This window comes from Microcoleus sp. BROC3 (assembly GCF_036702515.1).
Taxonomy (GTDB): Bacteria; Cyanobacteriota; Cyanobacteriia; order Cyanobacteriales; family Microcoleaceae; genus Microcoleus.
Genome location: NZ_JAUBTQ010000039.1, coordinates 1 through 57,671, shown reverse-complemented (window position 1 = coordinate 57,671; position 57,671 = coordinate 1). Strand labels below are relative to the sequence as shown.

The following is a 57,671-nucleotide window of genomic DNA, read 5'->3' as shown; positions in this document are numbered from 1 at the left end:
TTTGGGAGAAATGGGAGATCCCAAAGCCTTTCCCATGTTAGAAAATGCCCTGACTTCTGAAAACGAATTGATCCAAACCATTGCCATCAGCGCATTAGGTGAATTGGGAGATCGACGGGCGCTGCCGCTGCTGCTTCCCTACGCTTCCAATGCAGATTGGCAGATCCGTTACAGAGTAGCCCAAGCTCTCGGGCGGTTGGGCGGTACAGAAGCAGAGGCGGCTTTGGAAATTCTCGCCAAAGATGAGGTTGAACAAGTTGCTCAGGAGGCTAAAGCCGGACAACAAAATAGTTTGAAATCTTGAGATTGCTTTGGCGATCGCGAACAAGCCTGCGCGGTTGTGAATTTTGAATTCATTTAGAATTTTTTGTGCGGATTCTAGTAACAACTCCGTTCGCGATCGCACATAGAATTCAGAAACCCGGTTTCTTCCTATATTGCTCGTTTTTGTCTGCAAAACTCCTAGAAACCGGGTTTCTAGCCAGCCAGCGGGCTGTGCAGCGTAAACCATACTAAACTAATCAGGAAAAATCTAAAATCTAAAATCTAAAATCTAAAATCTAAAATTGTATTGATGCCACTGGCGATCGCGAATTTCCGAGAAACTCTCCTCAAAGTCGATCGCACTCTTCTCAATCCAAACCTGAGTCTGTCTCTTGACATCCCCACTTTGACAAAAGCTATAATTAAAATAAATACAGTAGCGGCAGGGATTAACACAATTATTGAATTGTACCCAACCAGCTAGCGATCGGGGAAACTATCGTTAAGACGGTAAGCCATCTACCAGCAAAACCAAGTCTTAAAACTCTCGATCATCCCCATGCTTGAACAACTACAAAATTCCGGTTCTCAGTCCTCGGACATTTTAACAGGAGAGCGATCGGCCTCTCAAGTCGCACCAGATCCAACCAATCAAAACTTTATTTATAGAGTTTTAGAACTTACCAACATAGAACGCGGCAAATTGAGTTTATCCCCGCTAACCTTAAATACTCAGTTACTAAATGCGGCGGAAAATCACAGCCAAAATATGGCACTGCAAGACTTCTTTTCGCATACCGGGAAAGATGGTTCGTCATTAGCAAGTCGGGTGACTGCAACGGGCTATAAATTTGCGGATGGAGCTGCAGCGGAAAATATTGGTGTAGGATATTCTACACCTGAAGAAGTCATAGAAGGGTGGATCGACAGTCCCGGCCACCGTGCCAATATCCTTAACCCCAATCTCAAAGAAATTGGCATCGGTTACTATTTCTTAGCCAACGATACTGGCACAGAAAATTGGAATCACTATTGGACGCAAGTTTTTGCGACTTCTATTGACGGTAGCGTCAATCCCGCACCCACACCAACTCCCACACCAACTCCCACACCGACTCCCACACCGACTCCCAACACGTTGGTATCGATTATTTCGCCAATACCCAATGCTACAGGGGACGGCAGCCCGACGACAGCACCCAAAAATACAGCCAGCGGCGGCAATTATTTCCTATCAGATAGTGCCGATACTCAAATACCGACAAATGCTGCGGGATTGCCAATTTTTGCCCTTTCCGGCAAAGATAATATCATTGGGGGAGAAGGTGCTGATAGCATTAATGGAATGCAAGGTGCGGATACAATTAATGGCGCAGGTGGCAATGACAGCTTGTCGGGCGGCAAAGAATCGGATTCAATTGATGGCGGTATTGGCAATGATTTTATCAGCGGCAACAACGATAACGATCGGCTAATCGGATCTGACGGTAACGATACTATTCGCGGCGGCAAAGAAGATGATATCTTGATTGGCGGTAACGGCGACGATTTGTTGGCGGGCGATCGCGGGCAAGATATTCTGACGGGCGGTGCTGGAAATGATACGTTTATCTTAGCAGGAGGTTTGTCTGCGGCGGCTACTTTAATTAGTGCAGATGTGATTACCGATTTTGCGATCGGGGATAAAATTGGTTTGACGGACGGTATCGGATTTGCAAATTTGACTTTTGAAGCTGTGAGTTTGCAGTTGGATGGAGGCGCAAGCATCGCTTCTACGGCGATTAAGTCTGGCAGTAATTATTTGGGAATCGTGCAGGGTGTAAGTCAAAGTCAGCTTACATCTTCTGTTTTTGTCAACGCCTAAAAAACAGCATACCCAGATTCCCGACTTCTTGGAGAAGTCAGGAATCTAAAAACGAGAGCGCTTTACGATCGCACTCCCAGTGAAAGCCAATGGTGCAGCTTAAAAGTGGCTGGCAATAGGGATAGATGCTTCCTCAGACTGAAACGAGTCTTTTAGCAGTTTGGCGATCGTGTCAGCGTTAGCAGGGCGACTGAAGTAAAACCCTTGACCTTCATCGCAGCCTCGCGCTTGCAGGTAATCACGCTGCTCCTTGGTTTCAATGCCTTCTGCGGTGATCGTTAATCGCAGACTTTTTGCCAGAGCAATGATGGCATCAGTAATGGTGGCGCTGTCCGGGTTAGACAGTACATCTCGGACAAACGACCGATCGATCTTGAGCATATTAACCGGAAACCGTTGCAGGTAGTTGAGGGAAGAATAACCCGTGCCAAAGTCGTCTAGGGCGAGGGACACGCCAAGTTCTCGCAGTTGCATTAAGATTTTGACCGATCGCTCAATGTCAGTCATCAAGGCAGTTTCAGTCACTTCCAGTTCTAAATACGCAGCTTCTAGTTCCGTCTGGGCCAAAATTTGGCGAACCATCTCAACCAGATTCGCCTGCTCAAATTGTCGAGCCGACAGATTCACCGAAATCCGCAGCGCTGGCAGCCCAGTCAGTTGCCAGCTACGGGTTTGAGCGCAAGCCGTTCGCAAGATCCATTCACCAATGGGCACGATCTCGCCATTTGCTTCGGCGATCGGAATAAATTTTGCCGGAGAGACCAAACCCTCTGTAGAATGCTGCCAGCGAACCAGCGCCTCCGTTGCTGTCACCTGTCCGCTGTCGAGGTCGATCAGCGGTTGATAGTAAACCAGTAGTTCGTTACGCTCCAGCGCTCCGCGCAGGCTATTTTCTAGGGTCAGTCGCTCCTGTAACTGAACGTTCATTTCGGGTGAATAAAACTGATAGTGACTCCGCCCTTGCTGGTTTGCCTGATGAAGTGCGAAGTGAGCTTGCTGAAGAAGTTGCTCTGCAGAATTGGTATTTTCTAAATGGTTCAATGTAATGCCAAGACTGGCGGTGAGGTGGATCGGTTGGCCCTCTACAGAGAAAGGTTTTGCTAGCGTACTCAGCAGCAGTTGGGATAGCTTGACCACACTCTCCAGCGAGGGGAGTTCGCTGCGAGCGATCGCAAACTCACCGTCGCCCAAACGCGCCAAGACATCTGACCGATCCATGCACTGTACCACCCGCTGGGAAACGGCTCTAATTAGTAAGTCCCATATCCCAGGCTCCAACGAATGGCGCATCCCCGTGAAATCGTCGATACCCAATACCAGAACTGCTACCAAGGGTGAGTGATTTTGAGATCGGGTTTGATTCAGGCGATCGCAGAATAAGTCACGATTGGGCAATCCAGTCAGTTCATCGTAGTGGGTAATGTAATGAATCAATTCATCTAGTTTGTAAAGCGTTTGTGAGGAATTTGCCATCAGCGTACCGACTTCATCAGCAAACTCTGTGGGTAAGTTCGGCAATGTTCTTGTATCGAGGTAGTTTTGTAGAGCCTCCGAGGTTAAGATTACCGGCAGAAGGAGGTAGCGCAGCGTATAAAGCGTTGCTGCCGTACCCGCTAATGTCGCCAGCAGAGCAACCAGCAGAACCCCGACTGATGTCTCTACAGAGTAAGCGTTTGAGGTAAGAAACCAAACCATTAAGGTTAGCAAAGGAACGTGCGTGCCTAAAAATGCAACCAGCATAATTTTGGCAGTGTAGCTTTTCTTCAGCCAGGGGAGATACGCCAAGAATGAGTATAGGTTAAGGTTATGTTTTGGTTGCATAGGACTCGGTTTGAAATTTCAAAGTGGGTAGAGTATCCAGCAGTCTCGTACTAGGTGCGTTGGCTTCAGAAACGGCTTTTTTAACTAAGGAGCGATCGCCTTAGATTTGACAGATCTTTTACAAATCGATCGACAATACCTGGCCGCGATCGCTTGTCTGATAAAATATCCAAGCAATTGCCAAAAAATAAGTATATATACTTACCCTAATCGCCTTTCTCAAAAACGTCAATGATCCGCGCCAAAAATCACCGAAATTGACTTTTTTGAAAGCTCCCAATTAGATCGACCTTCAGCTTTTAGTCCGCTACTGATAACTAATGACTAAATTACTAAAAGGGTAACTATGAAAAAAGTAGCCGTGTTTGGCAATGCTGGAGGCGGTAAATCAACTCTCAGCAAGAGATTATCGGAAATCACTGGTTTGCCACTTTACATCTTGGATAAGATTCAATATCAATCTGGGGGCGCTGAGGTGAACTATGAAGAATACAAGCATACCCATGAGAAAATTCTGGCGACCGATCGATGGATTATTGACGGGTTTGGTTGCAGGGAAACCCTCTGGCTGCGACTCAATGAAGCGGATAGTCTGGTTTTTGTCGATTTACCGCTATACGTGCATTTTTGGTGGGTGACTAAACGGCTGATTTCAGGTAGCTTTATACCGCCAGAAGGCTGGCCTGAAAACAGTCCGATATTGAAGAGTTCAATTAATAGTTACCGCGCTCTTTGGTTGTGTCACAAGTATTTGACTCCCAGATATCGCGAGTATGTCGATCGCGCTCAAAATACCAAAAGTGTTTATCACATCAGATCCACTGAAGAGATTTCACAATTTTTTGACTCGATAGTGTTAATGACAGTTGACAGTTGACTGCTGTTATTTGTTAGCTGCTACCAATAACCAATAATATCATGTCCGATCGACTGACCGCGATACCTTCGTCGGGGCGGGTTTACCGCATCTGTTATTGTCAATAGATCGTTGGTTAACCTGCCCCTACAGCAATTATGGGCGAAGCGAAGCCGAGGGAATTGACCGGACACGTCTAACTAATAACCAATAACTAATCGCCAATAACTCATGACTACTGACTACTGACGAATTGATCCTACAGCCGATCGCAAATTGCCTTGAAATTCGCCCAAAATTCGATCGCACTCTTCCTTTTCCAAATTAGTCCAGTGCATCATCAAAGCTAATTTAACCGACTTGCCGCTTTTTTCGAGCAAAAAACCCGCCTCATCCCGGTTCAAATCAGTCAAATCCTGCAACATCCGCACAGCCCGATCGCGCAATTTCTTATTAGTTACTGCCACATCAACCATCCGATTGCCGTAAACCTTCCCCAGCTTCACCATTACCCCAGTCGAAATGATATTTAAAGCCATTTTTGTCACCGTACCGGCTTTCAAGCGCGTCGAACCCGCCACTACCTCCGGGCCAACCAACAACCGAATATCAACATCAGCCTCAAAATTCACTTGTTCGACGGGTACGCAGGCCATAAACACAGTTTTCGCCCCCCGCTGGCGCGCCGCCTGCAAAGCGCCCGCCACAAAGGGCGTCGTACCCCCAGCGGTAATCCCGACAACCACATCTAAGTTGGTAATTTGACGGTGGGCGATCGCCTCGGCCCCATCCTCAGCCCGATCCTCCAAATCCTCCGAACTCCGCACCAAAGCCCCCGCACCCCCGGCAATTATGCCCTGTACGAGTTCTGGCGGCGTGCAGAAGGTGGGGGGACACTCGGCCGCATCCAGCACCCCCAAACGCCCGGAAGTACCCGCACCGACGTAAAAAAGGCGGCCTCCTAGACGCAGAGACTCGGCTGCAATGTCGATCGCTCGGGCTAACTGTTCGCGGGCGCGGGCGATCGCGCTTAAGGTTTGGGCGTCTTCCCGGTTGAACAAGTCCACTAATTCGATCGAACTGAGTTGGTCTAAATTCTCGCTGTTGGCATTCACCTGTTCAGTCAGCAGATGACCCCGTTCTTCCAAATTCTTCATTTTTTGTCAGTTGTTAATTGTCAGTTGTCGGCTAGCAAGCGAAGTCAAGAGACATAAAGAGTCCCCGGTTCAGCCTGGAAGCCTGTATCTAGAAATTGAGCCTAGGATCGATCGCGCTGGAAGATATCAAATTTATCCTTCTTCCCTCTTCCCTCTTCACCTCGAGCCTCAATATCCATCCGTTAAATCCCGTACACTACTCGTTGCCGAACTTCCTATTACAAAAGTCCTTCGAGTCGGCGGCGAATAGAATCCAGCTCGTTTTGGGAAACCTCAGAATCAGGCTCGGGCTCGGGCTCGGACTCCGGCTGCCACTGAGTCTGTGTTACATTGTCTTCTGGCGGAATAGCCAGCGCGCCCGCGGGCACAAGTTCCCAATCATAATCAACACTGTCGCAGAACTCCTTAATTTCCTCCTCGTCGATCGCCTCAACCGTGGGCTCGGGGAAATCCTGAGCTTCCAACATCACGCCAAAGCGGGTGGCGTCGTCTTCTGACTCAAACATCAGAACTTTGTTGCGATCGCCGAGTTGAATGGTATGAATTCCCTCATTCTCGGTGCGGGCATTGAAGAGTAAGACGAACACTCGCATAAGTTTTAAAGACCTTCTTAACCACCGTTTTTTTATCTTAGGAGCGATCGAACGATTTTAGATTTTAGATTTTAGATTTTAGATTTTAGATTGACGAGCGCTCCTGCCCGGGCGTCCGCGAAATGATTTGGGGGATGTCGGCGACAAGGTTTTTGATTTTAGATTGGAGATTGACCCCCGATCTTGCACTGGGGGGGGAATCTAGAGGATTTTAGATTTTATATTTTAGATTTTAGATTGACCACCGATCCTGCCCTGGGGCGGGAATCTAGAAGATTTGGGGGAGTTGGAGGACTTGGTTTTAGGTGGTGTTGCGTGTTTTGATTAAGTTCGTTGACACTCCCCGCCCTATAAGGAAGAGGATTCTTTCATCGCCGGGAGCGCAATCGCTTTACCCTCAGAAAGCATCTTGACCGTGTGTCCCACGGCTGCAAGTCCTCGAATGAGAACTACTTGAGCGGCTGCAACGTCTCTATCCGTCGTATAGTCGCAATGTTGGCACGAATGAATACGCTCTGAGAGCTGCTTCTTGCCCGTCTCGACTAAGCAGTTAGGACATATCTGACTGGTTTTCTTGCTGTCAACCTTAAGAAAGAACACTCCGCGTTTGCGACAGCACTGCTCTAATACTTGAAAAAATTGTCCCCATCCAGCGTCTAAGCAGTGCTTCCCTAAGAAGCCTCGCACTAGACCTTTGAGTTTCAAACCTTCCACAAATATCATCCCCGCCCAATCGCAGAGATTGTGAGCTACGAGCCAGTAGTAGTTTTTCCGAGTATTTGCAATTCGTTGGTGCAGTTTGCTGACTTTAACTTGCGCTTTCTTGCGGTTATTCGACCCCTTAACTTTTCTCGATACTCTCTGTTGCAGTAATCTAAGCTTGCGTTCGAGCTTCTTGAAAGGTCTGGGATTGGGGAACAACTTACCGTTAGAAACCGCAGCAAAGTGACTAATTCCAACGTCTACTCCAAGCGCTTCGCCATGTGGCATGACATCTGGAACGGATACATCCCACTGCAATGTCAACATGGCAAACCATCCGCTAGCACGTCTCACTATCCGAACCTGTTTTAGCTTTGCGCCATCAGGAATAGAACGCGATTGGCGGAACTTGATCCAGCCAATTACAGGTAGCTTGATAGCGCCATCTCTTACGGCATCTATCCCAACTTGAGGAAAAACGAAAGAGCGCATGGTTCCACTCTTCTTGAATCGAGGGAAACCATGTCCTTGCTCCCACATGCTGACGAATGCTTGTTCTAACCGACGAAGCGTCTGTTGTAGAACTTGAGATTGCACTCGCTGTAGGTTCCCAGAAGTTTTCCTATAGGCTGTTAATGTCTGGCATTGACTCGCATAAGTAGGGCGTTTGGTTTCTGCTGGAATGATGTATTCGGACTGGAGAGAACAAGCATTTATCTGACAGCTACGAGATTTAAACCAATCTTTGCGCTCGGCTAATGCATAGTTGTAGACGCGCCGACATTGTTCGAGCCAGTCTTCAAATCGGGCAACTTGCGCTGATGTGGGTTTGAGTTTGTATTCGTATGTCAGACTAAACACTTGCAGCACCTCCTCTATTTACTATAGCTTAAAAAACGTTGCATCGCTTCTTAAGCTACAGTATTTAAAGAGAAAGCCGTCCTAGAAGGACGGGGCTTTAAACCCAATTTTTCGGTAAAGCTTTCGGGAGTCTACCCTAGAGTAGGGGCGCGAATCAGCCTTCGTTCGATACTCTAGGAGGGCTTCGCTAACGCGCCATCGGCACGAACCGCCTCAGTCCTGAGTCTACCAAAGGCAGAAGGCACGGTTACGAATCACAGAAATTATACCTGTCTAAAACCCTCTGATTTCCTCAATTCCTGAATTCTCACAAGCTATGAGAAACACCCATGACTAACTCGCACGATGACACAAATCAACTCGCACCCCGCCCCCACCGCGGCTGGTGGCGTCTGGTGCTGCTTAGCGGTACGGGATTGACCATTTTCGGATTGGTTGGGGTGGCGGTAGCACAGGCGTGGGTGCGGGAAAAGTTAGCTCCTTTGGTGGAAACTGAAGTCAGTCAGTTGCTGAAGCGGCCTGTGCAAATCGGACGTTTGGAGAGATTTTCTCCGACAAGTTTGCGGTTTGGCCGATCGACTTTACCTGCAACTCCTACCGATCCCGATTACGCTTCTACAGAAGCAGTGGAAGTGCAATTTTCAATCTGGCAACTGCTGTTCAACCGCACTCTCAAATTAGACATTACTTTAGTTAAAGCCAGCGCTTATATCGAACAGGATGCTAAAGGCCGCTGGGTTAATATTCCAACTAGGGAGGGCAAATCTCCGGGTTTATTTAAAACTGAAGTTGAGGCAATTCGAGCTGAAAATGTTGGCGCAGTTTTGGTGCCGAGTCCCGCAGTCGGACAGAAAACTTCGGCTCCGATTTCTGTAAGCTTGAAAAATGGCAGCGCTCTATTTCGCGACCAAAATCAGCGCGTTCTCTACGAACTAAACGGTCAGTTTACTAACAGCGACAATTTTATAGTTAAAGCTGATTCTCTCTTACCTGTAGCTCAAACTAACGTGCAGTTGCAAGGTCAAAATTTGCCTTTGCCCGACCTCGCTCGCTTGCTGAAACTTCCCCGTATTTATTTACAAAAAGGTCTGGCTAATGGCAATTTGACCGTGCAATTGCGAGACAATAAAGTATCGGGAATTGTTGGAACGGCTAGTTTTGGAGGAGTGCAAGCGAGTATTTCTCCGCTGAAACAGCTCGTACAAAATAGCAGCGGTCAGTTGCGGTTTCAGGGAACTAATTTGATTGTCGATAGTCTGGCGGGTAATTACGGTTTAATTCCGCTTAGGATAGCAGGAACAGTTGCCACTGGAGCTAATTTTAATTTGGAGCAAGCTAACTTCAATCTGGCAACTAACGTGCAACCAGTCGCTTTCGCAAGTGTTGTCAGCGCGGTGGAAACAGAGTTAGGGAAGAAAGTAGTATTACCCGTGGCTGTGGCGGGAGAAGTGAAGGCCGATGCCAAGCTGACTGGAACAGTTGCAATGCCGGTGCTGACAGGTACGATCGCCTCGACAAAACCCGCTACAGTCGATCGACTGCAATTAAACAATATTAGCACTAATTTCAAATTGGAACGGGGGAGAATGGCTCAAACCCCAAATCCCAATGCTCAATCTTCTATTCCCCCGTTTTCCTCTTTAGCTTTGACTTTGAACGATATTTTGGTAGGGCCGGCGGCGGGTGGTAAAATTGGCGGCAAAGGTGAAGTTGATATTGCGTTGGGAAGTGAGAATTCGCGATCGGGTTTGGTGTTTGATTTACAAGTTGAAAATGTACCCGGAGACGCGATCGCCAAAATTTACGCTCTCCCAATTCCTGCTGGTGTTAATATTGGCAATGTCTCCGCAAAAGCTCAAATTTTCGGCCCGTTAGACAACATTCAAGCGAGAGTTCAATGGCAAGCACCGCAAGCAACTTTCCCGGCTGCGGGCGAAATTCGAGCCGCAAGGAATTCGGCGGATTTGCAAAATACGGTTGTGAAAATTGGCGACGCTTCTGTTAACGTGGATGCTGCGCTAAAAGACCGCCAGTGGCAAGCTATCATCGAGGGCGATCGCGTGGCCCTTAACCGTTTGCAGCAAGTCGTACCGGGGCTTAATTTGCCTCCTGAACTAGCAGGTTTGTTCAGCGGAACTGTCGAAGCTGCGGGAACTCTGGACAATTTGAGTTTAAATGCGATCGCTGCGACGGGCAAAGGAACGCTGAATATAGCTGACAGTATAGTTGATGTTAATGGCGAACTTGAATCGGGTAACTGGCAAGTTGTTGGCAACACTGAAAAAGTAGCTGTCAATCAATTGATTGATATTGGGTTGCCGTTTTTAACACGGGAAACGACCGCCAATCTAGACAATCTCAAATCCAAAATCCAAAATCTAAAATCGCTCGGCGGACAGCTAGCAGGTGAATTTAAAGCTGCGGGAAATGTTGACAATTTGACTGCAGGGGGAATCAATGTTAATGCCAACGGCAGGCTCAATTTTGCCGACAGCAATGTCAACTTAAATGGAGAATTGGTAGCGGGAAACTGGCAAGCAACAGCAGAAACCGAGCGCACTTCCATCGACCGCTTGGTAGATTTGACACTGCCGATTTTAGATGTAGCTTCAGCATTCAATCCCGAAAATCAGCAATCTGCCAATCTCAACAATCTAAAATCCAAAATCCAAAATCTAAAATCGATCGACGGACTGCTATCGAGTCAATTTACAGCATCGGGAAGTCTTGACAATTTGACGGCTAGCAGCATCAATGCCAGCGGCAACGGCAGACTCAATCTTGCCGACAGCAATGTTAATTTTAAAGGAGAATTGGCAGAGGGAAATTGGCAGGGAACGGCAGAAACCGATCGCACTTCCATCAGCCGTCTGGTAAATTTAGGATTGCCCTTGTTAGATGTTGGCTTGGCTTTCACTGCTGACAATCCCCAAACAGTCGCCAACCTCAACAATCTAAAATCCAAAATCCAAAATCTAAAATCGTTAGACGGACAAATATCGAATCAAATCCAAGCCAGCGGCAATCTTGATAATTCAACCGCCGCCGATATTTCTGTCAACAGCAGCGGCCAACTCAATATAGCCGACGGTACTGTCGCTTTTAGAGGTAAATTAGAAGACAGACGCTGGCAAGCTTTCGCCGATGCCGATCGAGTTATTCTCAGTCGCTTAGAACAAACGGTTCGCAATCTCCAACTGTTTCCGCTAACGGCGACTTTGCCTAAAGGATTTGACGGCCGAGTTAACGGCGAATTCCAAGCAGCGGGTAGTTTGGATAACTTGACAGCCAAAGGAATTAGTGCTAGCGGACAAGGACGGATTTTGGCCGATCGACTCGGGGCGATCGATACTACGGCAAAATTAGAAAACGGCAACTTGCAAGCATTGCTGGAAACAAACGGAATTGCCATCAGTAATTTAGAACAAACCCTCAAACAAACAGGTTTGCTGACAGCGGATTTACCGCCAGAAATTGAGGGAACCCTCGACGGCCAAGTCCGCATATTGGGAACAGTAGATAATCTAACCGCCAACGGCATCACCGCCAACGGCGACGGACAAATTCGACTCGCCAACGGCGGAGGAATTGTCAATGCTAAAGGCAGCGCCGCATCGGGGAATTGGCGCGCGTCAATTGAGGGCGAGCAAATTGCTCTAAGTCGCTTCCAGCAAACCTTTGAGTCGCAGCGACAAAGCTTGCAAACCGGAGGTGTAGTCTCAGGTGCCCAAAATCTCCCCCAGCTTCAAGGACTGTTTAACGGCAATATCAATTTATCCGGCCCGATTGCCGCTTCCCCACAAACAGTTCGCGCCGGTGGCAGTTTCCGCATCTCGGAATTGCCGTTTTTGAAACAACCTTTTGAGGCAGTATTTAATTGGGACGGCAAACGGGTGGAAATTGAGAACGCCACAACTCCCGGTTTGACAGCAAACGGCTTTGTTAACGTCGAACTCGAAGGTAAAAGAGTGCCTTCGATTTCCAACTTAGATTTAGATGTCAGACTCGCCAACTTTAACCTGGAAGCTTTACCAGCAGAACAGTTAGAATTTTTGTCTGCAATTGCGAACAAAAATTCCTCACAGCAAAACCCACCCCTGCGCGGCAATGTAGATTTTATCGGCAGCCTCACCGGAACCCTCGCCGCCCTCAGCTTAGTTGGCGACGTGGAAGTGCGGGATTTAGCAGTAAATCAAATCGCTTTTGACCCGGTACTGGCGGGGAGTGTGAATGCGGATGCTGGGAAAAGTGTAGATTTGCGTTTGGCCGGTCGCCAAGACAAAATTGAAGTAGCTTTAAATCAATCTTTTCTGCCGACATCTTTCTTAATTCAACGCGGGGAATCCGTGGCTAGGGGCCAAACCGAGGGAGAAACTTTGCGAGTTAATTTAAGCGATTTTCCCCTGGCTGCTTTGAATCTATCACCCGGTAAAGAGGCGGGTTTGGGGCCGATAACCGGTACGGTTTCGGGACAAGTAAATGTGCCCGGTTGGAAGCTGCCGTTAAATCCGGCGACTTTGCAAGCAACCGGACAAATTGCGATCGCCCAACCGGCGATCGGCTACATTAAAGGTGACAGTTTCCAAGCCGAATTTAGCTACGCTAACGGCAGCGCCACTCTCACAAATGGCATATTCCGCCAAGGCAGCGGTCAATACTTAATTTCCGGCAATGTTCAAACAGGTGCCAACCCGCAATTTGCCGGCAAAGTTAACGTACAGCAAGGCAATTTGCAGCAGGTTTTAGCCGCTTTGCAATATTTCAATTTAGGCGACTTGGCTAGAGGCTTAAAACCTCCTGTTTACGGTGACAGCGGCGACGTGCAAACTGTGGCAGTGGGAGAACCGGATGCCCCGCTAATTGTACAGTTGCGCCGCTTGGCAGAAATAGAAACAATTTTGCAGCAGCAGCAGGCAGTAAAATCATCAGAAAAATTGCCTGCGCTATCTCAATTGCAAGGCACTTTTGGCGCGGAAATTGCTGTCGCCGGTTCTTTGCAAACGGGCGTGCAAGCTCAATTTAACGTGAAAGGCGATAACTGGCAGTGGGGACAATATGTCGCTGAAAAGTTCAGCATTCAAGGCAGTTTTCAGGACGGAATTTTAACTGTTTTGCCTTTAGAAATTCGATCGGGAAAAAGTGCGATCGGCTTTTCCGGACAACTCGGGCAAAAAGCTCAGTCCGGGCAGTTGCGGGTAGAAAATGTACCCGTGGAAGAGTTGGCAAAACTGGTGGAATTGCCTTTCGTGGATGTCACGGGAAATTTGAATTTGCGGGCGAATTTGGCCGGCAGTTTGGAAAACCCGCAAGCCACCGGGGAATTGAGTTTGCTTGAGGGTACGCTAAACGGAGAACCGATTAAACAAGCCGACGGCAGTTTCAGTTACAGCAACGCCCGCCTGAATTTTGGCGGCAGCGCTTTGGTAACTCAAACCGAACCGATTGAAGTGCAGGGAAGTTTGCCTTTTGAGTTGCCGTTTGCAGCCGTGAAAGCTGACAGCAATCAAATCGATTTGAGGGCGAATTTGCAAAATGAAGGTTTGGCAATTATTAATGTATTGACTCCGCAAGTTGCGTGGGTCAGCGGTCAGGGACAGGTGCAAATTCGCGTCGGAGGGACGCTGCAAGACCCTGTAGCGCAAGGAATTGCGAATTTTGAAAATGCAACCGTCCGCGCGCAAGCCTTCCCAGAACCGCTGACAGGGCTGACTGGGACGGTGCGCTTTGAGGGCGATCGTATTCGGGTAGAAGGAATTCGGGGACAGTTGAGTCAGGGAGAAGTTGTGGCCCAGGGCGTGATTCCGCTGTCTGTGCCCTTCGCTGAGGGCGATGTCGATGCGGATAATCCCCTGGCTGTGAATCTCGACAAGTTAGCACTGAATCTCAGAGGATTGTACAGCGGTGGCGTAGTCGGTCAAGTGCAGGCAAGGGGCACGGTTAGGCGTCCGCAGTTGAGCGGTAATATTGAACTGTACAACGGCGAAGTCTTTCTCCGGAGTCCCGGCGGCACAACTGAGTTAGCTTCTTCCTCTTCTGCTTCTGATTCTCCTGCGACTGAGGTTTCTCCTTCTGCTTCCCCTACGACTGAGGTTTCTCCTTCCCCTTCTGCTGCGACTTCCCCTTCCCCTTCCCCTTCCCCTTCCCCTTCCTTTGAAGTTGGACTGAACGATTTGCGGCTGAATTTGGGCCGGGGAATTCGGGTAACAAGTGCGCCGATATTGAGTTTTCAGGCGACTGGGGGCTTGACGGTGAACGGAACTTTAGATGACCTTCGCCCGGAGGGTACGATTCGGTTGACTTCCGGGTCGGTGAATTTGTTTACAACGCAGTTTAGACTCGATCGAGGATACCCGCAGACTGCGACCTTTATACCAACACAAGGACTCGATCCGACGCTGGATGTGAGATTAGCAACTTCGGTGCAGGAAGTAACGCGGTTCCGCACTCCCGGCGCATCTGTAGCCTCTGAAATAGCAGACGAACCGACAACTTTCGGCAATGTGCGGAGTGTCAGAATTCAAGCCTTAGTGCAGGGAAGGGCTTCTCAGTTAGCGGAAAGTCTGGAGTTGAGGAGCTCTCCGAGTCGATCGGAAACAGAGATTGTAGCGCTGTTGGGCGGCAGTTTCGTGCAGACTTTGGGACAGGGAGACAGTACACTGGCGATCGCAAATTTAGCGGGTGCGGGTTTATTAAACAACATTCAATCTGCGATTACTAACGCCACAGGATTGAGCGAATTTCGCTTATTTCCCACTCGAATTAGAGGCAACGAAGTACAAACAGCTAGTTCCAGTTCTGGTGCGGGTTCTCTCGGTTTAGGTTTAGAAGTTGGGTTTGACATCACGCGCAATATTTCAGCATCAATCATTCGAGTTTTGTCAGCAAATCAACCGACTGAATTTACTGTGCGCTATCGATTGAGCGATAAAATTTTACTCAGAGGTTCGAGTAATTTTCAAGGAGACAACCGCGTCACTGCTGAATATGAATTGAGGTTTTAGGCATCAGCCAACAGCCAACAGTCAGCAGTCATTAGTCATTAATTGTCATGGCGAATGCAGCGACAGCGGAGTGAAGCAATAGCATATTCTGCCATGGCACCGTATATCCCGAGCGACATAATACCAATTAGGTAGGGAAACGGCATTGCCGTGTCCGGCGCGAGGCGACTTTTAATAATTGGTCTTAGATTGAGGACTGTAGCAAGACGTTTTTAAATTGGTATAACCGAACATGATAATCGCAATTATCCATAACCCATTCCCCATTCCCAATTAATTTGCTATAATAGTAACAGCAGCAAATTGGTACTGCCAACCCCGCACACAAGGTTATAGGAGTTAAGTCAAATGGCAAACAAACTCCAAGTAAAAACAGAGTCGATCGGCTACAGCGACTTTTACTGGAACCGCTTTAGTCCGAGAGTTGCTACTATCAGCAGCGTCCGCAACGCCAATCACTGGAACGGCGGATTTATCACCTATATTGCATTTCCCACAAAAGTAGAAGCTACAGCAGCAATGAAATATTTGCTCTTGCATCAAAAAGCTGCTGATGTCGATATGCGGAAAGCCAAGCGAATGAAAGCAAAAGGCATTCGGTGGGAACTCAAAATTCGGGGTTTAGCTTTTAATGAAGTGCTGAAGCTAGCAACAATGGATATAACTGGAAAGCTAGTGATGTCGGCTGCTGCTACTACTCAAGCCACAGGCTGATAATTGAAAAACTTCGTAGTTGCGCTAAGCGTGCTAAAGCGCAACTACCAACCTAAAAATCCCTAAAATATTGCATTTTCCTTCTTCCTTCTTCCCTCTTCCCTCTTCCTTCTATAATATGCGCTTCATCAGCCCCAAAACAGACTTTGCATTCAAAAGAATATTCGGTTCTTCCGAACATCCAGAAATTCTCATCAGCTTCCTAAATGCAATGCTGTATAACGGAGAACCAACCATCCAAGAATTAGAAATAATTGACCCTTATTCAGCAGGAAGCGTTACAGGATTGAAAGACACTTACCTGGATGTCAAAGCCAAGATTACCGGAAACAAAACCGTGATTGTGGAAATGCAGGTACTCAACGTCGCCGCCTTTGAAAAACGGGTAGTATACAATGCAGCCAAAACCTATTCTACTCAGCTCAAAGCCGGAGAAGGTTATTTAAAGTTAAATCCAGTCATTGCTTTAACCATCACCGACTTTATCTTATTTGAAAATACTACAAAACTAATCTCTAACTTTGAATTCACAGAAACCGAAGAGAAATTCGTTTATCCCAACTGCGAGTTAAAATTAGTGTTTGTCGAGTTACCGAAATTCAAAAAAGAATTGAATGAACTCGAAACTCTGCCGGAAAAATGGATTTATTTTATGAAGAATGCGCCCTCTTTGGAAGCAGTACCAGAGACATTGGGGTCTATTGAAGAGATTAATACCGCGCTGGGAATTGCCAACCGAGCAAATTTGACCCTAGACGAATTGAATGATGTAGACAAGCGAGAAATGTTTATCCAAGACCAAATTGGGTCTGTGATGAAAGGGATAGAAATTGGTCTACAACAAGGAATCGAACAGGGAATACAACAAGGAATCGAACAGGGAATACAACAAGGAATCGAAAGGGGTAAAGTTGAGGGGGAAATAGGATTAATTATCCGTCAGATAGTGCGGCGGGTGGGTGATGTTACAGTGGAAGTTCAAACTCGCATCCAGGGGTTATCTGCGGAACAGTTAGATGATTTGGGAGAAGCTTTGTTGGATTTTCGGAGTCAAGAGGATTTGATTGCGTGGTTGGAGTCGGCGGCGGGATGAACTGAGGAGTTAAACAGAGAGTCAGGGATTTTTAACGCGGATTTGGTAGAATTCCCAATCTCTGCATTCATTTAAACTTTAGTATCTGCGGGAACTTCACTCTGTAGCAGCATCCAACCTAAGAACGCTAAAATAAGACCGAGGGCGAGAAATCCTAAATCCCAAGCTAACTCGTTGATACCGGGTTTGACGTGGTGAATTCCTAAAATTTGATGGTCAACAATGCCTTCAACAAAGTCAAACAATCCAGCACCAATTAATATTGAACCGAAAAAAGTTTGAGTTGACAAAGGAACATCTTTGCGCTTCACCGCACGCCACAAACAGAAGATGCCCGCCACTGTTACCAACCAATCCCCAGCGTGAAACAATCCATCTCCGAGGGTATTCAATTCTAAACCAGCAACCGTAGTATCGGTTTTAACGCTGCTAAACATATGGTGCCACTGGAGGAGTTGGTGCAGCACAATGCCGTCAAAAAAGCCGGATTGACCGATACCGAGGAGAACTCCTGCGATAATTAGAGGTCGGCGGTTGTTAACAGCGGTGGCGGGTGAGTTTGTACGATCGTCCAATGGAAAACCTCCGATGCTTTAAATGCTGAGCCTGGGTCTGTGAAGGGATTTGCCAGTACATTTTTTAGTTTTGCTGGGGAGGAGGGGCGATCGCATCATCCGCGAGAGAGATTTATCGAGTGAAGTGCGATCCTCTTCGAGGGCTTCGCTAACGCGCCTTGATTTTTGAGGGATGATGGGAAAGTGCGATCGAATTTTGCCTGCAATAACTTCTAAAACACGATCCACATACTAATTGATAGTTTTAATTACATCAAACCTCAACATATTTGCATAAAGTCCTCGCTTCAGGAATAGACGAACCAGATTGACGCAACTCTTCTAAATGAAAAACTATTGCTGCTTTAATTTGCTGTTCTACTTCCTCGATAGTTGTACCTGTTGCTACGCATCCGGGTAAATCTGGAACATAAGCAGAATAATTGCTTTCTGATTTCTGGATAGCAATTGCATAACGTATAATTCTGCTTTGACTATCTGCTTTTGGGTTTGCCAACACCATAGACCCTTCTGGCGTCAATTCCCATCTGTCGCGAGGCGAATTAGTTTCTACATATCGTTTAACCAAGCCATCAGCAGCCAGTTTTTTTAAGACAACCATCATGTCAGGTTCTCGCGGTACATCTCGACGGGAAAGTGCACTCGCGAGTTCGTACCAACTCCACTTTCCTTGACCTTTAGCTACTAATTCCAGCAGCACTAATTCAAGCTGGGTTAATTGAGTTAGGTTTTTCATCAAAATTCCTCTACGCTCGGATGAAATAAAACGCCGAATCCTTCTTTTAATTTATAATCTTCCAGAGTAGCTGTGTGAGCATTGTTCCAAAGTTCATAAGCCTCATCCGGGTCAGCGGGTTGTCCAGTTAGGTAGCCAAGCTTTTTATACCTGAGATACTCGCGTAACTCGTGAGTATAAAAGCGTAAATCAACAGGCTCAGCTACAAGGGTTTGGGTGGTGATACCTCTTAACCTTTCAACCATTCTTAGCTCAGCTTCACCAACTGGATTAAATCTGCGAACATGAGCTTCAACTAAGGCAACGCCTTTATCAGTAATTTTAACATTTTGATAAGATAAGTTGAGAATCTTTCCGCCAGCTTTGGAAGGATTGAAGGGTCTGCCACTTATTGCACCTTTTTCTAACATTGTATTCGAGTGGCTTTAATCTATCCGTAGTTAACAAAGTTCTGAAACCTTTAGATGTTACAGTCTAGAAGTCTCGACGCGAGAGAAGAGATACGACCCACTTCCCCACCCAAGCGCCTGCCGGAGGTGAGCTTCTGGTGCTTTCTATGATGAAAAAGTGATGTACAAGACAAGGGAGGTGAGCTTCTGGTGCTTTCTCTGAAAAAGTGATGTCTTTGTACGTAAGCCATTCATTTTTTTGTCTCCAACCCACGCGATCGCCTAACCTCTCGCAAACTTCCACATTATATTCACTTGTTCCCCCCAAACTTTGATAAATGTGCTTCCGCACGCTAAAGCCGAAGTGACCGTTAGAATATTTTACCCAAAGTTGGTCAATGGTACGCAAGTCTTCGCAGGGGAATTTTTCAATACTTTCTGTACTCAGGTATCCTTGTTTCTCCCTACCCGCCGCCTTGAACATCACTCTCGCCGTTTCCTGATCAGCTTCTTTCCATTTTTTGGCGGCCAATAAATCGCGCAGATTTGTATAGTCTACTCCTCGCTCAGATTTGAGAGGAACATCAGCCTCAATAGGAGTATAATTATGAGGTGCAGGTTGGGGAGATTTGTCGGTTTTAGCACGATCTTCAGAACTCCGCTGATGTTGTGCAATGGCAATTCTTTTTAGTGCTTTAATAGCATCCATATCACCAGAAGATGCAGCTAACACCCGAATCCACAACTGTTCTGCCAAATCAAAATTTTGGTAAATTTCAGCAGAAAAAGCATCATTTTTCATCGTTGCAACATCAGGTAAACTTGCATATCGCGGGCAAAGAATTAAGTGATATTTTGTGACAGGTTCCGCAATAATATAAGGTGTTTGTCGTAACGTATCGCTTTTTTTATGTAGCCGGATAAGTTCCGGCACTCGCCAACTCAAATAATGATTCAATCGCTCAACAGTGGCACATTGACCTTGAATTCCTAACCCGTCCAGAAATGCTTTGGTAAACGCACCCTGCTGTAAATCATCAAGTTCATAGGACAACTCATTAGGACTGCAAGAAAAAAATGTAATGACTCCTTTTTGTCGCGCAACTTCAGCCGATTGATTGCCGATTCCTTCTCCTGATTTACTTCCTTGACCCCCACGACAAGCATCCAGAATCAGGACAACATTCTCAGCACCGCAGCGACGCAAACGTTCTGTCACATAATTAATCGAAATCGCCGTATGTTCAACATCCCCCGGATCGCTATCGCAAGCCATCAGGTAATCCAACCCGTTATGGGGCATCCCGTGCCCGCTGAAGAAAAACCAAAAGTTATCGCCATCTGCCATCAATGGTTTTTCAAACATCGTCCTCAAAACTCTTTTTAGATTAACAAAATAAGGACGAGTCGATTTACCTGTATAGTGGGGCGAGTCATCAGAGAAGAACAAGACTTGCTCAAATCCTGCTTCTTTGACAAGAAACTCTTGCATTAACTGTGCATCCCGGTTGGCATACTTCAGCGGTTGCAGGAACTCATATTTATTGATGCCAATTGATATCGCCCAATTTTTTCCCATCTCACCTTAAGACTTCCGTTTAAATCTCAACAAGACAGTTCTGGTATCTGCAACTTTAGCTCCCAGACCGACTAAACTGAAAGAACCCTCGGCGTTAATCGCAACGGATAAATCAATTTCAGATAACTCGATCGATTTCATGTCAGCTTCCGCATCTGCACGGGTGAACATTTGATCTACCGTTTGCATCAAGTCAACCAATTCTTTTTCTAATTTCTTGATACTGACATTGTGAAGTCGCAAGCTATCAACCGCTTTTGCCGCCTGCTTTTGGGTCGGCTCATTTGGCTGCGCGTCCCAAGCATCACTCCAATCCACGCCTATATGTCCCCCATTCTTCGCACCATCAGAACCAGGTGCATCAGGAGACTCATCCGAAGTATCGGCTGTCACAATCCAAATCGTTTCATCTGGCATAAGTGTTTAAGACTCCAAACTATCTAGATATTTTTGCTAGATGCGATCGCCCACAATAATCTTAGATTGTACCTAAAATTTATCAACTGTTAAACAAGCCCCCGGATTCATCTGTGGAATGGGCATATTGCCTGCCCGGAATGTTAAATTTTAATACTAAAAAATCGATCGCCGGATCGCCCAAAACTACATAATGTGACTTACAAGTTCGATCGTACTTCTATCAAAAATCCTAAATCCCAAAACCTCATTGCCCAAACTGACCCTTTCTGTGCAAACCTAAAAAACAGCAGACACAATTTTATAAACTCTAATTACAGAACCCTAGCAACCAGTTATGCAAACTCTGCCGAACCCCACTAAAACCCCCTCCACCCAACCAACCTTCGACACCACCATCAAACGCCGCAAAACCCGACCAGTCAAAGTCGGTAGCGTCACCATCGGCGGCGGCTACCCCGTCGTCGTACAATCGATGATTAACGAAGACACCCTCGACATCGACGGTTCAGTCGCCGGAATTCGGCGCTTGCACGAGATAGGGTGCGAAATCGTCCGCGTCACCGTGCCCAGCATGGCCCACGCCAAAGCTTTAGCCGAAATCAAGCAAAAATTGCACGCTACCTACCAACCCGTGCCCCTCGTCGCCGATGTCCACCACAACGGCATGAAAATTGCCCTCGAAGTGGCAAAACACGTAGACAAAGTGAGAATCAATCCCGGACTTTACGTGTTCGAGAAGCCGAAAGCAGACAGAACCGAATACACCGACAGCGAATTCGCGGAAATTGGCGAAAAAATCCGCGAAACCCTGGAACCTCTGGTGATTTCCCTGCGCGACCAAGGCAAAGCTTTGCGAATCGGCGTTAATCACGGTTCCCTCGCCGAACGGATGCTGTTTACCTACGGCGACACCCCCGAAGGCATGGTAGAATCCGCCCTGGAATTCATCAAAATTTGCGAATCCCTCGACTTCCGAAATATCGTAATTTCCCTGAAAGCCTCCCGCGCGCCGGTGATGGTGGCTGCTTACCGCTTGATGGTGCACCGGATGGACGAACTCGGCATGGATTACCCGCTGCATCTCGGCGTCACGGAAGCAGGAGACGGCGAATACGGCCGCATCAAATCCACCGCAGGCCTGGCACCTTTGTTAGCTGACGGTATCGGCGACACCATCCGCGTCTCGCTGACAGAGGCCCCTGAAAAGGAGATTCCCGTTTGCTACAGCATTCTGCAAGCCTTGGGACTGCGGAAAACGATGGTTGAGTATGTCGCTTGTCCTTCCTGCGGTCGCACTTTGTTTAATTTAGAGGAAGTGTTACACAAAGTGAGAGAGGCGACGAAGCATCTCACCGGTTTGGATATAGCAGTAATGGGCTGTATTGTCAATGGCCCGGGAGAAATGGCTGATGCTGATTACGGCTACGTCGGGAAGCAACCGGGTTATATTTCGCTGTACCGGGGCCGGGAAGAAATTAAGAAGGTGCCGGAAGACCGAGGTGTGGCAGAATTGATTGACTTGATTAAATCGGACGATCGCTGGGTTGAACCAGAGTAGGCTTTGCTGGATTTAGTTTTGAAGTTTGGGGGCGGGCAAGATGCCCACCCCACAAGAGTTTTTTGTGGCACAGGCATCTTGCCTGTGGCGCTGGGTCAAACCAGAGTAGGCTTTGCTGGATTTAGTTTTGAAGTTTGGGGGCGGGCAAGATGCCCACCCCACAAGAGTTTTTTGTGGCACAGGCATCTTGCCTGTGGCGGGCAAGATGCCCACCCCACAAGAGTTTTTTGTGGCACAGGCATCTTGCCTGTGGCGAAAGGGAACAAAACTCGGCAAAGTTGAATAATATATGTACGCCAAACGCGAGCCGGCCTTGCCTGTGTTAGATTGAGCGTAATTATTCTGAACTCTTTTCCTCCCGCGCGTCAGACAAATGGTTATAACAAAACGAGGGCTTGTTCTAAGTGCAGCAGCAGTGGTACTCACTGCTGTAACTCTTGCGAACACTGGTTGCAGTTCTAAATCTCTGGCTTCTTTTCGGGGAAGCCCTAAAGAGTTAGTTGATGAAGTTTGGCAGATTATTGACAAAAGTTATGTGGATGGCACTTTTAACCAGGTTGACTGGAAAGCGGTGCGGAATGATTATTTGAATCGGACCTATACCAGCGACGAGGAAGCTTACAAAGCAATTCGGGAAATGCTGAAAAAACTGGACGATCCTTATACGCGGTTTATGGACCCTCAAGAGTTCAGAAATATGCAGGTTGACACTTCTGGGGAACTGACAGGAGTTGGGATTCAGTTGACTCAAGATGAGGAAACTAAGAAGTTGGTGGTGATTTCGCCGATCGAAGATACCCCTGCTTTTACTGCTGGTATTCTGGCCAAAGATATCATTACTAAGATTGACGGCAAGAGCACAGAAGGCATGGATACGAATCAAGCGGTAAGTTTGATTCGCGGCCAGGTGAATACTGAAGTGACGCTGACTATTTTGCGGGGAAGCAAGGAATTAGAATTTAAGCTGAAACGCGCTAAAATTGAAATTCATCCCGTGCGGAAGTCGGTGCAGAAAACTCCCATCGGAGAAGTCGGCTATATTCGCTTAAATCAGTTCAGTGCGAATGCTGCATCGGAAATGCGATCGGCAATTAAGGATTTGGAAGAGAAAAAGGTAACGGGCTATATTTTAGACTTGCGTTCCAATCCCGGCGGGTTGCTGTACGGAAGTATTGAAATTGCTCGGATGTGGCTCAAAGAAGGTACGATCGTCTCGACGGTCGATCGAGTAGGTGAGGCCGATAAACAAACGGCAAATAAGGCAGAACTCACAGACAAACCGTTAGTTGTACTGGTAGACGGCGGTTCAGCAAGTGCTAGCGAGATTCTATCCGGTGCTTTGCAAGACAACAAACGCGCGGTTTTGGTGGGAACAAAGACGTTTGGTAAAGGTTTAGTTCAGTCAGTACGCGGCGTGGGAAATGGTGCCGGTTTGGCGGTGACAATTGCCAAGTATTTTACTCCCAAGGGTACTGATATCAACAAGGCCGGGATTGAACCGGATTTTAAGGTAGAACTCACCGAGGCTCAAAAACAGGAATTGAGGCGCGATCGCGATAAAATCGCTACAACTGCCGATCCGCAGTACGCGAAAGCTATGGAAGTTTTGACCAAGCAAGTTACTGGTAAAACTGGGAATGATAAGGCGGAGTCGAAACCGAATGCAGCGCCACCTAAGCCGACTGCGGCGCAGGCAAAACCGAGTGCAGCACCTTCTAAATCGAAGTAGAAAACTTGTGTAGGATGTCAGTTAAAAAAAAGCATTCGGGGGAAGAAGTACGGCTAAAATCCCAGATTTTAAACTCGAATGCTTCGCTATTTCTGGCAATCCTTCATTGCAAGTCACGTTAGCTTTCGCGATTCGGAGGAAAGCAATCGCAATCCGTCATTGCGGCTGGCATTTTCCGGCGCGAATTAATCCGATGCGGCGGGCTATGGCATCTTCGGGCGAATCGTAAGGGCCCCACTTTTCAATAATACTGGGGTTTTGTTCTTCGAGCTGGGCGAGCCTCTGCCAGGGCTCCGCCAACGGCAAAATTTCGCAATTACCGGCAGGACGTTTGACAATATAAAATTTTGGTGTTTGTGTCATAGCTAAATTCGTCAAATCAAAGCTGGATACTACCTAGGCAATTGGCTAATTATATCAAGTAAGGTGTTGTGCATTGAAACTGTGATACAATCCTCTGATATCTCCGTGTTCTTCCTCTTGCAAAGCTTTGTGTAGTTTCTCTATCTGTTTTGGATTGAGATGATTTTTGGCTGGCCTTTTTGTAATGATTTAATAAATATTCTATTATACCCTATTTGAATACACAACAGCTTAGTCTCAACTCCAGTGCAAGAATGAAGCAGGGCGATCGTCTTTTTTGTACCGCTTTTAAAACTTTCCCAGTTGGGTTTGTAGTGAGGACTTTAGCATTCATCAAAACTCAGGACTCAAATCCTTACTACAAACCAAATTCTCTATTGCCGCCACCTGTCAAATTGGTCTTCGGAACAGCCATTAATAAATTGATTGCTCACCCAACCGTCAAGGATGGTAAAAGTTTCATTAGGAGGATTACCCGAAAATCTGGCCGCAATTTTCACCCAATTACCTTGTCTGCTGAGGGCCCTAACTCCGTCTCCCAATTTTAGTTTAGCAACAACCGGGTACTGATTGCCTGGGCCTTTGCGAATGTTAACAGCGCCGCCATTACCCGTAATAAACGAGCATTGAGTTTGCTTTTTTAAAGCTTCGGCTTTTGCGGGAGTAATACTTTGCTGCTTCCCGAAAACAGGAAAGCTGTAAAGTGAGAAGCTAAAAGTTGCAACTGCGGCTGCAATAAAAAAGGCTTTTGATTGAGTAAAGATTAGCATTATTTCATTTCCTTGGATAGGCCGAACTGAAGTCCTGACTGTGAACTTTTTGAGAAGGACTTCAGTCCTTACTACTAACTGTTATTTGACAGAGGCAAACCATTCGGTAACACCTTGGGCGATCGCCTCGGCTAACTTCTTCTGTTCTGTCGGATTCACAATCCATTCAAACTCTTCGGGATTGATCAGAAATCCCAATTCCATTAAAACAGATGGAGCAACCGCAGGACGAGTCATTGCTAAGTTGTTCCAGAATACACCATAGCTCGGACGGTTCAACTTGGCAACTAAATAATTGTGCAAAAACATTGCCAAACTGTGGGCTTGCGGGTGAAACCAGAAAGCGCCGACGCCTTTAGTCTTAATCGCGTCGCCGTTATCCGGCAAAGCATTGTAGTGAATTGAAATTGCGATCGCAGGTTCTTCTTTTTGAATCATTTCCACCCTCGGCGGCAAATCCAAATCGACATCTTCTACCCGCGTCATTAGCACATTCGCGCCCCGATTTACCAATTCCTGTTGCACCAATTTCGACACCGTTAAAGCTACTGTTTTTTCCCTAATTCCCACTGGACTCACAGCACCTCCATCCTCCGGCCCGCCGTGTCCCGCATCGATGAGAATCTTAATTCCCGACAGCGGTTTTGCTTGCGACACAGGTATCATGCTTGTATTCGCTGGCGGGTTTTTTAAAGACAGCACTAAAGTTGTGCCCTCGTATCTCAATTTATAGCCCCACTGCTGGGCAGATTTGAGATTAAAAGTATATTGTACTTGCAGTGGCGCGATTTGTTGCCATTCCAAACGTGAAATTACCGGGTCATCAGAGAGGCGAATAATGTCAGTTTGAGCGGTAGTATTGTACAGGGTTAAAGTGAAAGTGCGTTCTCCTTCCTGCACGGTGACTGGGACAGGTGTTTCTAAGGGAAATAAAACCTCTGTCCAGCCGGAAACTTGACGCGAGCTGGCGCTGCGAATAATCGATCGCGGAGGCACTGTATCCTTAACAATTCGCACTTCCGCAGCTTTAATCCAAGCACCGTAATCGAGTCTGAGCCATTCTCCTTCGCGCCCGATAATTGTTGCTCGCGTTCCCTTCGGCAGCGGTGTCATCCGAGAAAAATCTGTACTCGCTCCGGTTCTGGCGACCCCAGGATCTGCTGTTACTTCGGCTATTTCTAAGTCAGCCGGAGAAAGAATAGAAATCTTGCCAGTACCCTGCTGGCTGATAGTTTTATCATTCATTGTTAGCTCAAATACAGGCACTCCTAAATCAATTTTTTCTCCTTTTGGTAGCGAGGAGTTAGACTCATCGCCCCCCCTTGCTAAGGGGGGGGTGGGGGGGGTTTTCCCGCAGCCTTGATACTGTTCGCTGCCGCCTTTTTCGATCGGGGAGTTTTCACCTAACAGTACAGATTTGTTGTCGGGTAGTTCGACTTGCGATCGCGCTTTTAAAGGAATAGTAACGCCCGCCAATTTTACCGAAACTTGAGCATTCGCAGGTGCGATCGCCCCAAAGCAAATATATTCCCCCGGCAAACTCGCGACATCGACTTTCGGCGTCAGGGAATCTTTAGCAAAAGCCAATCCTACAGGGGCTTCCGGCTGATTAGACTCGCGCGTCACCTTAACTTTGACTTCCTGATTTTCGTAACGCAAGGTAAAGAGATTTTCGCCGAGTTGCAGCGGAAAAGTCGGGGCGAAATGCCCGGATGCGGTGCGCGAAATTTGGTTTCCATTTACCGATACTTGTCCCGGTGCGGGCGCTGTACCGATTAAAAAGATGCGATCGGCTGTAGTTTTGTGGTTAGCGGGAGGATAAGCGACAAACAAAGGTTGAGCGGCGACAGCTACAGAGGCGATCGCCATTATCATCCCCAACACAACTAATCCTAAAAATTTTCTCATTCTAAATAGCAGCTAATTGAGAACCTGTTTGTTCTTTTTACTATACTTGCCCAATTCTATCAGGTTTATAATTGCCGATCGTCTAAATTACCGGGTAAAATCTTTAACTTTTAATTCCGAGGTGTTTATCCACAGTCGATCGAGGCGATTCGCCGGCATCGTCAAATACAAAACATCTCCCGCACTCAAACAACAATTCAGCAAATCCCAACCGTGAATAGTTTGACAATTAGTTTCCACATACAAAGGCACAAAATCAGCAGACATAGCAGCATCTTGAATGCGGTGGCCGCAGAAAGGATGTGCCGGTGTAATCAATGTACCCAAAGCAACCCAAAGGCGATCGGCAGTCATCCCGTTGCCCAAAATTCGCCCTCCAATAGCTGCCGCCGCGAAAGCAGGTGCCGCCAATTCCGTCGAACTCAACACAGATTCAAACTCAAAAACTTGCTGCACCATCAGAGCAAAATGAGAGTCTTGATTGCGGACAATAACTGGTAGTTTTGGTGCTAATCCTTTAGCACTTAAGGCAATTTCTAAATTAGACATATCGTTGCTAGTAACTGCCAAAAGAGATGCCGCTTGCTTAATATTAGCAGCTTCTAAAGTGGCGGGAACACTAGCACTTCCTTGAATAACCGGAATTTTGAGAGAGCGAGCCATACTTAAAAACCGACAGTTCGGATCTTGCTCGATCGCCACAACCTCAAAACCATTAGTGTGGAGTTCTTTCGCAATTTGTATTCCCGTGCCGCCGAGTCCACAAATTATGTAGTGACTGCGCTGGGGAACTCGCGCTACATCCCAATATTCAGTAAAGCGAGTTCCCAATACGTAGTCGTTGAGCAGTGCGTAGCAGATGCCGATGATGCCTGCTCCAACTAACATCATGAAAACTGTAAATAGTTTAATGCTTTCGGGAGCTTGTTCGGCCACTTTTTCATGGCCTCCGGCTCCGGTAATCATCCCTACAGAAAAATAGAGAGAATCAACAATTGAGATATTATCGTCAACACAAATATAGGTAGCAGTAGCAACTACAATCATTGACAGAAGTGTCAGTACAACAATTACTGCTGCTTGGCTGTGCTGCTGAAATCGGCGCAGGTTAGTTAAGATTTTGAGGAGTTTTTGACTTAATTTTTTTTGAGGGCTACGCACAGTTGGCTGAGTGGCAACAATTAGCCGATCGCCCTGCTGGCATTGCCGCTCGGCAAGCACCGCTGATACTAAATCAATTTTGTTAGCAGCCGGCAGATAATAAATCAACATTCGCGAACGATCGTTCCACAAATCGCTCAACTTTCGACCTTTCCAAGCATGATTTTCATCGATATATTCTTCGTGAATCGGCCAAGTGCGATCGAACAAACGCAAATGTCCGATCGCCTGACTTCCGAGAGCGGCAAAGGCAAAAACCGGAGCAGCCAATGATGAAACGCTCATGGAAGCGTGATCGGGCAAAGTGCGATCGAGTCTGTCGCCCAAGCTAGTATTGAACAATCTGTTGATGATGCGAATCCTCGGATTGAGAATCCTCGCCTGCATCAAAATTGCTAAATTCACAGCATCATCGTCTCCTGCAATTACTAAAGTGTTAGCGTTTTGAATGCCAGCAGCCAACAAGGTAGAAGCTGCTTGCAAATTGCCGACAACTACATCAGAAGTTTCGCTACGAATTGGGCGATCGCTAATACCAACCACAATCGCTCCTTGCTGTCTCAACAAACAAAAAATCTTGTGTCCCGTGTGGCCCAACCCGCAAACAATGATTCGAGGTTTCATAAAAAGTTATTTGCCAGCCGATTTCGGAGCTGTCCTTGTAGTTTTACTTACCATTGTTGACTGCTCTGGCTTTGAAGAATGTAGCTAAAAACACTATCTAGGATGCTTGTGCCGCAGTGGTCTCGAAGTTTTGAAACAAGGAGAGGGCAGTGCGATGCCTCTACAGCCGCGTTGCCAAGTGTTGAAATAAAGACACCGCACTGCCATGTACCTACAGAAATAAGGTGCAACTAACCTCATTTAATATTTGAAAAATATCCGGGTGCAACAGCCAACCAGCAGAATTTAAATAAGTAGGGACATGAGTCTGCCCTGTCCCTACAACTATGACTTCCTACATAAATTTAGCTGCCTTAGCGGCAGGAGTTATTATGAAATTCACTGCACCCTTATTAGCATCCGCTTTAGTTTTCGCCGGTACTGTCGCCTTTGCAAGCCAAGTGCAAGCAGCTACCAGCAACTCTGGGAATAGCGCTAGAACAACATTTCAGTGCGTTACTTCCGGCCGGAATTTTGTCACAATTGCGCGGCGGGGAAATGTGACGACAGATCCGATGATTCTTTGGAAATCTACCGAGTTCGGCCGCGAATATACACCTTGGCAGCGCTGCCAAATTGTTTCCAATAGATTGACCAAAGCTGTTGCCCAGAATGGCGGAAGATTGAGCAACTTGCAGTTAACAACAGGAATTGTTAATAACTTGCCCGTAGTTTGTTACGTGAACGGACGGGGGCGCTGCAACTCTCAAAATCTGCTGTTCACCCTAGACAAGCGAAATGCTAAAAATCCCGGTGAAGCTTTAACAAGATTGATTAATTTTGCCCAAGACGGCGGCGGGCCAGTTACAACCTTCAGAACCGGATCTCAATCGGCTGCACCGCAGTTTGTTCCCTTTGGAGATATGGTCGATCGAGCTTTTAATTCTCCCAATAAGAAACCGTCAGTTCCTGTAGCAAAACCGCAGGGCGATCGGGGTATTTAATAGCCGCGCCTCTAACTTGCACCTGAAAAAATTGGAAACTATTGTGGGGAGTAGGGGTTGGGCTTCTAGCCCGCCCCTAAATATTTAGACTAAAAAAACTACACTGTCACCCCTTCAATCTTCTCATCAGTTAACTCATACAACTCGCGCAACTGCTGCAACTTATCCGCATCCGGCAGCCAAAAACCCCGCCCGTTAGCCTCCAACATTCTGCCTACAATATTGCGAAAAGCTTCAGGATTTGCCTCGCGCAACTTCTGCGCCATCTCTTCATCCAAAGCATAAGTATCAGCAGCCTGATCGTAAACCCAACTATCAGTAAAATCAGCCGTTCCGCCCCAACCAATTAACGCCGTCATCCGCTGCGAAATTTCATAAGCGCCGCCAGAACCTTGATTTGCCATCGCGTTAGCCCACTTAGGATTTAGCAACTTAGTTCGATATTCCAAGCGCAGCAAATCTTCTAAATTGCGCGGAGTTGTATCCTGAGAAAAACTTTCTACAAAACTCGTGTTAACCTTTTTACCGCGCTGCTTTTCTGCGGCTTTCTTCAAACCGCCAGTATTCGCATAATACTCTTGAATATCAGTCAAACCGTATTCCACAGAATCAATTTCTTGAATTATGCGATCGCACCCTTGCAACAACTGAGTCAAAACCTCCGGTCTCGCTTCCCCCTTATCCTTCCTCCCGTAACTAAAAACATTGCGACTTTCCCAAGTTTTCCCCAACTCATCCCCCGATTCCCAACTACCCTCAACAACCCTATCGTTAACCAAAGAACCAAAATCTCCAGCCGGATTAGAAAACAACCTTGCCGAATAATTCTGCACACCTTGTGCCTGCAAAATCAAAGCGTGTTTGCGAATAAAATTCTCCGATTCCGGTTCATCAGCATCCGCCGCCCGCACGAACAAATCATCCAACAATTCAATAATATTCACAAAGCTATCACGGAAAATCCCCGAAAGATTTCCCAACACATCAATCCGGGGATGACCGACATCAGCCAACGGTTTTAATTCATAGCGAACAATGCGACCAGTTCCCTCCTTCAGAGGTTCAGCCCCCACCAATTCCAGCAGAATTCCAATAGATTCACCGCGAGTCTTAATAGCATCCAAACCCCACAACATCACCGCCACAGTCTCAGGATATTTACCCTGTTCCTTAAGGTGCTTCTCAATAATTTTTCGAGCAATTTCGCGGCCTCTTTCATAAGCCGCCGGAGAAGGCATCCGATAAGGATCTAAAGCATGAATATTCCGACCAGTTGGCAACACGCCAGCCCCATCCCGCAACAAATCCCCGCCCGGTGCCGGCAGAATATATTCCCCATTCAAACCCCGCAAAAGATTAGTCAACTCATCCGTCGTTTGCAACAACAAATCCCGCACCAAAAAACCCTCCTCAAATACCTCACCAAACCCCTCTTGTGGCACAGGCATCTTGCCTGTGCTTGTTTGTGGCACAGGCAAGATGCCTGTGCTTGCTTGCGAAACAATTGCTTTCACCTGTTCTTCCGACAACCTATCCCCAAAATAAGCCTCAAGATAAGAGGTCATTTCCTCAGAATTAGGGGGTTCCCCGAGAACGTGCAAACCAGAAGAAAACAAGCGACATTCCACCACCTGCAAATACTCGTAAAGCTTCACCAAATAGCGGTTAAAAGCATCAGCACTGAACATTCCCACAGTCTCAAAACTAAAAGCAATACCCAACTTGCGAGCCTCATCAAACGGACAATCAGCCTCCAAACCGCTATCTAAAATTTTCTTACAAATAGCCTCTTTCAGCACATAATTTTTTGCCGTATCTTCCCGATATTCCGCAATTAAATCTCGCAAAGCCATCAATTCCTTGTACAAGCCCGCGCGGCCGTAGGGCGGCACGTTGTGAGAAATTAAAACACCGTAACCGCGCCGTTTGGCCAACATCGATTCCGAGGGATTGTTCGCGGCATAGATATAAAGATTTGGCAAACTTCCCAACAAAATATCCGACCAAGAATAGCCAGTATTTCCCAGAGGAGATCCCGGCAACCATTCAACAGTTCCGTGCATTCCGAAGTGAACCACAGCATCAGCTTGCAAATCATTTTGCAGCCACTTGTAAAAAGCAGCATATTGAGGGTGAGGCGTCAAATCGCGATCGAACATTAAGCGCATCGGATCGCCCGAAATTCCCAGCGGCGGCTGCAAACCTATCCAAACATTCCCCAGTTGAATGCCACCGATATGGAACTCGTCGCCGTCAGTCTTAATCCCAGTACCAGTCAGAGATTTCCACTGTTTTTCAATACGACTTGTTGACAAATACCCCAGCCACTTCTCCAGAGTTTTAACATTAACAGTATTGCCATAAATTCCCTCCTTATCTGCGTTCATCCCCGTTAATCCGCCCCCATCTGCGGTTGCAGCATCATCCGCCTCTTTCACCCTGCGAATTAACTCCTCACCGTCAGCCGGAATTTCTCCAACTGTATAACCTGCTGCTTGAAGTTTGTGCAGGAAATTTAGCAGAGATTTTGGTACATTTAATAAAGCAGCCGTACCCGCCGCCCCGTAACCGGGAGGAAACCCGTAGAGAATAATCGCAATTTTCCTTTCAGATGGAGGAGTTCGACCTAGTTTCACCCAATTGTTAATTCTACTTGTCAGGCGTTTGGCGCGATCGGGCACCAGATAAATATCCTCACCCACCAAACCGCCTAGGGGAACAGGATCGATCGCGCCATCCAACTCAGGCAAAGCATACAATACCACACTTTGCAAACCCCCAATCCCCTGACGAGTCCAAGAATGGATATCCTGAATCAGCAGAGGTGCGGACACAAAATAAGGTACATTTTTAGCAGTTAAAATCCGCTTAGCAACTTCCACCTGCCTTCCACCCTCCATCGAACCAGCAGGTCCGCCAACCAAAGGAAAGCCAATAGTAGAAACAATCGCATCAACTTCCACAGCATCTTTAGAAAGCGAAAGAGTTTCAATATTGCCTTGTTTTCGCCGCGCAGTTTCATCAGCAGTCGTCATCCAATCCCGCACCGCCACGTGGCCTTCAACGCCATTGATAAAAATCGGCAAAGGCACAATTCCCGCATCTTCAAAATAGCGGATTAATTGAGGAATATAAGGCTGCTTGGTAATAACGTGTTTGCGGTAAAGCAAGATGCCCACAACCGGAGATTTTACTCGATCTGAATTTGCCAACCAATTGCTTCCAAATTTTGTGGAACGGGCATCTTGCCCGTTAGAAACCCGGTCAGAATTTTTAGACCAATTCGTCTCAAATTTTGTGGAACGGGCATCTTGCCCGTTATAACCCTTTATATCAAGATGCCTAGCATCTTTTGTGGAACGGGCATCTTGCCCGCCCCTAGCACTTTGATTACCGAGATACCAATCCAAATATTGCCGAGGCGATTCAAAATAACCATTATAATCGGGATGCAATAAACCCATATTGGGAGTTTCTACAGGCGGCGGAATTTCTGCAACTTTCAGCCCCAAATACTTTTCGGCAATAATCCAAAACATCGAGACAACATTATCCGCACCGCCCGCATTCCAGTAACCATAAATAATCAGCCAGTTACGCAAATCTTGCACTTTTTGCACCGGCACATATTTTAATAACTTCGGCCCCACCTTCAAAAAGCTGATATAACCAGCCAGCTTATCTTCCTCTCGCCCATTGCTGAACTTATCCAGAATAAACTTAACCGGTTTCGGCATTCCCTTCGGCTTGTCGCCAATTTTAAAAGCGCCGATTTGAGTAAGACTCATCAATTCCAAAGCCGACTCAAAAACCAGGCGAATCGGAATATGTTGCACCCTTTCTCGCAGCCACATTACCGCATCGTAATCAAACAGCAAACTCCCGAAAAACACATCAGCATTCGAGAGGGCAGCCGCTACAGCGTCGGGTTCATCTGCGAGGGCGCGATCGCTAAAAACCCGTACTTCCAATCCCTGACAGCCAGAAACAGCCAACTCAGCCGCTTTGCGGTACAAATCAGCATTAAAAGATTCAAACCCTGCAATTAAGACAATCCGTTTCACAACCAAACCTCGAAATATTTATTGATTGTAGTCTGTTTTAATTAGGTTATATTATATTAGATAGCATCTTCGGTGGGGGTGGGGCGGGTTTAGTAGATTTCTGGTGTTGTATTGCAGACCTTGGCGAACCCGCCCGTACATTACCAATTATCAATTATCAATTCCTAATTTCCGTCGCAACTCTCATAAAATCTAAAATCTAAAATCTAAAATCTAAAATGGTTCGAGTTCCTCCCGCAATAGTTATATTAGGTCAAAACAGCCAGCCGATCGCCAAAAAAATCTCCGCACATTTCCCCGGTTCCCAGATTTACGGTTTAATCGATCGCACTTCCAACACAGACATCAACTTTAGCAACTTCGGCGAAACATTGCGGGAATTATTTGCAACAGAAACCCCAATCATCAGCATCTGCGCCGCCGGAATCATCATCCGCAGCCTCGCCCCGCTGCTGTCAGACAAACGCGCCGAACCGCCAGTTTTAGCCGTCGCAGAAGACGGAAGCGCCGTCGTACCGCTGCTGGGCGGTTTGCACGGCGTTAATGATTTGGCCAGAGAGATTGCAGCAGCCCTGGGCGTACAACCTGCAATTACCACCACCGGGGATATTCGGTTTCGCACCGCGCTGCTGAGTCCTCCCCAAGGCTATTATTTAGCGAATCCAGAGGACGCGAAGACTTTTATTTCAAATTTGCTCGCCGGGGCAAAAGTACGCCTAGAAGGGGCTGCAAGCTGGCTTTCCGAGAGCAATTTGCCGATCGCCCCCGAGGCAAAATTGACGATCCGCGTCACCGAAAAAGCAATTGCGCCAACGCCCGATTGTTTAGTTTACCATCCGCAAATTGCAGCAGTTGCACTCACAAAAATATCGAATATTGAGCCGGAAATAGCGGTTTCATTTGTCCAGCAAGTCTTGGAAAAAGCAGGTTTAGCAGCAGCTTCCGTTGCTGGATTTTTTGCATTAAAAGATGAGATGGGAAATCCGGCACTTGAAGCAGTTTCACAATATTTTAAAGTCCCCGTCCGCTTTTTCAATCTCTCCGAACTTGTCGAATTAGACTCAACTGAATTCATCGAAAATAAGGCCGCACAACTTGCCCTGACAGCAGCCGGTGCAAACAGTCATTTAATCGAGTCCGATCGCCCAAACTCCCTGAATTGCGCGATCGCCCTGGCCGCCCAACCCTTTGATGCTAGGGCGATCGGCATTAGCCGCGGCAAACTCGCGATCGTCGGTACCGGCCCCGGTGGCGCGCCCTGGATGTCCCCGGAAGTTAAGGAAATTTTGCGCGAAGCCACGGATTGGGTGGGTTACAAGTTCTATCTAGACTTAGCCGGAACCCTGCGGGAAGGACAAAAGCGGCACGATTCCGACAACCGCGAAGAGATCGATCGCGCCCGTTTTGCCCTAGATTTAGCAGCATCAGGAAAATCTGTCGCCGTGGTTTCGTCGGGAGATCCGGGGATTTTTGCGATGGCTGCAGCGGTGTTTGAGGCGATCGACTTTGATGCCAAACCCGAATGGCAAGGCATTGATATTCGGGTGGCACCGGGCATTTCAGCCATGCAGGCGGCCGCTGCTGCGATCGGAGCACCCCTCGGACACGATTTTTGCGTGATTTCGCTTTCGGATATTCTCAAGCCTTGGGAGATCATAGAACAGCGGATTGCCGCTGCTGCTGCTGCCGATTTAGTTATGGCATTTTACAATCCCATCTCGAAACAGCGGAATTGGCAACTCCCAAAAGCGATCGAGATTTTGTTGCAAAGTCGCGATCCTAAAACCCCCGTCATACTAGGGCGAAACCTCGGCCGGCCCGGTCAATCTGTGCGGGTTTGCACCCTCGGCGAATTCCAGCCGCAAGACGCCGACATGAGAACTTTAGTGATTGTCGGTTCGAGTCAGACTCGGATTATTCCCCGCAAATATGGAGATGTTTGGGTTTACACGCCGCGCAGGTACGAAAAATAAGTAAAGCAGGAAAAACTTCGGAAATAAGCAATTGACTGAAAGCTAATTGACTTTGACAAGGAGATATTTTGCTCTCGCTAGGGGGAATAGGGGAATATAGGTTAACAAATGGTGTGCCATCACTCGATCGCGATCGGGCTGTTATTTCATCTCATAGTTTTCACTCTCGATTGAGGAGCGATCGCGTTTCCTTGCAGAAATCCTCGCTACTGAGGGATCTCGGCTTCCTGAAGCCGAGTTTTTCTTGCAGATATCGATCGAATTTAGATATCGATTCAACCGTACTAAGGATTTCAGCTTCATTTTTGGATCTCTATAATTTACATCTCAGAAAACAAATGTTTTTTATATAGCCACAATAAAATTAAGGGCGATCGATATCGGCTAAATTCCTTAATCTTGCAGTAATCTTACGGTTAAAAAAATAACCCTTTCACCGGGATGACTCTTATCTATCTGTAGATATACCGAAAAAAGATTTTTTTTGATAGCATACCTTTAAATCAAGGTTAAGAGAACGGTTAAGAAAACATGAAATTCCAAATTCCTCTAACTCCAGGAGCTGTAACCCAGTTTCTGCTGCGAGCGGTGGCCTGTCTAGTTGTACTATCTTTCTTAAGTCAGATGACTTTGTACTTCTTGCCGGATTACCCGTCTAGAGATTACTTCGCAAAGGCATTCAACGTTGATTACGAGCGGAACATTCCAACCTTCTACTCATTTTTGGCATTGCTGTTTACTTCTCTCTTGCTGGGTGCGATCGCCTATGCGAAAAATTTGGATAGCTGTCGCTACCAGCATCACTGGAAAATTTTATCATTCATTTTTTTATATATATCTTTAGACGAAATTGGTCAATTGCACGAAAAATTGATTGACCCGATGCGAAACCTGCTAAATGCCACAGGATTTCTTTACTTTACTTGGATTGTGCCGATCGGTTTTCTAGTAGCGCTATTTCTTTTGTCCTACAGTAAGTTTCTGTTGCACCTTCCTGTTTCAACGAGAAAATTGTTTGTTGCAGCCACCGCTCTTTATATTGGAGGAGCAATCGGAGTGGAAATGCTAGGGGGATACATAGTTTATACAATAGGACCGGGCAATCTATCCTACGTGATGTTAACGACCATTGAAGAGTTGTTAGAAATGCTGGGCATCGTTGTATTTATCCACGCCTTGATGTCATATATCAAGACATATTTAGGCGGGGTAAGTTTGAATCTTTACATACAAGGAAAGAACACACCAGTTACCGAGCATCAAAATATCGGCCTACCTGCCCTTAGCGAACCAGCAAACAGAAAGCTATTAAGGTAAATCACTGGAAACCGGGTTTGATGGACGACGAAAATACTGCACTTGGGTCTTTAATCGCCATAAACAAGCCGGTTTATGCGGTTCTGCGCTCTTGGGCGCACCAAATGACTAATATGTAGGCTGCTTGCTGCACTAAACGACTCATTAGGCGTGCAACAGCTTAGTTCACAGATGACATTCTCACCTTTACCAGAAAATCGCTAAGAGCAACCTTTGCATTAGGATTTGACGGCAAATGACTTGTAAAACTTGCCTCTTCTAATATATTAATTAGCCGATCGCGCTCTTGCTGATAAAATTCAATATCTGTATCTTCCAGCACAGACTTTTCCTCCCCAGCCAGCTTGCGAGCAATTAAATCAGGAATGTACGACAACTGGAACTTCTCGTTAAGTTTCACCAAATTCGCCTCGACTTCCCCCGTTTGCATCAAGTGAATCCCAGCCAGCAACACCCGGTAAACATACAGCAGCGGCTTAACCCGACGCGGGCGTTCTTTCTCAAACAATTTCCATTGAGTTTTAGCAAAACCGAGATAGTGGTGGCTGTGGTGCTTGGTAATGCAGTTCGAGGCGAGATCCTTTAATTCCTCGTGTTCCTTTGTACTGTAAACTATCAGCGGCGAATACAGTTGTTCTAGCACGTAGCCGTTGCGCTTCAACAGCATCTCAAAAAATTTCTTGATATCGTGAGTTACTAAATCGAGTTGCATTCCATCCCGAACTTCAGAAACTTCGATTGTTTCTTCTGCAGAAATCAGCCCAATTACTTTCGGTAGCGGCAAAATGTGTACTCCCCGCAAGTCGAAGTCAGAATCTGCGGAAGGAAAGCCGTATAAGTGCGAACCGCTGACAGTCGCAAACAGCAGCGGATAAGGTTGAACGGAGATAATTGGGGCTAAATCGGAAATGTATTCTGTCATTTATTTCAGTCCCCCTCTGCGACGGCTTTGTTTGACAAGAAGCGATTTCAAGATCCGATTTCGATCGCACCTCTACGAGATTTAATCAAAAACAGATTCGCTTTCTCGTAATTAGGACGTTCTGGCAACTTAGTTGCAGCAAAAGCGCGATCGAACTCACCGTGCAAACTCAACCGCCAGCGATTCACCTCATCCCAGGATACTTCTTGGTTGCGGATAGATAAAAGTTGCGATCGATAATCCTGCACCCGAACAGGCACAAACCCCTCCTTGAGCACCGTAATTCCTGACAGCAACAAGCGAATTAAGTGCATCGCGTGCTTCCAACGAATTTCCCCAGTATTGCGGAGGTCTTGCTCCATTTTTTTAAATTGAGACAAAACGTAGCTATTGTAAGTTTGATAAACCAATTGAGAAAGAAAGATTTCCCTAATTTCGAGCAATTCTTGTGCGACAGGAGAAACCGTTTCTACCAAAGGCGTGTACAAACATTCTAGCACATTTGGATTAGCTTTTAGTGCCAAGATTAAAAACTTTTGCAGTTCCCAATAGCATTCCTGATTTTCCTTGTTTTCCAATTGTTCTGGAATGCCGTAAAGCGACCAATGAAGGATTGCGGGCGGCAGGTAAATCCCGCGTCTGTCTGTATCGGATTGCTCGTTATCAAGACCATACGCTCTCGAACCAACAATGCAGCGGTAAATTACAGAATCATAGAGATTGTATTCTGCAAGAAAATCTCCTCCTGACTGCAATCCCTCGCTCTGAAACTGCTTGCGGATACTGAGTTCGTGTCGCCGCAGACTAACTTCTGTTCCGTCTGGGAGTTTGACTAAATATGCGTGGGAATTGTCCGTAGGCGATTGAACGATGACGCCTACTAATCCCGGTTTCCAAGATTGGTCACTGGCGGGGTTTTTGACCTCGATTTTGGTGACAATTTGGGTTCCTGCGGGTAGGATTAAGTTGAAATTTTGGGAAATATTGGCATTTGCCATGAGGAAACCTCCTGCGGGGCACGAGTTACAATGTTAGTGTAGCATATATGTAGTACAAACCTGGTGTTTAGGGCGATCGCGTCCCGCCCTCGCCCGTGCTACGGCAATTTTGGCCTTGTGGAACAGTGTCTAATTCACGATCAACGAGGAATACCGCCAGCGCTTTGAGGGGAAGGTGTTGGAGATTGTTGAGACTCACCCGACAATTGCCACGATTAGCAACGGGCAAGCGGTGACGGACTTGCAATTGGTGATGTTAGAGGGTACACTGAGGCAAGAGTTACGTAGAAAAAACGTGCAGTTGTCGAAGTCGAATATTCGCAAGGCGTTTAATTTTAAGGTAATTGGAATCAATACGGTATACTACTTTTCTTATATAAAGCACCCAACATTGGAAACGTCTACCAACTCTCCCGGCTCTCACTCTTAAAGTATAGAAGAACACAGAGGCTGATACATGGATGAAATTGATTGGTTATACCCCTTTGGATGTCTCCCCCCAAGCAATGAAAATGAGTGGTTGAATCTTAAAGACTTTGTAGATATTTATAACTCCATTCATACTACACATTACATCCTAGAATCCTTTCCTGAAAACGATAATCGTACAACTCCAGAACCGGAGATTCTACTTCGTGATGGCGATGCACGGATGGTAATTGAGCGTAAGGCGTTCTCATGGAATTCAGACCATATCAGACATCACCAACTTTGGCATGAGTTTACCAAGACATTTAAAAATCAAGTAATAAGCACTTTTTCCGACGATGTTTATGTGCTTGAGATTAATAATGTAGATATGCCAACTAATAAGAGAGAAGTGATTAGGTTGGCAAATGAAATAGCAAGCTCAGTTATTGAGCATGAAGCATGGATTAAGAATTCAGAAGGAATTGCCACGGATGAATCACCGTCATGGAGCTTCTTTAGAATACCAGAGATAGACCGAGAGGATGCCCCTATTGAGTCGGGTATTTGTTGTAGTCTGAAAAACCAATTTAAGTTCTATAGCGAACAAGAAATAAGAGATTTATCCCCCCAAATAAAATCGCAAGTAGCTAAACTCATAAAACGTGCGGCTCCTAAGTTTGATAAGTATCGTGATTGTATCAAGATTTTAATTTTGGAGTTACATACAAATGTCTTAACTTTTTCAATTAAAAGTTTAATTCAGATTATACAAACTATCGATGTACCTGAAAGTATCGATCAAATCTGGATTGGAGGACAAGTTGAACTGAACAATGGGGAATCAGTATTAGATTATGAATTAGCTGTAAACAATTCGATTTTCGGGGATTTATGGTAGGAAAGTAGCGACAACTCACAATTGAGAAGCGGTGACGGACTGGCAATTGCTGGCGTTAGAGCGTAATCTGATGTGTATGAGAAACGGCAAAATATCCAAATAGTATTAACGTAGACCTGAAAATGTTATCAGAACAAAAATTTAAAGATTTAGTGGACACCACAGAATCTAGTATAAGTTTCAACGATAATGATATAGAGCTTGAATTTTTATATAACCATTATAGAATTCCCTATACTACTTCTTTATCACAATATCAAATAATAAGTCATCTGGGCGAGCAAATTAAAATACATTTGATTCCAGGAAATTTAAAAGCAATATATCTTTGGGGATTAAGGGATCAAGTAATTATACGCTCTATTCTAGACGATCAGCCTTTACAGCCATATTTAAGTATTTTAAATAGGATTTTAGAGGTGATAAACATGGAAGATAAAATTTTACCTTTAGAGTCTGAAGAAGAGTGGCGTATGGCTATTCGTAACGTCAAGGATGACAATACTATATGCGGAAAAAATTATGTTTTAGATATTGAATATTTTAAAAAACTGTTTCCAAGACAGTTTTCGGTTGCTTCTTCAGCTAAGGTTTTGAGAAATTATGGTTATAAGTTAGAAGTGAAAGATGGCAAAATTTGTATTGAGGAATCAGAACAAGAAAAAGTTGCACGCTCTATTGAATGTGATATTCAATTAATGGGTGGGCTGGAAATTGCAAGACGTTTATTTTCTCTAATACAAAACTTGTACGATCCAGAACAAGAAAGATATCATTTAGTGCGTAGACTTGAGGGGCTTAATAAAAACACCCAACCTGAGATACCTATAGGTTATCTTTTGAATTTATGTGTAAAACACTTGGAAAAATCTCCTATTTTATCACCCAATCCAAAAGAAAATTGGGAACGGATGGTAAAATTAGCCACAAGTTTTACATCTGTTTTGGATGTTCAACCATATAACTCTTTCCAACTATACTTTAAAACCTTAGACAACTTATCAGAATTTTTGCAGGAAATCGCTGTATATGACAGTATATTTTGCTTAAATCAACTACGTCCCTCAGATGTACCAAGAATTTTGAGAGGTTTATTTAGTTTAATTAATGTAGATGATATTAATAAAATTCAAGTACAGTTAGGATGGATTCCTGAACAAGCAATTTTAGTGGCTGAAGCAATACTTAACATAGATGTTGATAAATTATCTCCAATTATATTTACTAAGGAACAAGTTAAAGATCAATTACCTGATTTAGATACTACAGTAATTGAAAAAATTTTAGATATTTATTGCCATTCTCATAATCAAGCTAATTCAGAATATAAAATACCCACTGACTTTAGAGATAAAAAATACACTTTTTTCTTGAAGCCTTTGCTAAAACTAGATAGAGGTAAATATGTATTGATGGATCGATCTTGGTGTTCTCCAGCTTTTTATGAAGCTCTTGTAGATACATTAAAGAACATAAAAATACCACCTCAAATCCACGACAAGATGGGAGACTATCTTGAAAGATTTGTCAAAGAGCAATTACAAACTCTAAAAATTAAGTATAGTTATGGCGATTATTCCGTAGATAGCCGTAAATATCAAACATCTAAGCAACAGGGAGAATGCGATATTATTATTGAGTCTGATGATACCATCATCTTTATCGAAATCAAGAAGAAACCATTAACAAATAAAGCTAAAGGTGGATGTGATGCTACTATATTTGCTGATTTGGCCGGTAGCCTTCTAGATTCTCAGATTCAACTTGGATGGCACGAAATTATAATACGCTCAGAAGGATATTTAGAACTTACACCGAACAATGAGCCAAATAATAAATATAGATTAGAGCTTAATAGACGTTCTATTGAAAGAGTTACGCTTACTCTACTAGATTTTGGAGGATTTCAAGCTCGCAATTTCTTGTATCAGTTTCTACAACTAATGCTATCTACAAGTAGTATTGAGGCACTTGATTCACCCGCTAAGGAAATTATTGATAGGTCAAAAATTAATGAAAAGCTTCCTATGTTTTTAAAACAACATGAACACCTTAAAAGTTTAAATCCAAGACAAGAACAGTTTCCCTTCTATGACTGTTGGTTTCTTAGCCTTCCGCAATTTTTAATCCTAATAGATGATTTGAGTGAGAAAAAATCAATCAAAAAACTATTAGACCAAACTAAGTATATATCTACAACTTCCCTTAATTTTTACTTTGAGTATGCTACTGCAAAGAAGCTACTTCACTAAATTAATAATAATAAATCAGTAAGCTAGACTTAGGTTAAATGAGCCAGAACTATTAATAGAATAAATTTAATGGGCAATACAGGATTTGAACCTGTGACCCCTTCCGTGTGAAGGAAGTGCGCTACCACTGTGCTAATTGCCCGCAGATAATTACTGTACCATACTAAGTCCAAATTTGCAACTAAATTTTTCCTAAAAATTCAGCAGCTTGTTTCCGAGTTAAACTCGACACAATGCCAAGAATACAGGCATTTGTCGAGTCTGGCATCAGTTAACCTGCCACCAACCCGCCGCTGGGCCGACAAACCGCACTACAATCCACCAAGCCGCCAAAAGGCCAATCCCGATCCAGCTTCCGCGACTTGTCCACTTCACAAAATCTTCGCTTTGGGTTTTCGTGATTGGCAGCCAGGGAACGATGCGTTCTTCTTTACCGTATTCGTCGCCGATCGACTCTTTGCGACGCTTAGCTTCACCCATAATCTTTGTCTACTAAATTAGATTTCAACTGGATACCTAAACAAATTATACGCCAACAGGTCATCTCAAGCCTGCGTCAGCCAAGTCGTATCCAAATAATCAATCCTCGCAAAAGGACTCAAAGCCGCTAAAACCTGCTGTCCATAACTGCGGTGAATCACCCTGCTGTCAAAAATCGCCACCACCCCTTGACGTTCTCGCACCGGCGCGATCGCCCGTTGCAACTCATTCAACGCCGCCGGCAGCAAATACAACCGAAACCAATCCTTGCGCCGTTCCTTATAATAAGCCACACGCGCCGTCACCAAAGGATTCTCCAAAGAAGGTAGCGGCAAAGTTGCGATCGCCAGCAAGTGAGGCGCCCTCAATTCCCCCTGATGTTCCCGCCAAAACTCCCACCCCGTCACCAAAATCGCATTCTCCCCCACATCAGTCTTTTCAACCTGCACCCGAGAACCGAACTCAGCAGCCAAAATCGCCGCCAGCCGAGCCTTCAGCGGTACATCACCAACAATCAGCACCGTTAAACCCGCCACCGACGCGCTCATAAACAGCAAAGTCCGAATTTCTTCAATTAAAACTCCCTGAAATTCCGGCGTATTCGGCAGCGGCAGCCAGTTGGGAATGTACAGTTGAATTAATTCGCTTTGTCGATCGGGCGAAAACTTAACGCTCGTCAATTCTGGCAGTCCCAGCATTTGCCGGAAAATCGGAGCCTTCGGTTCCACATCCACCGCCCCGCCAATCAACACCACCGGCTGATCGTCCCAAATTTTGCTCAAAACCTCAGCCACCTGCACCGGCGCGCAGTACAGAGAAAATGACCCAGCCTCCCGATGAATTTCCGCCCACCGCAGTTTTCCGTTTGTTTCCCACCGCTGCCAAAAATTGCTCCAAGCAGCCGGAATTAGGGGGTTTGGCTCGATTTTTTCAAACAGCCCCTGCAAAATATTTTGCTCTGCCGTTTCCAGCAAATAGCACTCCTCTGGTTTCGCCGGATGCTTAAAGAAAGCCCGCGTTAGCATTACCCGCCCTTGGAGGATGGCATCGGCTTCCAAAGGCTGAGATTGCATTAAATCATTCCAATCAGCCGGTTGCAAACCCGCCGTCAATTGCTGGCGCGTCCAAACTTCCAAGTCATCCACACCGTCGATAATTGTCGGAATATTCCTGTGCAGTTGCGAATTCCCCGCCAAGCGAGCCGCCAGCCAAGACTGCGGATCTGCTAGCATCAATCCTCGTCCAGTGGCACGATCCGAATAAGTCTCGATCGACCCCTCTGTTTCCAGCCACTCTTGCAAGCGCGGAATTTCCACCGCCTGCAAATGTTCCAGCAGCGGTTTCGGCGCGACTAAAATCACAGGTTCCGGCCACATCAAAATCGGCATCAAATAGCTGACTCGATACCGCTGTCGGTAAGCTCCAGCGGGAAGCCCCGTTTGGATCAGAGCGCTGCGCCCCAAGCGCAATGCCCGCGCCACGAGCCGCGCCATCGTTAAATGGTGGGGCCAGTGCGGCTCGGAGTTCGATCGCAGGAAGCGGAGCAATGAGTTGTGGACTTCTACCTCAATCAATCGGTTTTACACTTGGGATTTATCAATCAAGATAATCAAAACTTGCCAGAAAATCAACTAATTTTTTACCCACGGGCAACAGGAATTTACTCTCATGATTATTTCCACCTCGCCGACCAAAATTCTGGTGACACTGCACGGTCAAACTCTTCTCCCCAGAACTAATTAAAATAGTTTGGGTAGGGGACTCAAAAAAAAATGTTTCCTGACTAATAATTGATTTATTTGATAGCAAATTTCTCAACTCATCTAACTTATTTGTAGCTGCACTCAATGCTCGCTCCAATTGCACTATTCGTTTTTTATCCAAATTTTGACTTTCGATAGTTTTGCCTAGCGCCACAATATTTTTTTGAGTTTGTACAGCATCCTTAAAAGGAAGAATCGCTAAAAACGCTGCTGGCAATAAATGTTCATCGCTATCAAATCTAAAAGTGAGAGTTGTCCGGCGGTAGCCCACTTCAATATTGGGAGGACAGCTCATTGCTGGGTAATGCTGAGCTATTTCGCTGTAAGCTGTTGCTAAAGTGCTGTTTGCTGAGTAGTCTAAAAGTGCGTCAACCACAATTCGTACTAACCCCGGCGTGTGATTTAAAAATTTTCTCGCTTCTGAGGGCGAATTAAATTGTTTAATCTGAGTGCGATCGCCGGTGGGGCTGAGGTCAATCCACTGGCAAGTAATATCATCTGCAATGATGCCAAACCTGGGAACCAAATAGAGTTTTGCTCCTGTTAAAGTAGCCCCCCTTAAATCAGCGCCCACCCAATCTGCCTCAATAAAATTAGTTTCTGTCAAATCAGCGTGAACCAAACTAGCATTGGCTAAATTAGTATTGCTTAAATCTGCTCCGTTGAGGTTGGCTCCGCTCAATTTAGCATCGCTCAAATCGGCACCGTTGAGGTTAGCTCCCGTCAAATCCGCCCATTGGAGGTTAGCTCCGCTCAAATTGGCACTGCTGAGATTCACTTGTTGCAAAGAAGCTTGTGTCAAATCTGCATTGCTAAAATTGACCCCATTGAGCTCTGCTTTAGTCAGATCGGTGCCGTGCAAGTTAGCTTCTTGAAAGTTAGCTGAAGCAGCCGAAGCACCTCTGAGATTTGCACCGGAAAGATTAGCACCGCACAGGTTAGCTTGCGTCAGTTTTACCTCTCTTAAATCTGCTTCAGTCAGGTTTGCACCGCTGAAGTTAGTTTTGCTGAGTTTGCAGCGGACTAATTCGCTTCTAATCAGAGATGCTCCGATTAATTGAGCTGCACTTAAATCGGCTCTCACTAAGTTTGCTACGTTGAGAGTAGCCCCGTTTAATATTGCCCGCGAGAGATTGGTGCTGCTGAGTCTAGCCACATTCAGGTTAGCTTCGCTCAAGTTAGCTTCGCTCAAGTTAGCGCCACTGATGTTGGTGACAAATAAGCTAGCGCGCCTTAAAATTGATTCGCTGAGGTTGATGCGGCTGAGATTAGCTTCATTCAAGTTGATTCCTGTGAAATCTCTGTCGCCTTCTGTGTATCTTTTGACGAGTGCAAATCTTTTGAGAAGTTCTTCAGCTTCCATTTCTTTTACCTGACTGAAAGGGCAATCGGCTAGTTTTTATATGGCATGAATTGAAATTATCTCAAATTAATTTATAGTATTTACTCGCCGAGCTGATAAAAGCTTTTGACAAACTCAACCACCGTATTTAGCGGCGGGGTTGTGAATCTTTGGGCTTTAATTGCAGGACCGATCGAGGTTTTGGTGACTCCTGGCAAATTTGTCAAGTTTCTGCCAAAGTCTGGGTGATAATGAACCATCAAACTGTCGCCGCTGGAGTTAGCCAGTACAGTTTGGGTAGGCGATTGAAAAAAACTCGATACCGATTCGCGATCGAGGCGAACAGGCTGAATTTTCATTTCGCCTATTTTTCTAATTGTTTTGGTCAGGGTCACGTTCAATTGCACTACCAGATTAGAGACTCTGACGCCCAGGCTATTACCGCTTTGGGGTTGAATCATCTTGATCAGAGTAATGAGATTTTTCTGAGTAAATGCCGCGTCGCTAAAGGGAATAATGGCCACGAAAGCTGTGAGAAATAGTTGGTCGTCCTGGTCTATTCTAAATGAGATGATTGTGCGTCGCGAATTAACTTCTATGCTGGGAGGATTGCTCAAACCCGAGTATTGACGGGCAATTTGGCGGTAGGTAGCCGCGAGGATAAAGTTAGCGTCGGGGTCTAGGGGTCGATCGACAATAATTTGAACTGTCGGCGGTGTAGCATTGAAAAACCTTTGAGATTCTTCTGGGGTAAAGCGCTGAATGTGGCTGCGATCGCCGTTAGGACTGAGGTCAACCCAATCGCAGGTAATGTCATCTGCTTTGAGATCGAACCTGGACACGGCGTAAATTTTTGCCCCCGTCAGGGCCGCCCCTGTCAAATCTGCGCCCACCCAATCAGCATGAATCAAATTCGCTTGAGTCAAATCCGCGTGTACCAGAGTAGCGTTCAACAGGTTGACATTGTTCAAATTTGCCCCGTACAAGTTGGCCCCGCTCAATCTCGCTTCGTCGAGGTCAGCGCCCGTCAGGTTCGCCCCGCTGAGGTCAGCCCACCGGAGATTAGCCCCTCGCAAGTCTGCCCCGCTGAGGTTTGCCTGAGAAAGATTAGCTTGTCTGAGTTCGGCATTGCAGAGGTTGACTCCTCGCAAGTCTGCCCTGCTGAGGTCGGCTCTGTGCAAGTTGGCCCGTTCCAAGTTGGCCACTGTCAGACAAGCGCCTCTCAGGTGAGCCCCGCTGAGGTCAGCTTGCTCTAGATTGGCTTCTCTGAGGGTTGCTTCTCTCAAATCTGCTTCGCTGAGGTTTGCACCGCTCAAATTTGCACCGCTGAGGTTGGCTCGAATCAGTTCGGATCTGATCAGGGTAGCTTCGACGAGTTTGGCTTCGCTGAGGTCGGCTCGAATCAAGTTAGCTACGTTGAGGATAGCGCCGCTGAGGTTGGCTTTGTGCAGATTGGTACCGCTGAGTCTGGCAACATTGAGTTTGGCTTTTCTCATGTTGGCGTTTGACAAATTGCTGCCGCTCATGTTGGTGAGGCTCAAGATTGCCTCGCTGAAATTAGCCCCGCTGAGATCGATCCTGCTGAGATTTGCCTCGCAAAGGAGGATGGCAGTAAAGTCTCTTTCTCCTGCTGTATATTTGGCGATGAGTTCTTCGGCGTCCATGCTTTTGACTTTCCCTGATGTGTTAGCTAGAACAAAGCTTTGTTATGCCAACCTTTAAAATAGAATAAGCATTTTTTGTAACTAGATGCAATATGCTTAGACATCTATATTGTGGAAGCCTTTTATAAAATCCAAAATGCTAGTGATATTAGCTTGACCCAATTTTGTGCTTTCGGCTAACTTGCCTGGGCTTGAGTTGTTCGGATCGTATTTTTTAATCAGGCGCTTGCCGAAGGCTGGGTGGTGATATACGCTGAGTCTTTGGTCGCGGGAATTAATTAAGATCATCTGTGTAGGAATTTGAAAAAAATTGATGCTTTCGCCGATTTTTGGAAAAGAGCTGGAAATTTTGATTTGGTCTACCTTGCTAATAGCTTGGTTGAGAGCTTTGCTGCATAACTGGACGTGTTTGGATTCTTTGACGTTAAGTTTGCCTGCATCGTGAGATTGAATCATTTTCATCAAAGCAATCAGGTTTTTTTGAGTTGTGGCGGCGTCATTAAAAGGAATGATCGCAACGTAAGCGGTGGCAAATAATTTATCGTCGCTGTCCATTTTAAAGGCGAGTACGGTGCGCCTGGAGCTGACTTCGATCGTGGGCGGCTGACTTAAACTCGGGTATTGTTGGGCAATTTGGTAATAAGTTGCAGCTAGGGCAAAATGAGCGCCTTGGTCTAAGGGGGAGTCAATCACAATCCGAACAGTGGGCAAGGTTTCGTGAAAAAAGTCGTGGGTTCCTCCAGAGTTCAACCAGTAAATTTGGCTGTGGTCGCCGTTGGGGCTGAGATCGACCCACTTGCAGGTCATGCCTTCGGTTTTGATGCCGAGCCGCGAGACTGCGTGGAGTTTGGCTCCGGTTAAGGTGGCTCCGGTTAAGTCGGCTCCAATCCAGTCGGCGCGGATGAGATAGGCATTTGACAGGTCGGCGTGAACTAAACTGGCATTGAGCAAGTTGGCGTGGCAGAGGTCGGCTCGGCTGAGGTCGGCCCCGCTCAATTTGGCTTCGCTGAGGTCGGCCCAGCGCAGGTTGCAGCCGCTGAGGATGGCCCAGCGCAAATTGACGCCGCTGAGGTCGGCTCCGCTGAGTACGGCTTGAGTGAGGTTGGCTTGTCGCAGTTCTGTGCCTCGCAGGTCTGCGCCGCTGAGGTCGGCTCGGCTGAGGTCGGCACCTTGCAGGTTTGCTTGTTCGAGGTTGGCTTCTGTCAAGGACGCGCCGCTGAGGTGAGCGCCTCGAAGATTGGCTCCGCTGAGGTTAGCTCCTCGGAGGGTGGCTTCGGTGAGGGTGGCACCGCTGAGGTTTGCTCCGCTGAGGTTAGCGCCGCTGAGTTCGGCTCGAATTAACTCGGCTCTGATCAGTTTGGCTCCTACGAGTATGGCTTTTTTGAGGTCAACTCGGACTAGGTAGGCGACGTTGAGGTCGGCGTCGGTGAGGTCGGCGCCGCCTAGATGGGCGCCGCTGAGTCTGGCGATGTTGAGTTTGGCACCTGTGAGGTTGGTTTTGCTGAGGTTGGCTCCGCTGAGGTTTGCTACACTCAGATTCGCACCCTTGAGGTTGGCTCCGCTCAAGTTGACGCCGCTGAGGTTGGCCTCAGTCAGGTTGATTCCGGCAAAGTTTCTTTCTCCGGCGGCATATTGTTTTAGGAGTTCCTCGACTGTCATGGGGGCGGCACCGTATCAAATATCCCCATTTTATTGCTATGAATATCGGTATTGTAGGACTGGGTTTAATTGGCGGCTCGATCGGGCTGGATTTGCGATTGCGCGGGTTTAATGTTTTTGGGGTTTCGAGTCGGCAGCAGACTTGCTCTCGGGCGCAAGCTCGCGGTGTTGTCAATGAAGCCAGCATACACCTGTCTCTAATGGCAGCAGCCGATGTGGTTTTTATTTGCACGCCGCTGGGCTCGATCGAGCCGATCGTCCGAGAGTTGGTGCCCTATCTTTCCCGGGATACTATTGTAACCGATGTCGGTTCCGTAAAAACACCTATAGTGCAGGCTGTATCTTCTCTGTGGCCGAACTTTGTGGGGGGACACCCGATGGCGGGGACTGCTGAAAGCGGAATCGAGGCGGCGGTGCCCGATTTGTTTGTGGGCCGGCCTTACGTGGTGACGCCGACTGCCGAGACGCCGCCGCGTGCGGTGGATCAGGTTGAGGAAATTGCGCGGTTGCTGGGTGCTAAAGTTTACCGATGTGGCCCGATCGAGCACGATCGAGCTGTGGCTTGGATTTCTCATTTGCCGCTAATGGCGAGCGCGACGCTGGTTGCTGCCTGCGATCGAGAGGGCGATCGGCATATTGTTAATTTAGCCCAACATTTGGCGAGTTCGGGTTTTCGGGATACGAGCCGGGTTGGGGGCGGCAATCCCGAGCTGGGAGTGATGGTGGCAAAGTACAATCGAGAGGAATTGTTGCGATCGCTCTCTATTTACCGCGACAGTCTCGACGAGTTCATCAGCGATATCGAAGCCCAAAATTGGCAAGCTCTCGAACACAAGCTGAAGCTGACTCAACAAGCGAGACACAATTACAACTTGTGAGCCAAAAATTACTTAAAACTGAGATATTGCACCCTTTTCAATAGGTTTGATTGTGGGGCCCGCTAGAAGAGCAACGACCCACAATCAAACTCACTCTTCGCGGAACTGGCCCGAAAGCCTGTTAAGCGAGAATGGTGCAAGATCTCAGTTAAAACTGTCCCCGTCTCGATTATGATTTGTGGACGCCTATATATTGAGTTTCAATGTACACTTATTCTCGACTCAAGCGATTTTTACTGGGTGAATCTCTCCCCACTAGCGCATCTATTCATGAACGCCTGAGCAACCCTACAGGACTAGCTGTTCTGGCGTCCGATGCACTTTCGTCTGTTGCCTACGCTACTCAAGAAACTCTGCTGGTGCTATTACTAGCGGGCAGTAGCAGTTTGAGCTTATCGCTGCCTATTTCTGCAATTATTATTTTACTGTTGGCGATCGTTGCGCTGTCTTACCGACAGACAATTAAAGCGTACCCTAACGGCGGTGGCGCTTACATTGTGGCGCGAGAAAATTTAGGTATTTATCCTGGTTTGATCGCAGCAGCTTCGCTGATGATTGATTACATCCTCACCGTCACAGTAAGTATTTCGGCTGGGGTGGCAGCCTTGACTTCAGCAGTTCCCTCGCTGCACCCCTACACAGTTGAACTGTGCTTAGTTTTTATTGTCCTAATCATGTTTGCCAATCTCAGGGGATTGCGGGAATCTGGCAATATATTTATGGTTCCCACCTATGGGTTTCTCGTTGGGATTTTTGTTTTGATTGGCTGCGGTTTATTCCAACAGGCAACAGGTCAGGTTATGCCGACATTACAAAATATTCCAGCTCAGGAACCTTTGGGATTATTTCTGCTGGCGCGGGCCTTTGCGGCGGGCTGTACAGCCCTGACTGGAGTTGAAGCCATATCAGACGGGGTGTTGGCTTTTAAGCCTCCTGAATGGAAGAATGCGCGCCTGACTTTGAGCTATATGGGGGGAATTCTGGGAGCGATGTTTTTGGGAATTAGTTACTTGGCTCATATTTATCAGGTGATTCCTACAGAACATGAAACGCTCCTTTCTGTGTTGGGAAAACAGATTTTTGGTGTCGGTATATTTTATTACTATTTGCAGGCAGCAACTCTGTTAATTTTGCTGTTGGCTGCGAATACGAGTTATGCGGATTTTCCGCGACTTTGTTATTTTTTGGCGCGGGACGGGTTTTTGCCGAGGCAGTTGTCGCTGTTGGGCGATCGCCTGGTTTATTCTAATGGCATTAATCTGCTCAGTCTCTGCGCTGCATTTTTAATTATCCTCTTTCGAGGCAATACGAGCGCGGTGCTTCCCCTGTATGCGGTTGGAGTTTTCACTTCTTTTACTCTCTCCCAATCGGGAATGGTAATTCACTGGTTTAAGGAACGAGGTAAAGGTTGGCAAGTTAGTGCTGCGATGAACGGTATTGGTGCAGTGGCAACAACAGGAGTTTTAGCTGTAATTCTCGCTACAAAATTCCTTTTGGGAGCTTGGGTTGTCGTAGTAACTATTCCGATCGCAGTCAGTCTATTTTTAGCGATTCACCGACACTATCGGTATGTCGCGGCTCGGTTGAGCATTCAGGGAATAGAACCGAGGTCTTATCTTCGCAGACCTAGAGTTAAGACGGTGACACATCCGGCAGTGGTGTTAGTCGGGCAGTTGCACCGAGGAACTTTCGAGGCTCTAGATTACGCTCGTTTAATTGCTGATGAAGTTGTGGCAGTTCACGTGGATATTGGTTTGACCGATCGAGCAAAATTACAAGCGGCTTGGCAAGATTTGCAATCTGATATTCCTTTGGAAATTCTGGACTCGCCTTACCGTTCTGTTGGTTCGGCTTTGACACACTTTTTGACTTTGTTTGAAGAGCAGCGGCCTGGAGTGTTCTTGACCCTGATTATTCCGGCTTTTGTGACGCGGAATTGGTGGGAGGGACTGCTGCACAATCAAACTGCTTTCTTTTTGAAAGCTGCTTTGCGGGCGAAAAGAAGTCGGGTTGTAACAACGGTTAGATATTATCTTTAAGCAATCTCTAGTTAAAAGTTTGCCATTTTTCGCCTGTCAAACAAACTTATTGAGGACTTGCGCAGCAACCTGGTTTGTTTCTGGAGGTTTTGTTGCTCAACCTAAGATTTATTGTAGAAACCGGGTTCTTTGACCCCACAATTCTCCGTGTAGCGCGAGGGATCTCTGTTAAAAAACGCGGTTTTTTAAGTTTCGGTGCGTAAGTGAGGTATTCACTCTACAAGTCCACCGACTAGCTCATCGGCGCGGAAGAAACCGGGTTTTTTGACCTTAGTCCTAGGTTAAAAAACCCCGTTTATCAGAGCAGGAGTGCGTCCAGGACTTTTGCTGTTACAAATATAATCAAACACACAGTAAAGATGTCAGTATTTTTACGGTAATGATGTTATTTAAAATTGACAATCATCTAAAATTTTACTAACTTGTAAAGGACAAGCAAAAGCTCTATTCTTTGAAAAAATAAATTATGAGCGATCAATTAAGCAAACTCAGTGAAGTGTCGATGGTCTCAGCCAATTTTGGCAATGGGTTAGCCTATAGAGAGATTCTCCTGGATTGGTTTAAGTTTTTAGGCGGCAAACCAGGGGAAGTTATTGTTGTTGACGGTGGCAGCGATAGCGACACTCAAAAAGTTTATTGGGAACTGTATCAGGAGGGTTTAATTGATAAGCTCCAAATCATTGCATCGCACCATCAAGACAATGACAAAGAGAGATGTTTTATTCAGGAGTATACAGCGGGAGCAATCGCTAGCAAGCCGTATGTATTGTGGTTCAAAATTGACACGTTACCTTACAGAGAAGGCCACGACGGTTGGTTAGAGGAAGCGATCGATTATCTCGAACGAGATGAAATTTTTGCAGTCGGCGGAGCTTTTAACAGAACGTTCCCACATCTCGACGCTTGGGCTGGGTGGTACTTCATTCAAGCCTGCACGATCAATTTTTCTTTGATGAAGCACAGTACCTTCGTTGCAGTCATGCAAGAATATGCGGGTGAATATATTGCTTCAAGATTTGAAGGAACACACCAGTTTGGCAGGTTTTTGCTGGAAGAAGCATTTAGCGCATATATGGAGGCTCACAACCAATATACTTTGTGTAAGGTTGAAGACCAGAGCTGGACGGTATTTCACACGAATGCTCAAGACGAATATTTGCAGGAGGTTCGGGAGAAATATTTGGCTCGCGAAGATGTTAAAACTTTCATGAATGCGGGCCTTGCTAAAGACATCAGTCAATTTCTTTACTACGGAAAGCCACCTGTAAGAAGCAGCATGATTCAGAAAATGCGCATGGCTTTGGGAGAAACAAAAGTTGGGGGTTATTGGCGGGAATTGAAAAAAAGTCTGGTTTTTGGGAAAACTGAGCCCAACCCTTAGTCAGCTCATTTATATTTAACAATAAAAGGAAGGAAACTAGCTTTTATCGGCGCTGACAGCGCAGAAAAACAGCAGAACAGGGAAGAGGTTCACAAATCTTGGCTCCCTCGCTATGGCAGAGAATGTGAGTAAATTGACCCGGAAAAAATGAGATGTCATACTTGTAGTGAGTCGAGAAGTTGCCTTCAACTTCTATATATAAAGATTGCGGCTGCTGAACCAAATTCTTTTACTAACTACAACATCTCTTCCATTTGTGGCGGTTGTACTGCAACCCGCAACAGACTATTTATGCAGCAGCCAAAAAACTTGAACAGGCTTTTGCGAGCTTTGTCTCGGCAAGGTCTTGATGTTAGTTACGACAATAAAGTCTACTCGATTTGTCTCAATAGTTCTTTGAATGAACACTGGCAAGATGCCGGTGCTCCAACAGCAGAAGTTTTGCTCCCAGAGGATTTTCCTGTGGAAGAAAAGGCGCTCAAACAGTTAGCAAATTTGGCGAATGTTCGACACCCTCAAGGCGGCTGCGTTTGCCGCGCTTGCGCTACTCCAGATTTCCATCCGGGGGATTCGGGGGTGGCGATCGGCTCTATTGTAGAAACAGCAGGAATGGTGATTCCGGCGGCTGTCGGTTCCGATATTAACTGCGGGATGCGGTTACACGTTGCGGATTTGTCGATCGAACAATTCCTCAGTCAGCGCGATCGATTTGTAGAATTGCTCAAAGGCGATTATTTCTTCGGTACTCGCGATGTCAGCATGACTGCAAAAACTGCTCGCGCGATGTTCCAACACGGGATTCCCGGATGGCTGGATGCTTTGCGGGACAAGCCAACCGGCAGTGCGGCTAATTCGGATTTCGAGCAGTTGGCGACAGAGTGCAATCGCACTTTCCTCGGCGGTTCCATGAATGGCGATGTCGAATGGGCCCCTGCAGAATTAGTCCCAAACGACGGCTTAGTCAGGGATGGCGGCTTAGGTACTATCGGCGGCGGCAATCACTTTGTGGAAATTCAAGTGGTTGAGGAAGTTATCGATAGAGCTACGGCTTATACTTGGGGAGTTCGATCGGGACAAATCGCTTTCATGATTCACTCGGGTTCGCGGAATGTCGGCAAATACATCGGCGGAATGTGGCGCGATCGAGCTTGCCAGGCCTGGCCGAAAACTCTGAAACATCCTGAATCCAGGCTTTTTCCGCTGTCTGTCGCAGCCAATCCCGAACTTGTAAGCAGCTACCTGCAAGGGGAAGCAACAGCCGCTAACTACGGTTTTATCAACCGTTTGCTGCTAGCAGAATTTCTGCGGTTGCGTTTGCGGCAAGTTTTCGGTGATGTCGAAGCTCCCTTAGTATACGATGTCCCTCACAATATTACCTTAGCTGAAGGTGCCGGCTGGGTGACTCGCAAAGGTGCTTGTCCCGCACATTCGGGCCAGCCTGTAATTGTACCGGGTTCGATGGGCGCGGCCTCTTATTTGCTGGTTGGGACAGGGAACGATCGATTTTTGCGATCGGCTTCTCACGGTGCAGGAAGGGCGCGATCGCGCTTCGATATGAGTCGCAAAGTTGTTGACAAAACTGACTCCGCTTTGGGATTAACCGACGTAGATTGCATTACCTTGCGCGAACGAAGAACGCAGAATCGAAGAAGCACCGACGGCTTACAAGCCAATTCAACCAGTAATTGACGTTCAGGTTGAGGCGAAAATAGTTGGTGTAGTCGCTAAACTGAAGCCAGTGTTAACATTTAAAGCGTAGCCTGGGGCTATTTCTCCGTTTTCAATAACTGGTGTCCAAACCAGGCTGAAAGCCGGTTATCAAAGACAATTTCTTAGTTGTGGAACCGGCATCTTGCCCGTTTCTAAAGCTGTGAGAGTAAGTGCAAAATCTAAAAATTGCCCAATTACCCCCAATCCTCAATTGTCACCACATCACTCAAAACCTGTCCATCCCCTACAGCGGCTGCTGAAGTACGGCCGTCGCTACCGCCTGAAAGCTTGGCTAGCAAGTATCTGTTCGCTGCTCAATAAATTCTTCGATTTAGCACCACCAGCATTAATCGGTATTGCCGTTGATGTGGTGGTGAAACAGCAAGATTCTATCCTCGCTCAGTGGGGCATAAAAGATGTCTTTTGGCAACTGGCAATTATCACTCTTTTGAGCGCGATTGTTTGGACTTTGGAATCTCTTTTTGAATATGCCTATGATTATTTTTGGCGCAATTTGGCTCAGGATATTGAACACGATTTGCGTCTGGAAGCTTACAGCCATTTGCAGGAATTAGAATTAGCTTATTTTGAAGAACGCAGCACGGGCGGTTTGATTTCTATTCTCAATGATGATATCAATCAACTAGAACGTTTTTTGGACGACGGCGCTAATGAGGTAATTCAAGTAATGACAACGGTTGTTGTGATTGGCGCGGCTTTTTTTGCTGCATCTCCTGGCGTTGCTGGGCTGTCAATGCTGCCGATACCTTTTATTATTTGGGGCTCGATCGCCTTTCAAAATCGCCTCGCTCCTCTCTATGCTGATGTGCGGGAAAAGGTGAGTTTTCTGAACGGGCAACTGTCGAATAATTTGATGGGAATTACTACTATTAAAAGTTTTACTTCCGAAGATTATGAAATTCAGCGCATCGAAACACAAAGCCAAGCTTACCGCCAAAGCAACCGACGGGCGATCGTACTTTCGGCTGCTTTTATTCCGCTGATTCGGGTGGTGATTTTCTTGGGGTTTATTGCAACGCTATTTCTGGGCGGTTTGGAGGTTGTGGCGGGCCGGTTGTCTGTGGGAACTTACAGCGTTTTGGTGTTTTTGACCCAGCGGTTGCTGTGGCCGCTGACTCGCCTGGGAAATACTCTGGATCAATACCAGCGCGCAATGGCTTCTACTAATCGGGTGATGAATTTGTTGGATACTCCGATCGCAATTCACACGGGTGATATTCGGCGGCCGGTTAGTTCGATTAAGGGTGAGCTAGAATTTAAAAATGTTACTTTTTCTTACAATCAAAGAAAGCCGATTTTGCAGTATTTTTCTCTGACTCTGCCGGCCGGAAAAACTACTGCGATTGTTGGCGCTACTGGTTCGGGAAAGAGTACGCTGGTGAAACTCATCTTGAGGCTGTACGAGGTACAGTACGGCAATATTTATCTCGACGGTATAGAATTAAATAACCTGAATTTAAAAGATTTGCGCAGAGCGATCGGATTGGTGAGTCAAGATGTGTTTTTGTTTCACGGTACGGTGGCAGAAAATATTGCTTACGGCAGTTTTGAGGCAAGCAATCGAGAGATAGTAAATGCTGCTAAAATTGCGGAGGCTCACGAGTTTATTTCGCAATTGCCCGACGGTTACAACACTATTGTAGGGGAACGCGGTCAAAAATTGTCGGGGGGGCAGCGGCAGCGAATTGCAATTGCACGGGCTGTTTTGAAGAATCCGCCGATTTTGATTCTTGACGAAGCTACTTCAGCGGTGGATAACGAGACTGAGGCGGCAATTCAGCGATCGCTCGAACGAATTACCAAGAATCGCACTACAATTGCGATCGCCCACCGTCTTTCTACTGTCCGCAATGCCGATTGCATTTGTGTCATGGAAGAGGGGCTAGTGGTAGAATCGGGGCAGCACGAACAACTGATCGAACAGGACGGAATTTATGCGGCGCTCTGGCGCGTGCAATCTGGTATAAGATAGAAACGCAGCGGTTTTGGGTAATTGGGAATTGGTAATTGGTAATTGGTAATATCATGTCTGGTAGCATCATAACTATATGGGTGGAGCGGTTTTATGAGATAATTAATTTGAGACGTAGATTGTTGGTAAAACCCGCCCCTTGTATCTTAAAAGAGTCAGGCGATAGATCGCTACGTCAGTCAGTCGATCGCGACACCAAGCAGGCG

At 46.4% G+C, this 57,671-nt stretch carries 43 protein-coding genes and 1 tRNA gene (1 of these 44 running past the window's edge); 21 read left to right on the top strand and 23 right to left on the bottom strand.

Annotation, left to right across the window (positions count from 1 at the left end):
* The 3 genes from nblB to QUB30_RS22830 form a co-directional block, all read left to right on the top strand.
* Positions 1–304 carry the final stretch of a phycobilisome degradation protein NblB gene (gene nblB, locus QUB30_RS22840; RefSeq protein WP_333337909.1) on the top strand. The gene continues 371 nt to the left of window position 1, outside the view, so only the last 304 of its 675 coding nucleotides appear in the window; the start codon falls outside the window, past its left edge; its stop codon occupies positions 302–304.
* A gap of 270 nt (positions 305–574) precedes the next feature.
* Positions 575–748, top strand: a complete 174-nt coding sequence (locus QUB30_RS22835; protein ID WP_333337906.1) for a hypothetical protein — start codon at positions 575–577, stop codon at positions 746–748.
* 75 nt (positions 749–823) lie between these two features.
* The gene (locus tag QUB30_RS22830) at positions 824–2,128 is read left to right on the top strand and encodes a CAP domain-containing protein (protein WP_333337904.1); all 1,305 of its coding nucleotides are present in this window, start codon (positions 824–826) and stop codon (positions 2,126–2,128) included.
* 99 nt (positions 2,129–2,227) lie between these two features.
* Here the strand turns inward: QUB30_RS22830 and QUB30_RS22825 are convergent, their stop codons facing one another.
* Positions 2,228–3,868 (bottom strand): bifunctional diguanylate cyclase/phosphodiesterase, encoded by a 1,641-nt coding sequence (locus QUB30_RS22825; protein ID WP_333337899.1) that lies wholly within the window; start codon positions 3,866–3,868, stop codon positions 2,228–2,230.
* A gap of 427 nt (positions 3,869–4,295) precedes the next feature.
* Between QUB30_RS22825 and QUB30_RS22820 the strand changes: the two genes are divergently transcribed.
* Positions 4,296–4,826 (top strand): adenylate kinase, encoded by a 531-nt coding sequence (locus QUB30_RS22820; RefSeq protein ID WP_333337897.1) that lies wholly within the window; start codon positions 4,296–4,298, stop codon positions 4,824–4,826.
* A gap of 221 nt (positions 4,827–5,047) precedes the next feature.
* Here QUB30_RS22820 and murQ read toward each other — a convergent pair whose 3' ends face one another.
* The 3 genes from murQ to QUB30_RS22805 all read right to left on the bottom strand — a co-directional run bounded on the left by murQ (position 5,048) and on the right by QUB30_RS22805 (position 8,118).
* Positions 5,048–5,962 carry an N-acetylmuramic acid 6-phosphate etherase gene (gene murQ, locus QUB30_RS22815; protein WP_333337894.1) on the bottom strand — a complete coding sequence of 305 codons (915 nt, stop codon included), beginning with the start codon at positions 5,960–5,962 and terminating at the stop codon, positions 5,048–5,050.
* Between the two features lie 218 nt (positions 5,963–6,180).
* Positions 6,181–6,555: a DUF3110 domain-containing protein gene (locus QUB30_RS22810; RefSeq protein ID WP_333213049.1), complete on the bottom strand. Its 375-nt coding sequence runs from the start codon at positions 6,553–6,555 to the stop codon at positions 6,181–6,183.
* A gap of 348 nt (positions 6,556–6,903) precedes the next feature.
* Positions 6,904–8,118 carry a transposase gene (locus QUB30_RS22805; protein WP_333337891.1) on the bottom strand — a complete coding sequence of 405 codons (1,215 nt, stop codon included), beginning with the start codon at positions 8,116–8,118 and terminating at the stop codon, positions 6,904–6,906.
* A gap of 329 nt (positions 8,119–8,447) precedes the next feature.
* Here QUB30_RS22805 and QUB30_RS22800 point away from each other — a divergent pair, with 329 nt between their 5' ends.
* From QUB30_RS22800 to QUB30_RS22790, 3 genes are all read left to right on the top strand, one after another.
* Positions 8,448–15,119 (top strand): translocation/assembly module TamB domain-containing protein, encoded by a 6,672-nt coding sequence (locus QUB30_RS22800; RefSeq protein ID WP_333337887.1) that lies wholly within the window; start codon positions 8,448–8,450, stop codon positions 15,117–15,119.
* A gap of 348 nt (positions 15,120–15,467) precedes the next feature.
* Positions 15,468–15,833, top strand: coding sequence for a hypothetical protein (locus QUB30_RS22795; RefSeq protein ID WP_333337884.1), 366 nt, complete (start codon positions 15,468–15,470; stop codon positions 15,831–15,833).
* A 118-nt stretch (positions 15,834–15,951) separates the two neighbouring features.
* Positions 15,952–16,926: an Rpn family recombination-promoting nuclease/putative transposase gene (locus tag QUB30_RS22790; RefSeq protein WP_333337881.1), complete on the top strand. Its 975-nt coding sequence runs from the start codon at positions 15,952–15,954 to the stop codon at positions 16,924–16,926.
* A gap of 71 nt (positions 16,927–16,997) precedes the next feature.
* On the opposite strand, the gene QUB30_RS22785 is transcribed toward QUB30_RS22790, so the two are convergent.
* From QUB30_RS22785 to QUB30_RS22760, 6 genes are all read right to left on the bottom strand, one after another.
* Positions 16,998–17,501: a DUF2243 domain-containing protein gene (locus QUB30_RS22785; protein ID WP_333337878.1), complete on the bottom strand. Its 504-nt coding sequence runs from the start codon at positions 17,499–17,501 to the stop codon at positions 16,998–17,000.
* 18 nt (positions 17,502–17,519) lie between these two features.
* A complete protein-coding gene (locus tag QUB30_RS22780) occupies positions 17,520–17,729 on the bottom strand; it encodes a hypothetical protein (protein ID WP_333337876.1) in 210 nt (69 codons plus the stop codon).
* Between the two features lie 25 nt (positions 17,730–17,754).
* The gene (locus QUB30_RS22775; RefSeq protein ID WP_333337873.1) at positions 17,755–18,237 is read right to left on the bottom strand and encodes a type II toxin-antitoxin system HicB family antitoxin; all 483 of its coding nucleotides are present in this window, start codon (positions 18,235–18,237) and stop codon (positions 17,755–17,757) included.
* Entirely contained in the window at positions 18,237–18,647 is a 411-nt protein-coding gene (locus tag QUB30_RS22770) for a hypothetical protein (RefSeq protein ID WP_333337870.1), read from the bottom strand. The genes QUB30_RS22775 and QUB30_RS22770 overlap by 1 nt, the downstream gene beginning before the upstream one ends.
* A gap of 64 nt (positions 18,648–18,711) precedes the next feature.
* On the bottom strand, positions 18,712–20,205 hold the full coding sequence (locus tag QUB30_RS22765) for a GUN4 domain-containing protein (protein WP_333337867.1): 1,494 nt from the start codon (positions 20,203–20,205) through the stop codon (positions 18,712–18,714).
* Positions 20,206–20,211: 6 nt separating this feature from the next.
* The gene (locus QUB30_RS22760; RefSeq protein ID WP_333337865.1) at positions 20,212–20,622 is read right to left on the bottom strand and encodes a Pepco domain-containing protein; all 411 of its coding nucleotides are present in this window, start codon (positions 20,620–20,622) and stop codon (positions 20,212–20,214) included.
* 337 nt (positions 20,623–20,959) lie between these two features.
* On the opposite strand from QUB30_RS22760, the gene ispG reads away from it, so the two are divergent.
* From ispG to ctpC, 3 genes are all read left to right on the top strand, one after another.
* The gene (gene ispG, locus QUB30_RS22755; protein WP_333337864.1) at positions 20,960–22,183 is read left to right on the top strand and encodes a (E)-4-hydroxy-3-methylbut-2-enyl-diphosphate synthase; all 1,224 of its coding nucleotides are present in this window, start codon (positions 20,960–20,962) and stop codon (positions 22,181–22,183) included.
* Between the two features lie 112 nt (positions 22,184–22,295).
* Positions 22,296–22,469: a hypothetical protein gene (locus tag QUB30_RS22750; RefSeq protein WP_333110400.1), complete on the top strand. Its 174-nt coding sequence runs from the start codon at positions 22,296–22,298 to the stop codon at positions 22,467–22,469.
* A gap of 87 nt (positions 22,470–22,556) precedes the next feature.
* Positions 22,557–23,912 (top strand): carboxyl-terminal processing protease CtpC, encoded by a 1,356-nt coding sequence (gene ctpC / locus QUB30_RS22745; RefSeq protein ID WP_333337860.1) that lies wholly within the window; start codon positions 22,557–22,559, stop codon positions 23,910–23,912.
* Positions 23,913–24,068: 156 nt separating this feature from the next.
* On the opposite strand, the gene QUB30_RS22740 is transcribed toward ctpC, so the two are convergent.
* The 4 genes from QUB30_RS22740 to QUB30_RS22725 all read right to left on the bottom strand — a co-directional run bounded on the left by QUB30_RS22740 (position 24,069) and on the right by QUB30_RS22725 (position 28,738).
* Positions 24,069–24,275 carry a DDE transposase family protein gene (locus tag QUB30_RS22740; protein WP_333337858.1) on the bottom strand — a complete coding sequence of 69 codons (207 nt, stop codon included), beginning with the start codon at positions 24,273–24,275 and terminating at the stop codon, positions 24,069–24,071.
* A 374-nt stretch (positions 24,276–24,649) separates the two neighbouring features.
* A complete protein-coding gene (locus QUB30_RS22735) occupies positions 24,650–25,045 on the bottom strand; it encodes an SH3 domain-containing protein (protein ID WP_333337856.1) in 396 nt (131 codons plus the stop codon).
* 81 nt (positions 25,046–25,126) lie between these two features.
* Positions 25,127–26,953 carry an N-acetylmuramoyl-L-alanine amidase gene (locus QUB30_RS22730; RefSeq protein WP_333337853.1) on the bottom strand — a complete coding sequence of 609 codons (1,827 nt, stop codon included), beginning with the start codon at positions 26,951–26,953 and terminating at the stop codon, positions 25,127–25,129.
* Positions 26,954–27,040: 87 nt separating this feature from the next.
* On the bottom strand, positions 27,041–28,738 hold the full coding sequence (locus tag QUB30_RS22725; RefSeq protein ID WP_333337850.1) for an NAD(P)-binding protein: 1,698 nt from the start codon (positions 28,736–28,738) through the stop codon (positions 27,041–27,043).
* Between the two features lie 371 nt (positions 28,739–29,109).
* Between QUB30_RS22725 and QUB30_RS22720 the strand changes: the two genes are divergently transcribed.
* Entirely contained in the window at positions 29,110–29,721 is a 612-nt protein-coding gene (locus QUB30_RS22720) for a COP23 domain-containing protein (RefSeq protein WP_333337847.1), read from the top strand.
* A 98-nt stretch (positions 29,722–29,819) separates the two neighbouring features.
* Here the strand turns inward: QUB30_RS22720 and QUB30_RS22715 are convergent, their stop codons facing one another.
* The gene (locus QUB30_RS22715) at positions 29,820–33,785 is read right to left on the bottom strand and encodes a cobaltochelatase subunit CobN (protein ID WP_333337844.1); all 3,966 of its coding nucleotides are present in this window, start codon (positions 33,783–33,785) and stop codon (positions 29,820–29,822) included.
* A gap of 218 nt (positions 33,786–34,003) precedes the next feature.
* On the opposite strand from QUB30_RS22715, the gene cobJ reads away from it, so the two are divergent.
* Together cobJ and QUB30_RS22705 are read left to right on the top strand one after the other, a co-directional pair.
* Positions 34,004–35,758, top strand: coding sequence for a precorrin-3B C(17)-methyltransferase (gene cobJ, locus QUB30_RS22710; RefSeq protein WP_333337841.1), 1,755 nt, complete (start codon positions 34,004–34,006; stop codon positions 35,756–35,758).
* Positions 35,759–36,289: 531 nt separating this feature from the next.
* Positions 36,290–37,075, top strand: a complete 786-nt coding sequence (locus tag QUB30_RS22705) for a hypothetical protein (protein ID WP_333337838.1) — start codon at positions 36,290–36,292, stop codon at positions 37,073–37,075.
* A gap of 160 nt (positions 37,076–37,235) precedes the next feature.
* Here QUB30_RS22705 and QUB30_RS22700 read toward each other — a convergent pair whose 3' ends face one another.
* Complete coding sequence (locus tag QUB30_RS22700) at positions 37,236–37,997, bottom strand: nucleotidyltransferase domain-containing protein (RefSeq protein ID WP_333337835.1); 762 nt, start codon at positions 37,995–37,997, stop codon at positions 37,236–37,238.
* Positions 37,998–38,044: 47 nt separating this feature from the next.
* Positions 38,045–38,995, bottom strand: coding sequence for a DNA polymerase beta superfamily protein (locus tag QUB30_RS22695; RefSeq protein ID WP_333337830.1), 951 nt, complete (start codon positions 38,993–38,995; stop codon positions 38,045–38,047).
* Between the two features lie 457 nt (positions 38,996–39,452).
* Here QUB30_RS22695 and QUB30_RS22690 point away from each other — a divergent pair, with 457 nt between their 5' ends.
* Positions 39,453–40,304, top strand: a complete 852-nt coding sequence (locus QUB30_RS22690) for a hypothetical protein (protein WP_333337828.1) — start codon at positions 39,453–39,455, stop codon at positions 40,302–40,304.
* A 122-nt stretch (positions 40,305–40,426) separates the two neighbouring features.
* On the top strand, positions 40,427–42,556 hold the full coding sequence (locus tag QUB30_RS22685) for a hypothetical protein (protein WP_333337824.1): 2,130 nt from the start codon (positions 40,427–40,429) through the stop codon (positions 42,554–42,556).
* A 70-nt stretch (positions 42,557–42,626) separates the two neighbouring features.
* On the opposite strand, the gene QUB30_RS22680 is transcribed toward QUB30_RS22685, so the two are convergent.
* From QUB30_RS22680 to QUB30_RS22655, 6 genes are all read right to left on the bottom strand, one after another.
* Positions 42,627–42,698: transfer RNA gene (locus tag QUB30_RS22680), tRNA-Val, on the bottom strand.
* Between the two features lie 125 nt (positions 42,699–42,823).
* A complete protein-coding gene (locus QUB30_RS22675) occupies positions 42,824–43,036 on the bottom strand; it encodes a DUF2839 domain-containing protein (RefSeq protein WP_333337821.1) in 213 nt (70 codons plus the stop codon).
* Between the two features lie 65 nt (positions 43,037–43,101).
* Complete coding sequence (locus tag QUB30_RS22670; protein WP_333337818.1) at positions 43,102–44,610, bottom strand: helicase C-terminal domain-containing protein; 1,509 nt, start codon at positions 44,608–44,610, stop codon at positions 43,102–43,104.
* A 22-nt stretch (positions 44,611–44,632) separates the two neighbouring features.
* Complete coding sequence (locus tag QUB30_RS22665; RefSeq protein WP_333337815.1) at positions 44,633–46,162, bottom strand: pentapeptide repeat-containing protein; 1,530 nt, start codon at positions 46,160–46,162, stop codon at positions 44,633–44,635.
* Positions 46,163–46,242: 80 nt separating this feature from the next.
* Complete coding sequence (locus tag QUB30_RS22660; RefSeq protein WP_333337811.1) at positions 46,243–47,805, bottom strand: pentapeptide repeat-containing protein; 1,563 nt, start codon at positions 47,803–47,805, stop codon at positions 46,243–46,245.
* Between the two features lie 96 nt (positions 47,806–47,901).
* The gene (locus tag QUB30_RS22655) at positions 47,902–49,464 is read right to left on the bottom strand and encodes a pentapeptide repeat-containing protein (protein WP_333234568.1); all 1,563 of its coding nucleotides are present in this window, start codon (positions 49,462–49,464) and stop codon (positions 47,902–47,904) included.
* Between the two features lie 38 nt (positions 49,465–49,502).
* Here QUB30_RS22655 and QUB30_RS22650 point away from each other — a divergent pair, with 38 nt between their 5' ends.
* The 6 genes from QUB30_RS22650 (at position 49,503) to QUB30_RS22625 (ending at position 57,465) form a co-directional block, all read left to right on the top strand.
* On the top strand, positions 49,503–50,342 hold the full coding sequence (locus QUB30_RS22650; protein ID WP_333337808.1) for a prephenate/arogenate dehydrogenase: 840 nt from the start codon (positions 49,503–49,505) through the stop codon (positions 50,340–50,342).
* 203 nt (positions 50,343–50,545) lie between these two features.
* A complete protein-coding gene (locus QUB30_RS22645) occupies positions 50,546–52,381 on the top strand; it encodes an APC family permease (protein WP_333337805.1) in 1,836 nt (611 codons plus the stop codon).
* A 466-nt stretch (positions 52,382–52,847) separates the two neighbouring features.
* Positions 52,848–53,762, top strand: coding sequence for a glycosyltransferase family A protein (locus QUB30_RS22640; RefSeq protein ID WP_333337803.1), 915 nt, complete (start codon positions 52,848–52,850; stop codon positions 53,760–53,762).
* A gap of 291 nt (positions 53,763–54,053) precedes the next feature.
* Positions 54,054–55,451, top strand: a complete 1,398-nt coding sequence (locus QUB30_RS22635) for an RtcB family protein (protein ID WP_333337800.1) — start codon at positions 54,054–54,056, stop codon at positions 55,449–55,451.
* On the top strand, positions 55,405–55,521 hold the full coding sequence (locus QUB30_RS22630; RefSeq protein WP_333337948.1) for an RtcB family protein: 117 nt from the start codon (positions 55,405–55,407) through the stop codon (positions 55,519–55,521). The genes QUB30_RS22635 and QUB30_RS22630 overlap by 47 nt, the downstream gene beginning before the upstream one ends.
* Before the next feature lie 144 nt (positions 55,522–55,665).
* A complete protein-coding gene (locus QUB30_RS22625) occupies positions 55,666–57,465 on the top strand; it encodes an ABC transporter ATP-binding protein (protein ID WP_445300533.1) in 1,800 nt (599 codons plus the stop codon).
* Positions 57,466–57,671 lie beyond the last annotated feature (206 nt).

Bases quoted from the DNA above. Each gene is read 5' to 3' on its own strand.
- QUB30_RS22825 (WP_333337899.1), bottom strand. From the start codon at position 3,868: ATGCTGGTTGCATTTTTAGGCACGCACGTTCCTTTGCTAACCTTAATG.
- QUB30_RS22700 (WP_333337835.1), bottom strand. From the start codon at position 37,997: ATGACAGAATACATTTCCGATTTAGCCCCAATTATCTCCGTTCAACCT.
- QUB30_RS22765 (WP_333337867.1), bottom strand. From the start codon at position 20,205: ATGGGAAAAAATTGGGCGATATCAATTGGCATCAATAAATATGAGTTC.
- QUB30_RS22655 (WP_333234568.1), bottom strand. From the start codon at position 49,464: ATGACAGTCGAGGAACTCCTAAAACAATATGCCGCCGGAGAAAGAAAC.
- QUB30_RS22690 (WP_333337828.1), top strand. From the start codon at position 39,453: ATGGATGAAATTGATTGGTTATACCCCTTTGGATGTCTCCCCCCAAGC.
- murQ (WP_333337894.1), bottom strand. From the start codon at position 5,962: ATGAAGAATTTGGAAGAACGGGGTCATCTGCTGACTGAACAGGTGAAT.
- QUB30_RS22830 (WP_333337904.1), top strand. From the start codon at position 824: ATGCTTGAACAACTACAAAATTCCGGTTCTCAGTCCTCGGACATTTTA.
- QUB30_RS22665 (WP_333337815.1), bottom strand. From the start codon at position 46,162: ATGGAAGCTGAAGAACTTCTCAAAAGATTTGCACTCGTCAAAAGATAC.
- QUB30_RS22740 (WP_333337858.1), bottom strand. From the start codon at position 24,275: ATGACACAAACACCAAAATTTTATATTGTCAAACGTCCTGCCGGTAAT.
- ctpC (WP_333337860.1), top strand. From the start codon at position 22,557: ATGGTTATAACAAAACGAGGGCTTGTTCTAAGTGCAGCAGCAGTGGTA.
- QUB30_RS22705 (WP_333337838.1), top strand. From the start codon at position 36,290: ATGAAATTCCAAATTCCTCTAACTCCAGGAGCTGTAACCCAGTTTCTG.
- QUB30_RS22810 (WP_333213049.1), bottom strand. From the start codon at position 6,555: ATGCGAGTGTTCGTCTTACTCTTCAATGCCCGCACCGAGAATGAGGGA.
- QUB30_RS22650 (WP_333337808.1), top strand. From the start codon at position 49,503: ATGAATATCGGTATTGTAGGACTGGGTTTAATTGGCGGCTCGATCGGG.
- QUB30_RS22760 (WP_333337865.1), bottom strand. From the start codon at position 20,622: ATGCCAGATGAAACGATTTGGATTGTGACAGCCGATACTTCGGATGAG.
- QUB30_RS22835 (WP_333337906.1), top strand. From the start codon at position 575: ATGCCACTGGCGATCGCGAATTTCCGAGAAACTCTCCTCAAAGTCGAT.
- QUB30_RS22735 (WP_333337856.1), bottom strand. From the start codon at position 25,045: ATGCTAATCTTTACTCAATCAAAAGCCTTTTTTATTGCAGCCGCAGTT.
- QUB30_RS22695 (WP_333337830.1), bottom strand. From the start codon at position 38,995: ATGGCAAATGCCAATATTTCCCAAAATTTCAACTTAATCCTACCCGCA.
- QUB30_RS22800 (WP_333337887.1), top strand. From the start codon at position 8,448: ATGACTAACTCGCACGATGACACAAATCAACTCGCACCCCGCCCCCAC.
- QUB30_RS22795 (WP_333337884.1), top strand. From the start codon at position 15,468: ATGGCAAACAAACTCCAAGTAAAAACAGAGTCGATCGGCTACAGCGAC.
- QUB30_RS22660 (WP_333337811.1), bottom strand. From the start codon at position 47,805: ATGGACGCCGAAGAACTCATCGCCAAATATACAGCAGGAGAAAGAGAC.
- QUB30_RS22635 (WP_333337800.1), top strand. From the start codon at position 54,054: ATGCAGCAGCCAAAAAACTTGAACAGGCTTTTGCGAGCTTTGTCTCGG.
- QUB30_RS22720 (WP_333337847.1), top strand. From the start codon at position 29,110: ATGAAATTCACTGCACCCTTATTAGCATCCGCTTTAGTTTTCGCCGGT.
- QUB30_RS22725 (WP_333337850.1), bottom strand. From the start codon at position 28,738: ATGAAACCTCGAATCATTGTTTGCGGGTTGGGCCACACGGGACACAAG.
- QUB30_RS22820 (WP_333337897.1), top strand. From the start codon at position 4,296: ATGAAAAAAGTAGCCGTGTTTGGCAATGCTGGAGGCGGTAAATCAACT.
- ispG (WP_333337864.1), top strand. From the start codon at position 20,960: ATGCAAACTCTGCCGAACCCCACTAAAACCCCCTCCACCCAACCAACC.
- QUB30_RS22770 (WP_333337870.1), bottom strand. From the start codon at position 18,647: ATGTTAGAAAAAGGTGCAATAAGTGGCAGACCCTTCAATCCTTCCAAA.
- QUB30_RS22645 (WP_333337805.1), top strand. From the start codon at position 50,546: ATGTACACTTATTCTCGACTCAAGCGATTTTTACTGGGTGAATCTCTC.
- QUB30_RS22685 (WP_333337824.1), top strand. From the start codon at position 40,427: ATGTTATCAGAACAAAAATTTAAAGATTTAGTGGACACCACAGAATCT.
- QUB30_RS22730 (WP_333337853.1), bottom strand. From the start codon at position 26,953: ATGAGAAAATTTTTAGGATTAGTTGTGTTGGGGATGATAATGGCGATC.
- QUB30_RS22640 (WP_333337803.1), top strand. From the start codon at position 52,848: ATGAGCGATCAATTAAGCAAACTCAGTGAAGTGTCGATGGTCTCAGCC.
- QUB30_RS22790 (WP_333337881.1), top strand. From the start codon at position 15,952: ATGCGCTTCATCAGCCCCAAAACAGACTTTGCATTCAAAAGAATATTC.
- cobJ (WP_333337841.1), top strand. From the start codon at position 34,004: ATGGTTCGAGTTCCTCCCGCAATAGTTATATTAGGTCAAAACAGCCAG.
- QUB30_RS22675 (WP_333337821.1), bottom strand. From the start codon at position 43,036: ATGGGTGAAGCTAAGCGTCGCAAAGAGTCGATCGGCGACGAATACGGT.
- QUB30_RS22775 (WP_333337873.1), bottom strand. From the start codon at position 18,237: ATGAAAAACCTAACTCAATTAACCCAGCTTGAATTAGTGCTGCTGGAA.